Source organism: Kistimonas asteriae (assembly GCF_018263925.1).
Lineage (GTDB): Bacteria > Pseudomonadota > Gammaproteobacteria > Pseudomonadales > Endozoicomonadaceae > Kistimonas > Kistimonas asteriae.
Genome location: NZ_JAEVHF010000006.1, coordinates 57,672 through 115,342, shown reverse-complemented (window position 1 = coordinate 115,342; position 57,671 = coordinate 57,672). Strand labels below are relative to the sequence as shown.

General features: G+C 50.6%; 47 protein-coding genes (2 of these 47 cut by a window edge). 21 read left to right on the top strand and 26 right to left on the bottom strand.

What is annotated here, in order from left to right:
* Positions 1–970, top strand: partial view of a bifunctional lysophospholipid acyltransferase family protein/GNAT family N-acetyltransferase gene (locus KHS78_RS08770; RefSeq protein ID WP_211827373.1) — the 3' portion only. 803 nt of this gene lie to the left of the window's left edge; 970 of the gene's 1,773 nt are visible here — the last part of the coding sequence; the start codon falls outside the window, past its left edge; it ends in the stop codon at positions 968–970.
* Positions 971–990: 20 nt separating this feature from the next.
* Here the strand turns inward: KHS78_RS08770 and KHS78_RS08765 are convergent, their stop codons facing one another.
* Entirely contained in the window at positions 991–1,509 is a 519-nt protein-coding gene (locus KHS78_RS08765) for a DinB family protein (protein WP_211827371.1), read from the bottom strand.
* 485 nt (positions 1,510–1,994) lie between these two features.
* On the opposite strand from KHS78_RS08765, the gene KHS78_RS08760 reads away from it, so the two are divergent.
* Both KHS78_RS08760 and KHS78_RS22570 read left to right on the top strand, forming a co-directional pair.
* Positions 1,995–3,203: an aromatic amino acid transport family protein gene (locus tag KHS78_RS08760; RefSeq protein WP_211827369.1), complete on the top strand. Its 1,209-nt coding sequence runs from the start codon at positions 1,995–1,997 to the stop codon at positions 3,201–3,203.
* Between the two features lie 452 nt (positions 3,204–3,655).
* Positions 3,656–4,471: a dual specificity protein phosphatase family protein gene (locus KHS78_RS22570; RefSeq protein WP_211827367.1), complete on the top strand. Its 816-nt coding sequence runs from the start codon at positions 3,656–3,658 to the stop codon at positions 4,469–4,471.
* Between the two features lie 87 nt (positions 4,472–4,558).
* Here the strand turns inward: KHS78_RS22570 and KHS78_RS08750 are convergent, their stop codons facing one another.
* Entirely contained in the window at positions 4,559–7,270 is a 2,712-nt protein-coding gene (locus KHS78_RS08750; protein ID WP_211827365.1) for a hypothetical protein, read from the bottom strand.
* Between the two features lie 371 nt (positions 7,271–7,641).
* On the opposite strand from KHS78_RS08750, the gene KHS78_RS08745 reads away from it, so the two are divergent.
* The 4 genes from KHS78_RS08745 to KHS78_RS08730 all read left to right on the top strand — a co-directional run bounded on the left by KHS78_RS08745 (position 7,642) and on the right by KHS78_RS08730 (position 11,324).
* Complete coding sequence (locus KHS78_RS08745) at positions 7,642–8,562, top strand: SPFH domain-containing protein (RefSeq protein WP_211827363.1); 921 nt, start codon at positions 7,642–7,644, stop codon at positions 8,560–8,562.
* An 18-nt stretch (positions 8,563–8,580) separates the two neighbouring features.
* A complete protein-coding gene (locus tag KHS78_RS08740; protein WP_211827361.1) occupies positions 8,581–9,030 on the top strand; it encodes an NfeD family protein in 450 nt (149 codons plus the stop codon).
* A gap of 149 nt (positions 9,031–9,179) precedes the next feature.
* Positions 9,180–10,067, top strand: coding sequence for a radical SAM protein (locus tag KHS78_RS08735; protein WP_211827359.1), 888 nt, complete (start codon positions 9,180–9,182; stop codon positions 10,065–10,067).
* 150 nt (positions 10,068–10,217) lie between these two features.
* Positions 10,218–11,324 (top strand): hypothetical protein, encoded by a 1,107-nt coding sequence (locus KHS78_RS08730; protein WP_211827357.1) that lies wholly within the window; start codon positions 10,218–10,220, stop codon positions 11,322–11,324.
* A gap of 72 nt (positions 11,325–11,396) precedes the next feature.
* Here KHS78_RS08730 and mscK read toward each other — a convergent pair whose 3' ends face one another.
* The 4 genes from mscK to brnQ (KHS78_RS08710) all read right to left on the bottom strand — a co-directional run bounded on the left by mscK (position 11,397) and on the right by brnQ (KHS78_RS08710) (position 18,788).
* Positions 11,397–14,765, bottom strand: a complete 3,369-nt coding sequence (gene mscK / locus KHS78_RS08725; RefSeq protein ID WP_211827356.1) for a mechanosensitive channel MscK — start codon at positions 14,763–14,765, stop codon at positions 11,397–11,399.
* 66 nt (positions 14,766–14,831) lie between these two features.
* Complete coding sequence (locus tag KHS78_RS08720) at positions 14,832–15,803, bottom strand: hypothetical protein (protein ID WP_211827354.1); 972 nt, start codon at positions 15,801–15,803, stop codon at positions 14,832–14,834.
* A 145-nt stretch (positions 15,804–15,948) separates the two neighbouring features.
* On the bottom strand, positions 15,949–17,094 hold the full coding sequence (gene cfa / locus KHS78_RS08715) for a cyclopropane fatty acyl phospholipid synthase (protein ID WP_211827352.1): 1,146 nt from the start codon (positions 17,092–17,094) through the stop codon (positions 15,949–15,951).
* Between the two features lie 356 nt (positions 17,095–17,450).
* A complete protein-coding gene (gene brnQ, locus KHS78_RS08710) occupies positions 17,451–18,788 on the bottom strand; it encodes a branched-chain amino acid transport system II carrier protein (protein ID WP_211827350.1) in 1,338 nt (445 codons plus the stop codon).
* 68 nt (positions 18,789–18,856) lie between these two features.
* On the opposite strand from brnQ (KHS78_RS08710), the gene KHS78_RS08705 reads away from it, so the two are divergent.
* Positions 18,857–19,075 (top strand): hypothetical protein, encoded by a 219-nt coding sequence (locus KHS78_RS08705; RefSeq protein ID WP_211827343.1) that lies wholly within the window; start codon positions 18,857–18,859, stop codon positions 19,073–19,075.
* 111 nt (positions 19,076–19,186) lie between these two features.
* On the opposite strand, the gene KHS78_RS08700 is transcribed toward KHS78_RS08705, so the two are convergent.
* Positions 19,187–21,604 carry a parallel beta-helix domain-containing protein gene (locus tag KHS78_RS08700; RefSeq protein WP_211827341.1) on the bottom strand — a complete coding sequence of 806 codons (2,418 nt, stop codon included), beginning with the start codon at positions 21,602–21,604 and terminating at the stop codon, positions 19,187–19,189.
* Positions 21,605–21,841: 237 nt separating this feature from the next.
* Between KHS78_RS08700 and pcp the strand changes: the two genes are divergently transcribed.
* The gene (pcp, locus tag KHS78_RS08695; RefSeq protein WP_246506249.1) at positions 21,842–22,570 is read left to right on the top strand and encodes a pyroglutamyl-peptidase I; all 729 of its coding nucleotides are present in this window, start codon (positions 21,842–21,844) and stop codon (positions 22,568–22,570) included.
* Positions 22,571–22,665: 95 nt separating this feature from the next.
* On the opposite strand, the gene KHS78_RS08690 is transcribed toward pcp, so the two are convergent.
* From KHS78_RS08690 to KHS78_RS08680, 3 genes are all read right to left on the bottom strand, one after another.
* Positions 22,666–23,067, bottom strand: coding sequence for a hypothetical protein (locus tag KHS78_RS08690; protein WP_211827339.1), 402 nt, complete (start codon positions 23,065–23,067; stop codon positions 22,666–22,668).
* A 21-nt stretch (positions 23,068–23,088) separates the two neighbouring features.
* Positions 23,089–23,457 (bottom strand): cupin domain-containing protein, encoded by a 369-nt coding sequence (locus tag KHS78_RS08685; protein ID WP_211827337.1) that lies wholly within the window; start codon positions 23,455–23,457, stop codon positions 23,089–23,091.
* 161 nt (positions 23,458–23,618) lie between these two features.
* Positions 23,619–24,650, bottom strand: coding sequence for an OmpA family protein (locus KHS78_RS08680; protein ID WP_211827335.1), 1,032 nt, complete (start codon positions 24,648–24,650; stop codon positions 23,619–23,621).
* 244 nt (positions 24,651–24,894) lie between these two features.
* Here KHS78_RS08680 and KHS78_RS08675 point away from each other — a divergent pair, with 244 nt between their 5' ends.
* The gene (locus KHS78_RS08675; protein WP_343216892.1) at positions 24,895–25,437 is read left to right on the top strand and encodes a DUF1415 domain-containing protein; all 543 of its coding nucleotides are present in this window, start codon (positions 24,895–24,897) and stop codon (positions 25,435–25,437) included.
* Between the two features lie 74 nt (positions 25,438–25,511).
* Here KHS78_RS08675 and KHS78_RS08670 read toward each other — a convergent pair whose 3' ends face one another.
* The 4 genes from KHS78_RS08670 to KHS78_RS08655 form a co-directional block, all read right to left on the bottom strand.
* Complete coding sequence (locus KHS78_RS08670) at positions 25,512–26,369, bottom strand: metallophosphoesterase family protein (RefSeq protein WP_211827328.1); 858 nt, start codon at positions 26,367–26,369, stop codon at positions 25,512–25,514.
* The gene (locus tag KHS78_RS08665; RefSeq protein ID WP_211827326.1) at positions 26,366–27,772 is read right to left on the bottom strand and encodes an SLC5/6 family protein; all 1,407 of its coding nucleotides are present in this window, start codon (positions 27,770–27,772) and stop codon (positions 26,366–26,368) included. Before KHS78_RS08665 ends, KHS78_RS08670 begins: the two co-directional genes overlap by 4 nt.
* Positions 27,773–27,892: 120 nt before the next feature.
* Entirely contained in the window at positions 27,893–30,205 is a 2,313-nt protein-coding gene (locus KHS78_RS08660) for a collagenase (RefSeq protein ID WP_211827325.1), read from the bottom strand.
* Positions 30,206–30,696: 491 nt separating this feature from the next.
* Positions 30,697–31,092: a hypothetical protein gene (locus KHS78_RS08655; protein ID WP_211827322.1), complete on the bottom strand. Its 396-nt coding sequence runs from the start codon at positions 31,090–31,092 to the stop codon at positions 30,697–30,699.
* 252 nt (positions 31,093–31,344) lie between these two features.
* Between KHS78_RS08655 and KHS78_RS08650 the strand changes: the two genes are divergently transcribed.
* Complete coding sequence (locus KHS78_RS08650; protein ID WP_211827321.1) at positions 31,345–32,109, top strand: DeoR/GlpR family DNA-binding transcription regulator; 765 nt, start codon at positions 31,345–31,347, stop codon at positions 32,107–32,109.
* A gap of 50 nt (positions 32,110–32,159) precedes the next feature.
* Here KHS78_RS08650 and KHS78_RS08645 read toward each other — a convergent pair whose 3' ends face one another.
* From KHS78_RS08645 to KHS78_RS08635, 3 genes are all read right to left on the bottom strand, one after another.
* Entirely contained in the window at positions 32,160–34,577 is a 2,418-nt protein-coding gene (locus KHS78_RS08645; protein WP_211827319.1) for a hypothetical protein, read from the bottom strand.
* A gap of 363 nt (positions 34,578–34,940) precedes the next feature.
* Complete coding sequence (gene mscS / locus KHS78_RS08640) at positions 34,941–35,777, bottom strand: small-conductance mechanosensitive channel MscS (RefSeq protein ID WP_211827317.1); 837 nt, start codon at positions 35,775–35,777, stop codon at positions 34,941–34,943.
* Between the two features lie 58 nt (positions 35,778–35,835).
* Positions 35,836–37,296 carry an MATE family efflux transporter gene (locus KHS78_RS08635; protein WP_211827315.1) on the bottom strand — a complete coding sequence of 487 codons (1,461 nt, stop codon included), beginning with the start codon at positions 37,294–37,296 and terminating at the stop codon, positions 35,836–35,838.
* A gap of 14 nt (positions 37,297–37,310) precedes the next feature.
* Here KHS78_RS08635 and KHS78_RS22465 point away from each other — a divergent pair, with 14 nt between their 5' ends.
* Entirely contained in the window at positions 37,311–37,445 is a 135-nt protein-coding gene (locus KHS78_RS22465) for a hypothetical protein (protein ID WP_281417024.1), read from the top strand.
* A 187-nt stretch (positions 37,446–37,632) separates the two neighbouring features.
* Entirely contained in the window at positions 37,633–38,307 is a 675-nt protein-coding gene (locus KHS78_RS08630; RefSeq protein WP_211827313.1) for a magnesium transporter, read from the top strand.
* Between the two features lie 95 nt (positions 38,308–38,402).
* Here the strand turns inward: KHS78_RS08630 and KHS78_RS08625 are convergent, their stop codons facing one another.
* Complete coding sequence (locus KHS78_RS08625; protein WP_211827311.1) at positions 38,403–39,395, bottom strand: TerC family protein; 993 nt, start codon at positions 39,393–39,395, stop codon at positions 38,403–38,405.
* 491 nt (positions 39,396–39,886) lie between these two features.
* Positions 39,887–41,083: a multidrug effflux MFS transporter gene (locus KHS78_RS08620; protein ID WP_211827309.1), complete on the bottom strand. Its 1,197-nt coding sequence runs from the start codon at positions 41,081–41,083 to the stop codon at positions 39,887–39,889.
* A 118-nt stretch (positions 41,084–41,201) separates the two neighbouring features.
* Here KHS78_RS08620 and KHS78_RS08615 point away from each other — a divergent pair, with 118 nt between their 5' ends.
* The 4 genes from KHS78_RS08615 to KHS78_RS08600 all read left to right on the top strand — a co-directional run bounded on the left by KHS78_RS08615 (position 41,202) and on the right by KHS78_RS08600 (position 46,222).
* Positions 41,202–42,170 (top strand): LysR family transcriptional regulator, encoded by a 969-nt coding sequence (locus KHS78_RS08615; RefSeq protein WP_211827307.1) that lies wholly within the window; start codon positions 41,202–41,204, stop codon positions 42,168–42,170.
* Positions 42,163–42,702 carry a hypothetical protein gene (locus KHS78_RS08610; RefSeq protein ID WP_211827305.1) on the top strand — a complete coding sequence of 180 codons (540 nt, stop codon included), beginning with the start codon at positions 42,163–42,165 and terminating at the stop codon, positions 42,700–42,702. Before KHS78_RS08615 ends, KHS78_RS08610 begins: the two co-directional genes overlap by 8 nt.
* Positions 42,703–42,970: 268 nt before the next feature.
* Positions 42,971–45,484: a hypothetical protein gene (locus KHS78_RS08605; RefSeq protein WP_211827303.1), complete on the top strand. Its 2,514-nt coding sequence runs from the start codon at positions 42,971–42,973 to the stop codon at positions 45,482–45,484.
* Between the two features lie 33 nt (positions 45,485–45,517).
* Entirely contained in the window at positions 45,518–46,222 is a 705-nt protein-coding gene (locus tag KHS78_RS08600) for an NAD-dependent epimerase/dehydratase family protein (protein WP_211827301.1), read from the top strand.
* 20 nt (positions 46,223–46,242) lie between these two features.
* On the opposite strand, the gene KHS78_RS08595 is transcribed toward KHS78_RS08600, so the two are convergent.
* The 4 genes from KHS78_RS08595 to KHS78_RS08580 all read right to left on the bottom strand — a co-directional run bounded on the left by KHS78_RS08595 (position 46,243) and on the right by KHS78_RS08580 (position 49,166).
* Positions 46,243–46,425 (bottom strand): hypothetical protein, encoded by a 183-nt coding sequence (locus tag KHS78_RS08595; RefSeq protein WP_211827300.1) that lies wholly within the window; start codon positions 46,423–46,425, stop codon positions 46,243–46,245.
* Positions 46,426–46,435: 10 nt separating this feature from the next.
* Entirely contained in the window at positions 46,436–47,155 is a 720-nt protein-coding gene (locus KHS78_RS08590; protein WP_211827298.1) for a DNA-3-methyladenine glycosylase I, read from the bottom strand.
* Positions 47,156–47,291: 136 nt separating this feature from the next.
* Positions 47,292–48,566 carry an OprD family outer membrane porin gene (locus KHS78_RS08585; protein WP_211827296.1) on the bottom strand — a complete coding sequence of 425 codons (1,275 nt, stop codon included), beginning with the start codon at positions 48,564–48,566 and terminating at the stop codon, positions 47,292–47,294.
* A 222-nt stretch (positions 48,567–48,788) separates the two neighbouring features.
* Entirely contained in the window at positions 48,789–49,166 is a 378-nt protein-coding gene (locus KHS78_RS08580) for an MAPEG family protein (RefSeq protein ID WP_211827294.1), read from the bottom strand.
* A 133-nt stretch (positions 49,167–49,299) separates the two neighbouring features.
* Between KHS78_RS08580 and KHS78_RS08575 the strand changes: the two genes are divergently transcribed.
* The 3 genes from KHS78_RS08575 to brnQ (KHS78_RS08565) all read left to right on the top strand — a co-directional run bounded on the left by KHS78_RS08575 (position 49,300) and on the right by brnQ (KHS78_RS08565) (position 53,348).
* Positions 49,300–50,151: a helix-turn-helix domain-containing protein gene (locus KHS78_RS08575; protein WP_211827292.1), complete on the top strand. Its 852-nt coding sequence runs from the start codon at positions 49,300–49,302 to the stop codon at positions 50,149–50,151.
* Between the two features lie 130 nt (positions 50,152–50,281).
* Positions 50,282–51,646, top strand: coding sequence for an MATE family efflux transporter (locus KHS78_RS08570; RefSeq protein WP_211827290.1), 1,365 nt, complete (start codon positions 50,282–50,284; stop codon positions 51,644–51,646).
* Positions 51,647–52,037: 391 nt separating this feature from the next.
* Positions 52,038–53,348 (top strand): branched-chain amino acid transport system II carrier protein, encoded by a 1,311-nt coding sequence (brnQ, locus tag KHS78_RS08565; protein ID WP_211827289.1) that lies wholly within the window; start codon positions 52,038–52,040, stop codon positions 53,346–53,348.
* 26 nt (positions 53,349–53,374) lie between these two features.
* Here the strand turns inward: brnQ (KHS78_RS08565) and KHS78_RS08560 are convergent, their stop codons facing one another.
* Complete coding sequence (locus KHS78_RS08560; RefSeq protein ID WP_211827287.1) at positions 53,375–54,055, bottom strand: zinc metallopeptidase; 681 nt, start codon at positions 54,053–54,055, stop codon at positions 53,375–53,377.
* Positions 54,056–54,221: 166 nt separating this feature from the next.
* A complete protein-coding gene (locus KHS78_RS08555; protein ID WP_211827285.1) occupies positions 54,222–54,635 on the bottom strand; it encodes a hypothetical protein in 414 nt (137 codons plus the stop codon).
* A gap of 184 nt (positions 54,636–54,819) precedes the next feature.
* Here KHS78_RS08555 and KHS78_RS08550 point away from each other — a divergent pair, with 184 nt between their 5' ends.
* On the top strand, positions 54,820–56,292 hold the full coding sequence (locus KHS78_RS08550) for a M20 family peptidase (protein WP_211827283.1): 1,473 nt from the start codon (positions 54,820–54,822) through the stop codon (positions 56,290–56,292).
* Positions 56,293–56,337: 45 nt separating this feature from the next.
* On the opposite strand, the gene KHS78_RS08545 is transcribed toward KHS78_RS08550, so the two are convergent.
* A protein-coding gene (locus KHS78_RS08545) for an ABC transporter permease (protein WP_211827281.1) crosses the window boundary here: on the bottom strand, positions 56,338–57,671 show its 3' portion. The gene runs 1,168 nt beyond the window's last position; only the last 1,334 of its 2,502 coding nucleotides appear in the window; its start codon lies off the right edge, out of view; it ends in the stop codon at positions 56,338–56,340.

Here is a 57,671-nt window from a genome sequence, read left to right as displayed (position 1 = left end):
GGATTCAGAAAACCATGCTGCCGTGACACAGACGAGAACGCTTCAGCCCTTGATCGAGCCGGTTTCTCAGGTGCTGCTAGCGGAAGATATCAGTCAGCTGGCAGTCGATCGACGGCTTCTGGCGAAGGGGGAAATGGAAGTCTGGTGTGCGTCAGCCGCAGAATTACCCCATGTCTTGAAGGAAATCGGCCGCTTGCGTGAGCTGACGTTCAGAACCGTCGGTGAAGGCACCGGGTATGAAGTGGATGTTGATCAATACGACCGTGACTACCAGCACCTGTTTTTATGGCATAAAACCCGACAGGAAATCGTGGGCGCCTATCGTCTCGGACTGGTGGATCGCCTTTACGAACAGCAGGGGCTGGAAGGCATCTATTCCCGCAGTCTGTTTCAATACGACGCTACATTTCTGAAAAAGCTGGGCGGCTGCCTTGAAATGGGGCGTTCGTTTGTGCGCCCTGAATACCAGAAAAGTATCACCGCACTCATGTTTCTGTGGAAGGGGATTGGTGCATTCATTGTCAAACATCCCCAATACCGGATTCTGTTTGGTCCGGTCAGTATCAGTAATGATTACAGCGAGCTATCCCGCCAGCTGATGGCAAGCTGCCTGCAGGCCAATAATTACGATAAGACACTGGCAGACCTGGTGCGCCCCACCTCACCGCTGGCGGATGAACCGACAGCGTTGTGGGATCCGGATCACCTGGAAGGGTTGAGTCATGTTGAAGGGCTGTCGTTATTGATACAAACCATCGAGAAAGATAAAGGCGTTCCCATACTCATCAAACACTACCTGAAACTTCAGGGTGAATTTGCCGGCTTCAATGTGGACAAGAACTTCAATAATGCCCTGGATGGTTTAATCGTTGTTGACCTGAAAAAAGTCGATGATCGAATGCTGGGGAAGTATCTGGGCAATGAAGGGATGGCGTTGTTTCGAAACCGGCATGGTTATGTGACGGCCTAGAGACCGCCACAGCCGTAATATCAAAGCGTCTGGCGATGGCGTAATGTTGCCGGTGCCATGCCCAGTGAGAATTGAACCGGAATATCCAGATAGTTCAATAGGATAGAGATCAGGGCATTGTGATGAATGGTATGACTCTGTAAGAACAGCAGTTCACGAATGACCGTGGTGGTGGTCATCACCGGATCTTCCTTGTCATCGTCCGAGGCAAACGCGGTGATTGACATAATATGGCATTCACAACCTTTCTCCTCTAACCGCTTCAGTCGGTGCACAATCCCATCAATACGCGTGATCGCGAGTTCTCGAATGGTTTCCAGTGACGGATCTCTCGGGCGCTGATCATAATTGACCTCTTGTTCACCGAGGCTGATGAAAAAACGCTCATAATGTTCAAGAACATGGCGGACGTGTTGCCCGATGGTACTGTTCGTAATATCAGCTCTGTGGGTGAAGGTATCGTCGCCAATCGCCTGAAGTTGTGTACGTAAATCCCTGAGGCATCGCATGTTCGCCTCTACAGTCCTTTGTAACGGCATACTGATTTTCCTGTTGGTTCAACTAAGTCGCCTTAGATAGCTTAGTCATTGTTACGCATTTTGAAAGCACTTGTGAATCCTTATCTGACACTATACGCAAACGGCATGATTGTGGATGTATTGACGTACCAGATAAGAACCGGAACAAGGCATGATGAGCGCGACGGTATTTGTACGTATGTGTCAGAATGGGGCAGCCTGTTACGGTACCCGCACGAGATCAACATCAGGTTTTCGGAACCACACTGACATGTTCCATACAGCGTATTACTACGCCGACTATCGCCAGCCTCAATGGCGTAGTTGAGCGTAACCGTTTAACTGCGTCATTGAGGCGTTTTGATCGACCGAACCCGGGTTCGAAGGTCAAATCGCAAGTGGCGCAGCTGATGGAACTTTTCCCGCCTGCCTTCTTCCGATATTCCCCCAGAACCCGTACGCATTAATTGCATTTATCAGGAACCATCTGTTTGCCAGGGGGCAGTATGCAGAACAGACTTATAGGCAGCGCGCTGATTATCGCGGGGACCTCTCTCGGGGCGGGAATGATCGCCATGCCTTTGGCGACGGCCGTGATAGGCTTTTGGCCGGCTTTAGTATTAATGGTATTTAATTGGGCGCTGGCGACTTATTCTGGCTTGTTGGTGGCTGAAGTCTGCCGCGCCTGTCCGGGTACGACGTCATTGTATGGTGCTTCTGGCCAGCTACTTGGCCGGCCAGGGCAGTTTATTGCGTCACTGGCGACCCTGTTTCTGCCTTATGCACTGTGTGCTGCCTACATCACCGGCGCTGCAGGCCACCTTAATGGCAGCCTAGCCCATTGGTTTAGCATCGCGCTTCCGCAAGGTTTCAGTGCAATCTGTGTCACAGCCTTGTTTGCGGGCGTTATCGTGATCAGTACCAGCAGCGTTGACCTCGTGACGCGTGGGTTGTTTATGCTCAAGGTGATGATGCTGGTGATGCTGATCGGTCTGCTGTTGCCGAAAGTGGAGCCCGCCTACCTGAATACCATGCCCGTGTCTGATAGTGTGATTTGGGCGGCATTACCATTGTTTTTCACGTCGTTCGGATTTCAGGCAACCGTTCCCAGCATTGTGCGCTATCTGGAAGATAAACCGGCACAGATTCGTCCTGCTGTGATAATCGGCAGTACTTTGCCTTTGATTATTTACCTGCTCTGGGTGATTGGCACCAATGGTGTATTACCGCAGGGCAGTCTGGTTGCCATACAGAATGGTCAGGACCCTGTCAGCGCACTCGTAATTGGTTTAACCCGGTTTGGTGATTCCGTATGGATCTCAACAGCCGTTAACCTGTTTGCGATTCTCGCATTGGCGACATCCTTTCTTGGCGTGGCGCTTGGTTTATTTGATTATATTGCCGAAGCCTTCCGTCGTAATGGTACATTCAGTGGTCGCCTGCAGACGGCTGTGATTACATTTGTGCCGCCGCTATTAGTTGCTCTATATTTTCCCAATAGCTTTATTACGGCATTAGGTTTTGCTGCAATCGCATTGGTGGTTCTGGCAGTTGCTTTGCCGGTAGTGATGGTATGGAGGCTATGTAAAAGCCAAGCGGACGACTTTGGTTGGATTTTTAGCTCTAAAGCCATGCTAATATTAGCGGTTGTTGCAGGCATACTAATCATATTGGCACAGTTGGCAGTTGTATCAGGAATGTTGCCCAGTATCTGACAGCAGCATATGCAGAACAGAGGGAAGCTTTCCTCCGTTCTGCATTTTTAATATGTATGTCACAGTTAATAATTAGCTGCTGTCGTATGTGTACTGGGTAGACATCCTGTGAGACTGTCTTTGCATAGTGGTGAGTACAATATAAATAAAAAGTGATCTATTGGATTTTCAGGAATGGTATGGAAATCTCGAAGAAAGGTGTGAGTTTAAAATCTGACTTTAATGGCTATGATATTTGAGGAACGATTCTATTAGGTAACGGTTTTTTTTGAGTGTTTGACTTCGTTTGTTTTTAGTCGTGAGTCTTTAATATGTCTTTATGTCATGAAAAACTATTTGCTAATTTCCAAGCAGATTATATCGATTGTTTAAAGTGTATTTGGGAGCGTTTTCAAATTTTGCTGCTAACATAGTGCTGATGTAATTTAAGTTTCAGTGTTGGGATAGAAGCCGTGCTTAATATCAGGTTGTTACTACTTTTTTTAAATTTATCATTGTTAGGTGCCATATCGTCACATGCTGTTGCCGCCCGTGATGAAAGTGATAGCCCTTTTGTTAGCAGTGAAGTAAATAATTTACCTTATGACCGGGAATGGCTTAAAACGTTAGAGCGTGAAGCGGAGAGTACATTCAAACCTGAGCGTTTACATTTGGTTCATTGTGACGACGTTTCAGGCAATTGTTTATTTCGCAGTAATTTGCCCTTGAAGAATGGTAAGTTCGCTTACGATGATTTGCTAGTATCAATGCGCAAAGTCTATAGGACTCGCTTTGGATCATCGTTACCTGCAAGGTTTGAGCTCGTAGATGTGTCTTTGCTAAATTGGTTTACAGATGCTCAAGCGCTACAAGTCGAGCAGAAGTACTTCAGACAGTACCCTGCAAGGGGGAGGTTCATCCATCATGCCATCTATGGTGCTTTATCCAGTCCTGACGCGTACCCAGATACGATAAAAGACTGGTTGGAAGTATTGCCGTCGATGGGGGAAATCAATGACTTGCAGGATGATCTAGGTCATATGATCAGTACGGTTCAAGATAGGCCTCAAATGGTTGTCGTACATTGCCGAGCCGGTCATGATCGTACAGGGGAAGTAATAGCTGCTTATCAAATGCGTTATTTGGGTATGAGTTATCGTGAAGCTTATGCTAAAGCAAACGCAGTGGCGAAACGTCCTCTTAATCCTTTAAGTCGCTATGGTCTAATGTGGTATGCTTATTACCTTAAGGATGTTCTGGGTATATCAAGTGTTGGCGATATTGAATAACCTCTATTTTTTTACAGAACAGGTATTTTTTATTGCAAAAAAATACCTGTTTAGGGATGTTTGCAGTTATAAAGTAATTTCTCACTCTCACTGTGAACCTTCTCTAGATTGTGCGAGGATTCTAGTTATTAACGATAGTTCTTTACCTGCTGTAATGTTATCCACATTTGGTGGAATGATTTCATCGATATTTAGTATTTTTAGCGTCGCGCAATACTCCTTTCGTGTAGGCGTAGTGCATTTAGGTATATGTCCAGAATAATGTTCAGTGACACCTGCGGCTTTTTCCAATTTTTGCGGTGTACCAGTAGCCTGGAGATCCTCCATTAGATCTCCAGGTAATGCTTGCAGGGGATTTGTCAGCCTGGGCTTTTCTACCGATGTATCGAGAAGAAGTATTTGTGATGGATCTGGTACCGTGAGATGCTCTTCCCATGTTTCCTGTAGTTTTGATGATGGGCTTACACGTTCAAACTCATCATCGATATCTTCAATGACAGTTGCCGTTAGCTCTAGCGGATATCGTAATCTTAGGCTGACAGGCTCCTTTTGCTCCTGTGCTACCACTATTGATGCTTTTGCAGCACGCGCACCTTCTGCAGTGGATATTTTCTTTCCAGCACCTGTCGACTTGTCGGATTGACCACCTTCTTTTGTAGATGACATCTCAACATGAAGTTGTCCTTTGCTAGTAATATCAATAACGCCAGAAAATGGCCATGTATTGGTTTTCCTTTGGCTATTTATTTTTACACATATGGCAGGTTCACAAACACTATCAGGCCTAACTTCTGTAAGTGCAGAAGACGTATGCGTTGTTAATGATTCCTCTATTATTTCTGGGGGTGGCAATTCTGTTAAGGCGCTGTCTTCAGGCTGTGTTCCTTTGACCTCAAGTTGAACAACGGGAGACCCATCACTAGACAGTGAAATATTTTTCAATCTAGACGTTACTTTGCACTCAAGACTCTTTGTCGTCAGTGTCAGCCTATCAAGAGTCACTAGCAGGTCATTGGCTCCTGCTGCTTGAGTGGCGCGGCGGCGTTTTGGTTTTTTTCTCGGGAAAATTCTGCCTTTTATTTCATCGACAAAATCGTGGGCGACAGCAGCTAATACAGCAGCTTTCGGATGTCTTATAAAAAAATTACTCCTTACTAACGCCATTTCTGCCACTGTTTTTGATGTTGCTTCTTTTATCGTCGCAGTAGATGGGGGTAATTTATCATCAACAGATGTGGTATTCATAATTGGAGAATTTATTGTTGCGCATACATTGTTTATTGTAATGCATAGGTTATCTGGTTTCCCGCTTTGTATTGGATTAATTGATCTTTGATACATTTGTCTTAAAGAGTCCAGTAAGTAACCTATTCCAGCAACTTCATATCTAATACCGTCAACAGTATCGGGCAACTTTTTGCGAGCCTGTTTGATGAGTGGTTTTATGACCTCTTTGAATATACCTACATTGGGAAAAAGGCTAGTGAAAAAATCATCTAGGTTTATTATTCCAGTGCGCTTTAAATGGTGATAGATGACTGCAATTGCAGCCGGTAATTTTGGGGGCACGGTCATGACTTCTGCAGCATTTTCAGGTATTGTCATGCTAACTCCCTTTGTTTCAATTTTATGTGTTAGTTTTAAATAAGTATGGGAGGCAGATGCTTCTGCTTCCAATGGCTCTTCCTGGGTTGTTTTTTCAGATTTAAATGTTGTATCAACTAGCGTTAAGTTTGCCTTTGGTAAAGGTGAGTCTGAGGTTGGATTCAACAGCTCCATGCATAGTACTCTAATGAGGATCTCCATATTCTCTTGCAGCCTCTCCGGCTGAATACCTGAAAATATATCAGCGAAAGAAGTTTCTGATTCTGTTATGTAGTCTTTAATGGCGCTAATATACCCTGAATCTAGGAATCCATGAACTGATGGAGTCTCCTGCGCATCTGGATCCAGTGACAGCTCAAAATCTTTCATGTCTATTCTTATAACGAGTCTATAGGCTTGTGGTTCTTCAGACACTGATCTCCCGACCAGGCTGATATGAGGGAGGCTCTCAAACTCATCTGGATTTTCTGCTCTTATTCGGCAAGCCTCTTCTTCAAGGTCTTGAAGATTTTTATCGTCTTTGAATGTGAAGGTCAGACTCACAGTTGACTGGGCATTAAAGATTAGCGTTATATCCTTAGGGTTATCTTTTGATAATACTATTTTTTTTAATGCTATTTCAGTCTCCCTCATCTCAAGGAGGAAGTCATGATGTTCGTATTGAATACATCCAACCTTAACAGTAACCGGTTTGGGTGGATATTCAGTGTCATTTTTTAGCGCTTGCAGAGTATTTTTATACATATCTCTTGATTGTGCTTCGGCGAGTATTAGGGTGCGGACTAATGTTTTTCTATGTTGTTTGCAAAACTCTATTTTTTCTTTTGCGCTGCCTCTTTCAGGGATGGGGATGTCCGCAATAAAAACAATTGAATATAGTCTATTTAATAGTACTTTTAAGATGAATTCTTTTGGTTTGTTTAATAAAGCTAACTTAAGTGATTCTCCTTCCTGTAATTCTTCAATATCTCTCTCAGTCAGTTTTTCTGTTTTTTCTGTTTTTTCTGTAGGAGTAATTGATTGAGGCATGGACTCATCACCGAACTGCCTTTGAATTGATTGTGTGTCATCCTCTTCTCTGACTTCTATCGAATGTTTTATGGAGGATGCACGTGAAGGCTGTACTTTTGTCTCCGCTGAAACAGGATCCTGCAGTGTGCGGCTAAGCCCTTTTACTGGATTCGTTTTATCCATGCTATTAAATATATCCTAATGCCTATTAAAAAAGTTATATTTTTATGGTTTAAGTTAAGAGAGGGCACTAACCAATAAGTAAGAATACATGACAATTTTAGGGTTTCTGAATGAGTAGTTAGCCTTAATTTGGTCTCTTGTGATGGCTTGTCTCATACATAACTGGTGTGGTTATCCATTTTGCTTTTATGGATGAATTTCTTGAATGGATTTGCCTGAAAGACTTACTTGTTCTGGTTTTTTGTTATGTTGAGTGCTCAGGCGTCTGGTACTATAAAAACGATATCATACAGAAAATAGTGCTCTAGAAGCATTGGGTTCAAAAAACCAAGGTCGCTTCAACCGATTTGGGAATGGGAGGGTAAGAACGAATGGGACTTGAAAATCTGTTTGCTATCGTCTTTGTGGCGGTAGTGGCCGTATTCATATTCAAGGGGGTCTATATGGTGCCCCAAGGCTATAGCTATACGGTGGAACGTTTCGGTAAGTTTACGCGCACCCTTGGCCCAGGGCTTCATGTGCTGATTCCGTTTATTGACATGATCGGCCGCAAGCTGAACATGATGGAGCAGGTATTGGATATTCCACCACAGGAAGTGATATCCAGTGACAATGCCCAAGTGACGACTGATGCTGTCTGCTTCTTCCAGATTCAAGATCCTGTGAAGTCGGCTTATGAGGTCAATGATTTAGGTCGCGCCATGCAAAATCTGGTGATGACCAATATCCGTGCCGTGCTGGGTTCCATGGAACTCGATGACATGTTGTCGAATCGGGATCGTATCAATACCAGCCTACTGCAGAAGGTGGATGAAGCCACTGATCCCTGGGGCATCAAAGTGACCCGTATAGAGATCCGCGATATTTCTCCCCCCCAGGATCTGGTCGATTCTATGGCCCGTCAGATGAAGGCAGAACGGGAAAAGCGTGCGCAAATTCTGGAAGCTGAAGGTGCCAGAGAGGCGGCAATCAAGGTTGCGGAAGGTGAGAAGCAGGCTCAAATCCTGAAGGCTGAGGGTGAGCTGGAAGCCGCCAGGCGAGAGGCTGAAGCGCGGGAGCGCTTGGCTGAAGCAGAGGCTCAGGCGACAGGCGTTGTATCCAAAGCCATCGCTGAGGGGAATGTTCAGGCGATTCATTATTTTGTGGCTCAGAAATATGTTGAAGCCCTCAAGGCAATGGCGACCTCTGAGAACAGTAAAGTGATTATGATGCCGCTGGAAGCATCGGATGTTATTGGCTCTGTGGCAGGTGTTAAAGAACTGCTGCAGTCTACGGGTACCCACAAGAGTTAACGCAACAAGGAGAGCAATGTGGGCTTGCTGGATTCATTACAACCCTGGCACTGGCTGATTCTGAGCTTGGTGCTCTTTGCCCTGGAAGCGTTGGGAGCCTCGGGCTTTTTGATTGGTGCGGGCATCGCTTCTGCATTGATGGCGCTGCTGCTGTGGCTGGTTCCATCAATGGATTGGGGTGTCCAGCTCATGCTGTTTGGTATCGGCACCTTGGCGATGACCGTCGCCTGGTGGAAAGTCTTCCGACGCTATAACGAACAGACTGATCATCCTGAACTGAATAATCGTGCTGTTCAGATGGTGGGGCGAGTGATCGTTCTGGAGCAGCCTGTTTCCAATGGTCAGGGACGGATTCAAATCGGGGATACCTTTTGGAAGGTACGCAGTGAAACGGAATTAGAGGTTGGAACGACAGTTGTCGTCAGTGGTTGTGATGGCATGGTGCTTGAGTTGACGCCCAAGGAATAAAACGTGTTCTTAAGCAGACACCCGCGACTATGGCGGGTGTCTGCTTTATAGCATTCCGTAAACGGACGACCCGGTTACTGATGTTGACAGGTTTTCGTGTACTCTTGTGCTTCTGATTCAACTGCCTGACAAGTCCTGAGGATCACGCCGTGTATCCAAGTTATATCGAGCCGGTCTTTCGTCCGCCCAGTGAGTGGAAATCACTGATTCTCCAGGTCACGAATGGCTGCTCATGGAATCGTTGTACGTTTTGCGAGATGTATACTGCAGATCAAAAGGCGTTCAGGCCGAAGCCTCAGGGGGATATTGAACAGGAACTGAAAGCGGTTTCGCATTCTGGCATGCCGGTTGACCGGGTGTTTCTTGCTGACGGTGATGCGATGACGCTGTCGTTCAGGCGGCTGGAAGCGATACTGGCGGCAATTAATCACTATTTGCCTGATGTTCAACGTATCTCGTCGTATTGTTTACCCAGAAATCTGAAGAACAAAACCGTTGCGGAATTAACGCAATTACGTGAGATGGGGCTCAGCCTGATGTACGTCGGCTGTGAATCCGGCGACGATGAAGTGTTGCAACGGGTGCAGAAGGGCGAAACCTGGGACTCCTCCCTGGTAGCACTCGAAAAAATTCGCCAGGCTGGCATGAAAAGTTCCGTCATGATTTTGAACGGTTTGGGTGGCAGTCAGTTGTCTGAACAGCACGCACTGCATTCTGCCCGTCTGATGAATGCAGCACAGCCGGAGTATCTTTCCACGTTGGTTGTCTCTTTCCCTCTTGGTATGGAGCGTTTCCAGCAGGGATTTGAAGAGGGATTCGAGCCACTGGATCAACAGGGCTTATTCAATGAGATGGAAATCCTGCTGGAACATCTGACTCTCAATAAAACGATCTTTCGCAGTGATCACGCTTCCAATTATCTGATCCTGAAGGGAGTCCTCGGCAGGGATAAAGCAGCACTGCTGGACAAGGTACGTATGGCTATTCGGCAGCCGGAGCGAATAGCGTTAAGAGAAGAGTGGCAAAGAGGTCTGTAAGGCTTGGATGCGGTCTGACCAGTAACGCCTGGAAGGATCGCGCACATGTTTCCGGAAAGAACAACAATGCCTGTCTATACTGGAGAGTGTATATTTATCTGACAATAAAGTGACGGAACACTGATCATCAGTGATTGACAAGGATATGTCATGAAAGCAACGGCAACACCTTCATCCAATTATTTTTATGGGCCAGTAATTGATTTCCTGTTAGTGGGAGGAATGGCATTTATCATTTACCTGACCACGCTTGCCTTTCTGGATTTTTATGGCAGTTTTGATCTTTGGTATGTGACGTGGTGTCTTGCGTTTCTTGTCAACTTTCCTCACTTCATGATCAGTTACCAGATTTTTTATCGTTATCATCGTAACAGGATCACGACTGATAAGCGTTTCTTTATGGTTGGGGTTGTGGTTCCGGTTATTTTGATGGCGTTGTCCCTGGCGGCCGTCATCACTCAAGATGGATTATTTGTCCGTATACTCATCCATGCAATGTTCTTTTTTGTAGGGTGGCACTATGTCAAACAGTGTTTTGGTTGCTTCATTCTGACATCCTCTAACAGTGGTACCTATTATCAGAAAACTGAAATTATATTGTTCAAAACAGCGCTCTACCTTCTCTGGGTCTGTTCTTATGTGCAATTGTTCCGTGCCAATGAAAGCGGCTTTTTATTCTTTATGCCAGAATCTGCTCAGCATGACTTCTGGGGAGTCAAGTATAGCTATTTCAGTATTCCGGGCTGGATTGGTCAGACCAGTGTCTGGCTGGCGATTATCAGTTTTGCGATTTGCTGTGGTTTGATCGCGCGAAGAGCCTGGCTCAAGGAAAAATTACCCAATCATGTTGCCATCATGGGCTTTATGACAGCCTATCTCTGGCTGGCACCTGTTTTCTATAATCCAAAGTACGCCTATATCATTCCATTCTTCCATTCCCTCCAGTACCTGATGTTCAGCGGTGTTTATATGCATAACAAGATTGAACGTCATACGGCAGAAGCGCGAAAACGTTACTGGGTAGAACAGGCCCGTTGGTGGGGGCTGGCTTTGTTGTTTGGTGCGCTCTTTTTTGAATGGTTGCCATCCGTGCTGGATGAAAGTATCAGTTATGACTCGCAATCGACAGGAACCCGCCTGTTCTACGTGCTCTTCACGTTATTTATCAATGTGCACCATTACTTCATTGATAGCGTGATCTGGAAAGGAGATAACCAGGAAGTCAGGGAGCATCTGAAGCCTGTTGCTCAAAAATAGAACGCAACCGTTCAATCTCCGTTGTTTCTAACAGCCGTTTCCAATCTGGAAACGGCTGTTTAGTTTCAAGCGTTAAATGGGTTCTGCATCATCACTGAAACCGATATCCAGCCCGGGGTCATCGTCTGATGAATGGGTTGTCGTTTGCGGACGTCTTTGGGATTTGGCCGTTTTTTCTTCGTGGGAAGGTGGCGGCTCGGTGGTGCGAATGTGAATATCCCGTTGCGGGAAGGCGATTTCGATATTGTGTTCGCGGAACAGGGTATCGATGCGGGTATTCAAGTCATTGAGTGTGATCAGGCGATCCCCCATTTCTTTCACGTGAACACGTAACTCGTGGTTCAATGTACTGTCGCCAAAACTCAGGAAAAAGACAGAGGGGGTAGGCTCTTTTAATACCCGAGGGTCTTCATCGGCAGCCTGCAGTAACAGTTCGCGGGTTTTGGCAAGATCGGAGCCGTAAGCAACACCGACCATGATAACGACACGGGTTTCCGGATCACTGAGCGTCCAGTTAATAAGCTGATCGGTAATGAAAACTTTGTTGGGGATAACGATCTCTTTGTTATCCCAATCCGTAATCGTGGTGGCCCGTATTCGGATGCGTGACACAGTACCGCTGAGTGAGCCGATGGTGACCGTGTCGCCAATACGAATCGGTCGTTCAAACAGGATGATGATACCGGAAATAAAGTTGGCAAAGATTTCCTGCAGGCCAAATCCCAACCCAACACCGACAGCCGCAACCAGCCACTGGAGTTTGTCCCAGCTGACACCCAGCGTGGATAGAACACTGAGTACCCCGATGGCAGTGATCGAATAACTGAGCAGAGTGCTGATCGCATACCCTGAGCCCTGAGATAACTGCAGGCGTGACAGCACCGCAATTTCGAGTAACCCCGGCAGATTTCGCGACAGCACCATAGTCACCAGTATCAGCAACAGGGCTGTCATAATGTCGCCCAGTTGCCAGGTGTCGCTTTTCATCCCGGTGGTGGTAATGGTGATGGCATCGATACTGGAGAAAATGGTGATCATGTCCTGCCAGACCCAGTAGAGCAGCAGTACCAGCAAGGCAATCATGAAAGCATTAAGCAGGCGTATGGTTTGCCGGTTGATGGTTTCAAGGTCCAGATTGGGAATTTCTACCTCCCGATCTTCACGCATGGCTTCGCGTCGACTTAATGCTCGACTGAAGGCCAGACGACGGCTGGCTACATAAATTCCGCGTTTGATGACCGCCCTTAACAGTGCCCAGACGCCAATCACAAACAGGCTGATGACCAGGTGTCCGAGTATGACAAGCGTCGTGTAGTAATACCCCGTTAAGATCAGGATGATCAGTCCCAGCGGGGTGGCAATCAAAAACAGCCAGATGAGACTATCAAGAAGGCGGAAACCAAACAGACTGGGAACCTGCTGATATAACCGGTACAACAGAATGCCAAGTGACCCGCAGCCGAGCATGGTCAGCAGTTGACTGATCACGTCATTAATTTCCCGCATTGGCACCAGCAGGATCAGTGGCGCCATGACCCAGCGGGTCAGGTTGAGCACCTGGTAGAGTTTCTGGTTGAATACGGCAGGCAAGCGGAAATGGGTTTCAGCAATACCACCTGGCAAGTGCAGTCGTGTGGCAAAAGCCATCACCCACCAGAACCCACCGGTAATCTGTAGCAGTTTTCCCATTTCACGAAGGCTGTCGTAGGTTCCGCCGGCCCGGCTGATCAGGTAGCCACACAGCGCGATTAATAGCGGCGGAATGGCGCACTGTAGCGCATCCAGAAACAGGGCGTGGGGTGTGACCCAGATACTGTCGTGGCGAACATCACCGACTTTCGCGGATAAATCACTGAGTGCCTGTTGAATGGTTTTACGCCGAATCACCAGAACCATCACTATCGCAAGGATGATGACGGTTTGTGGAATACGCTTGTGGACGCCCTGGAATAGAGCCGGGAGAATATTGCCGGTATTCAGCGCGGTAAATTGATCATGAATATCGGCAGGTATGGTTTTCAGCCAGTCCATATCCAACGGGGGATTGGTTGGAATCCAGAACAATTGGTCATCCAGTGACTTGACAAGTTTCAGGCTGCTCTGCTGGAGTTGTTTCTGGTTCAGCTTCAGGTCAATGGCGATGGAGAGCAGGGTGCCCAGTTCCCGCTGTACTCGATCCAGCAGGTCTCTCCGGGTCTGAAGTTGATCCGTAATAGCCCTGCCAAGGCCGGTCTGTTGATCAGACGGTATCTGGTGTTCCTGAAAGAGGGCGGTAATGATTGCCTGAGGATCGCTGAGTCGCTGTCTCTGCTCGCCATAACTGAACTGCTTAAGACGTATATCACTGATGGTGGTATCAATATCGTCGTACAGTCGCAGCTTAGGCAACGCCTGTTGCTGTTCCCTGAGAATCTTGCCCAGTAACGGGTTGTTTTCCAAAACGGCGGTTTGCTGTTCGATGGTCTGCTGCAGATCCTGCATCCGTCGCTGCAGGTCCTTAATACGATTATCTTCCTGTTGAAGCTGGGATTGTTGGTCATTCAGTTGCAAGAGCTCCTGCCCAAGCCCGGCATTCAGCCGTAACTGCTCTGCCAGCAACGGGTTGTCCTGTCCGGTCACTTTGCTGATATGGGCAATGGTCTCTTCCGTAACCAGGCGGCGCTTGCGATTGACTTCAGACTGCATCAGCGCAATCTGATTATTGAGAATCTGCAGTTGCTTGCGCACCAGGTCCCGACGGTGGGTGATCAGGTCAAGGATGGTACTGCTGGCCAGTATTTCCTGGCGCAGTAACTGACTTTTACTTTGCAGTGCAGTCTGTTTGGCCAATAACATCTGCTGCCGGGTTTTGGGGAAAGGCTGCTGGTCCTGTTTGTTCAGCAGTGTTGCCAGTTCATCGGACATTAATACCAGTTGCGTACCAATGGCATCGATCTGGGTTTGTGACGTATCGGGGCGCGCCTGCTCATTGGTGATTTGTTCATTGAGCTGACTTAATTGCTGTTGCAGGGTTCGCTGTTGGTCCTGACTTTCCTGCAGCTGCTTTTCGAGCACAGCCATAGGCAGACGGCTATAGTCTTTTTTCAGTTCAGTGTCTGTGGGTGTTTTCAGCGACTTCTGTTGTTGTTTCAGGCTGCTGAGTTCAGCAGGAGCCTGCAGCAATCGTTTTTGAAGCGCTGCCAGAGTGGCACTGTTCTCTTCACTTTCCTGAAGATACTGCAGGGTTTGCTGGTACAGCTCTGTCAGCTGTGTCCGGTTCTCTTCTGAACGGTTAGGGTCTTTCTGAACCCGCTCCATAGAATCCCTGATTATCCGAACACTGGGAGGCGCCAGGTTCATGATGCCGTTGGTAGGAGTCTCGGCAGGGGCTGCCATGACTACCATGGTCATCAGCCCTGCCAGGAGTCCAAGGAGAAGGCGGCTGTACTGCTTAACTGCCATTGCCAATACCTTGATAAAAGACTACGTCAGCCTATGACAGGTTGCTTGAAGCTGCCAACGGATACGTTATAAGCCTGTTTTGGGTGGGTTCACCAGGAAACGTTGACTGAATCCCGCACTGCGTTTTTGCTGATAGCGGGCCAGGGTGGCGACAACAATGACGGCAAACAACAGCCTTGCCCAGAGAATGCCCGAGAGGTCTGCGCCCATCAGTATGATCAGCAGCGTATCTTCAATCAGGCTATGGCAAAGCCCAAGGAGACTGATCGCTGCAAAAATATCAGCGGCATCAACTTTTCCACTTTCTGCTTCCCGAATTAATAGACCGCCACCGTAGGATAGCCCGAGTGTAATACCGATAATCGTAATGGTGGTTGCCTTGGGGCTGATACCCAGCACCTTCAGTACGGGCTGCAGGAGGTAACTGATGGCCTGCTCAACCCCGATGGCACGGAGGATTTTCAGCAGCGTCAGCAACACCATGATCGTGACAGTGATCCAGAAACAGCTTTCCAGTTGCGTCAGGGCCCAGGCGCTAAGACTGTCATCGCCGACGCTGGGTTGCCACAGGCGCGTAACTGGTTCTTCCAGCCAGCCACCATAACGGTAGAGCTGGTTCAGCAGTATCCCCAGAACAATAGCACCGCCAATACGTAGCACCAGCTGTGTCAGCAGGCGACAGCCTGCTCGCTGGGCAATGCGGATCTCAATCGGCAGGCTGTGTGCCAGCAGCATCAGTGTACCCAGGATAGTGACCTGTGCCTGGGTCCAGCCCACATCACCCGGCAAGGTAAAAAAAACGACCATGCCTGTATAAATATTGGCCAGCATCGTGGTGGCCCAGATCAGACCGGCGGCATCTGGCAGGCCCATGAGTTGCATCAGGGGACTGATCCATGTTGCAAGAATCTCAATAAAGCCCACTAATTCCAGCAGTTTGACGACAATAAGCGCCGGAATCATGATTCGAAACAGCGTCAGGCTGACCTTGACCGTATCAATGACGATCTCCCGGCCATGAATGTACAGGCGTTGCATGGTGATGGATTCTGATTGTTGTACTGAAAATATCCCTATTATCATGATACGACGGATGAACGCCGTGATGCAGGGCAACCGCAGTGTTTATTCTGCACTTCAGCTGCAGATCATGACAGTGTTTTTGGGTAGCTGACAGTGTGTACTAACGGGCGGCGTCGTACCGGTTGGGTCGTTTGCCGTGAGACAGAACCAGCTGCCATAACTGCAATTCCCTGGCGCGAAAAACACCGGCGAAGCAAAGCAGGTAATACGTCCACATCCGGTAAAAACGTTGATCGTAGGCAGACTTCAGTTCAGACCAGTGGTTTTTGAAATTTTCATGCCAGGCCAGGAGCGTCCGGTCGTAGTCGGGGCCAAAGTTTTGCCAGTCCTCCATAACAAACAATGGCTCAATACTGCGGGTCAGCTGTATCGGTGAGGGGATCTCCCCGTTAGGGAAGATATATTTGTGAATCCACGGATCACGGCCATGTGTCGTGGTGTTATTGCCGATGGTGTGGAGCAGGAAATAACCATCGGGTTTCAATAGTCGGTGGACAGTTTCCATGTACAACCGGTAGTTTTTTTCACCCACATGCTCAAACATGCCCACGGAAACCGCGCGATCAAACTGGCCGTCCATCTCCCTGTAATCCTTCAGGATGATACTGACCGGCAGGTGTCGGGTTCGCTCACAGGCCAGTTTCATCTGTTCATCGGATATGGTGATACCAGTGACTTCTACCCCGTAATGGGTGGCGGCAAATTCAGCAAGCCCGCCCCATCCACAGCCGATATCCAGCAGGGTCATGCCGGGAGTGAGTTGCAGCTTTTCACAAATAAGCCGGAGTTTGGCCGCTTGGGCTTCTTTGAGCGTTGATGCGGTTTTCCAGTACCCACAGCTGTAACTCATGCTGGGATCCAGCATGACAGAGAACAGGTCGTTGCCCAGGTTGTAATGTTGTTCACCTACGTCGAATGCACGACGACGGCTTTGGAAATTGAACAGGCGTGTTTTAAGGGAGTCCAGAATAAACCCAAACCTGCGATGCGCCAGCCGGTCGGCGCGGTGCTGCAGAAGCTTTTGGAACAAGGCATCCAGTTGATCGCAGTCCCACCAGCCATCCATATAGGACTCTCCCAGTCCCAGAGAGCGTTCTCTGAGGGCACGGGAATAAAAGCGGGGGTCGTGAACGTGAATATCCCAGGGATTTGCGCCATCAAAATGGATACCGCTGCCTGACAGCAGATATTCAAGCGCCCGGCGTGCGTAACCAATGCCGGCGGGATGACTTGCAATGGTGCCCATGGCACAGAGACCGAGAAATAAAATTGCTAAGTTTAGCGCCTATTTTCCAAGGTGCCGTGCAGGTGTGCTGAGCCAGGCGATTGCCGTTTAAATATGTTTTTCCTGAGTGCCTTTTGCAGCCATAGTGCAGTACAGAGCACCCCAAAAAAGGCTTATCCTGCAATAACCAGACTGTCATCCCGGCTGCTGTTATCCATTTCAAAGGATGTTTTATCAGCAGATTAACTGCGTGATGGCTGCAGTTAAGGGTGTTAAACGTCATTTACCGCTTAGGTGTCACGGTGGATAGCCGTACTCTGCTATTGTCCGGATTTCTGAAGATGCTAGCCGGGGGCTATGCTCCCCGGCTTATCGCATTATTTTGCAGTGCTTACACTTGCTGCAATGTCTACATGGCTGTTTGGCTTTTTCATATGGCTGTACAGTACGCCAATAATCAAGGCGATGACGGCTGCCACCAGCCAGGTCATGTGCTGGGCAAACAATGGTAGGTTATCTGTCAGCAAGGTATTCAGCATGGCCGGCATTAATCCGGATGCCTGCCACCCATCCAGTGCTGCGAACAACAGCGTGGTAGCAGCAACCAGACGTGTAACCAATACGGGATGCTTGATCCAACGGCGTACCATCCCAACCACGGTCAAGGCAATGGCCAGCGGGTAAATGATCACCATGACTGGAATGGAAACCGCAATCAGTTGCTCCAGGCCAAGGGTGGCGACCAGGGCGGCAACCAGGTAGATAACAATGATGTACTGGCAATAGGTGAAGCGCGGGCCAATGGTGTGGAAGTATTCGGCGCAGGCACTGGGTGTACCGATCGCGGTGGTCAGACAGGCCAGGGTAATGATAATACCCATGATCAACGTGCCGGATGTGCCGAACAAAGCAGTAATGTAGGCGGTCAGGATATGGGCGCCATTGGTGGCTTCCGGTGCAACACCATGGCTGGTGGCGCCAAGGTACAACAGTGCGCTGTAGACCAGTGCCATTCCGAGAGCTGCGAACAGGCCCACCATGGCGCTATAACGGACGATATCCCGGTCACTGCGCACGCCGTGGTTTCTCAACAGTTGCGCAATCATCCAGCCCAGACAGAGTGGTCCCAGGGCATCCATGGTCAGGTAACCCTGCACCATTCCTTCTGAGAACGCATTGCTGGCATAGGCGCCGGTCGCCGCTTCAATACCGCCCTGGGGCTGCCAGAGGGTAGCGATGGCAATCACGGTTAACATCAACAACAGCAGGGGAGCCATCTTTTTTCCCACCGAAACAATCAAACGACTGGGGTTGATTGCAAACCAGCCGGCAATGGCCAGGAAAACGACGGCGTATAGATTCAGGGTGAGTGCGCCCGGGTTACCAATAAATGGCTGCAGTCCGATCTCATAGGCAACATGGGCACTTCTGGGTACGACGAAGGCAGGCCCCATGACGGCGAACAGCGCTATCCAGAAAGCTTTTCCCGCCCAGGCCGGCAGGTCACGGGTCACCTTGTCAGGGCCGCCAGCCATGGCGACGCCGACCAGCGTTAACAGGGTCAGGCCGATATCACCAGCCATGAAACCCAGTCCGCCCTGCAGGATAAATTCGCCCGCCTGCTGGCCGACAATCGGTGGAAAAATAATATTCCCTGCCCCGAGAAACATGGAGAAAATCGCCAGACAGATAGCGAGTAGATCATTGCGTTTCACAGTACACCCCCTTAGGGACTGGCGGACTGTCTGGAGGCCGGTTGAGAGAATTCAGGTGGGAGTTCTGCATGCCGGCGCTTCAGATCAGGCCGGCAGTCGTTGTTTTAGACCATCAGCCTGATCTGGCTAAAAAAGAAAAAGCCACAGATAGCGATGGTAAAGAAAAGTCCAGATATAACCATGCAGGCCGCTTTTACAGCTTCGGTACGACGATTGTTGTCAGTATGCATGGTCATGATCAGTACATGCCTCGTGGTTACAGTTATTCCCAGGCAATACCAACTTAGCAAAGACGATGGTTCCAGTGCACTAGGTAATGACCGAATGAAAAAGGCTGAATAACAGTGACAATGCGGGAGCATTGTCACTGTCGTATGAAGGGTAGGTGGAAAGGCTTATCAGTGCCCGGTCAGCATCGCCTGGGCTTGTGGTGCCTCGCAGGCGCCATCCAGGCTGCTGACCCAGTCGCGCACCAGCGCCAACCCTTCCTTATGCACGGTGCTGCGGCCCAGTTCCGGCATCCGGATTGCCGGATCGTTAGAGGCCATCCGGTAGACCAGGATGGAATTATCGGGATCACCCGGCGCGATATCGTAGCTCAGGCCACCGGAACCCCGCCCTGCGGCCACCGGACTTTTGCACAGGCCATAGGTGCGGTCTACGGACAGGAACTCGTTAAGCAGCAGGCCGGTACCGAAGGCGCGTCCGCCGCCACCGTGGCAGTGGGCACAGTTCACATCCAGATAGGCTTTGGCTCGAGCTTCCAGGCTGCCGGTGGTGGGATCATTCCAGATCGGTGTCTTCGGTGCCGCTGCAGAGCCCGGTGAGCCTGCCAGCAGACCCAGTGATGCCATCACATCCAACTGATTCATGCTGCCATTAAGCCCCAGTTGCTCAGCATAGGCATAGGTCTTGTTCAGTAACCGGGCCTTGGGGCCAACGGGCAGATCCTGGCCCTTGTTGCCATGACAGCTGGTGCACTGGTTGGCGTTCGGAACACCGTACGATGCTGTAACCGTTTCGCCTTCCAGATCCACAAACGTGACCATTTCACGACCACCGCCCAGTGCCAGATAGGCGTTACTCATGTCTTTTTCCCAGATATAGGGCAGACGTTCCCAGCCGTCTATACGGCGAATCAGCAGGCGGGTTTCGATCACATTTTCGTTGATACCTGGTTGCGCAACGTTAGCAGGAATCGCGAAAGTCTTGGTGATGATCGTACCCACCGGGAAGGTTAATGGACCTGTCTCGGTATACTGTGCCTGTGTGCCCGGTGGCAGGAAGATGAAACGGTATTTGTTGGCATAATCCGAGAACAGCGGTGTTGTCATATCATAGGGAAAACCGCCGTTGCTGTTGGCCGTAGGATCACTGACATCTGCAAACAGCCGGTAATCAGACAGGTTCGGGCAGTTAACGTCAGCAGCTGCCCAATTGACGCCGGTGCCGGTTGCGGAACAGCGTGCGGCAATTTCTTCATCGGTGTAGCCGTCGCCGCCGGTTGCAGGCACGGGTGGCCAGGGTTGCAGTACGACGTCAGCCAGAGCCAGTTGCTGACAGTTAAACGGTCTTTTGTTCTTGTCGACAGGACCGCCAGGGATACCGAGCGCGTCGTTGTACCAGTTATTGTCGTTGGCCAGCTGCAGGTTACTGAAATCAGACGGGATAACTTTCAGTTTGTCCCTATAGTTTTTCCGGTAACAGATGCCTGCGGCTTCACGGCTGGAGGCAAACAGGCCATCAATGATGGTATCGCCCACGACCTTGAAGCTGTTCATATGCAGAATGTTGATCAGCAGGTTTACATCACTGCCGTCGTAGTAGGGTACTTTGGGACGGTTGATCCGGTTGTCATGGATATTGATAAATTCCGGAAACGGATCATAGCCATCCGGTATGGGCAGGTTGTTGATAACAGAGATCGCCACGTAACTGGTTATGATGACACCTGTCGTTCGGTTGTTGGTGATGCGGTTGTTGAAGATTTCAACATGGTCTGTTGCCATCACCATCACACCGGTGCCGGCGGGGACACTGCCGACGATGTTACCGGCCGGTGCGAAGTTGCCGGTGTTATTCTCGTAGATATCGTTATCGTAAACGCGGCTGTAAGCGCCAGCCTGTGACAGGCCCGGCAGGTCAAAGATCAGGATGCCACCGGTATTGTACCGGGCTACATTCTGATAAACGTCAGCATACAGGCTGTTCTCAATCTCGATACCCGCCACATTGTATTCAGCAATATTGCGGCGCACGATGATGTTGCGGGACTGGCCGACGTAGATACCAGCGTCAGACGCGCCTTTTACCACACTGTCCTCAATCAGCACATTCTGGCTGAGCACGGGATAGAGGCCATAAGCGCCATTTTCTTCATCGGCGCCATTGGTCCACTCAACCCGCACCCGGCGTACAGTGATACCGTTGGCACCTTCCATCCGCAGGCCGTCACCGGCGGTATCTTCAATGGCCAGGTCTTCAATCGTAAAGGCATCAGCCAGAACCAGCATGCCCTGGGCGCCGGCGGGCTGATCCTTGAAGCTGAGGATGGTCTTGTCCATACCCTGGCCGCGGATGGTGACATGGGAGACATCCAGCACCACTTCATCGTCAAACTTGAAGGTACCTGCAGGGAGTTCAATCAAGGTGTCAGGCTTGGCGCCAATGAAGGCACTTTGGAGTTTGTATTGGAGGTCATCGGAAGCGTCAAGGCGGATGATGTGTTCATAACTTCGGGCGAGGGAGGCCTGCAATAAAACGACGATGGCAAATAGCCATAATCGTCCTCTACTCATACGTCCTGCGTTGTGCATGGTGTAAAACTCCTTTTTCAGCAATTCTTGTTTTTATTGTCACTATGTGTGATCACGGTTTTTTCCGCCTATCACTAAAACCCTGTGCTCATAGAGTTTTAGTTGTGTACCAATGTACCAAATCAGGGGGTGGTTAGAAATTGACCGTTTTCACACTAAGCGCATGCCATTCCTGTATAACGCTATATGTTGATTGGCGTAGGCATCTCAGTCGGCTAGTTATTTACGGTGAGCCCATTGAAGGCTGGTCGCTTTTTAACAGGTTTACTGGTTGGACTACCTTTGCTGATGAACGTTATTCTGATTGTTCAATCAATGCCTTCTGTGATTGGGGTGATAGCTATGAAAAAGGTTTTAATCAGTGGGTTTGAGCCTTTTGGCGGTATGTCGACGAACCCTGCATTGGAAGTCATAAAGGTTCTTGAAGGGACTGAGTTACCGCAAGGTGGTGTCGTTAAGACGATTACCGTTCCGGTAGTCCACAAACAGTCGATTGAGATTGTGAATACAGCTATATCACAGTATCAACCACATGCGGTGCTCATGTTGGGTCTGGCTCCAGGGCGATCAGGAATTATGCCGGAGCGGGTTGCGATTAATATTGATGATTTTCGACTCGTTGATAATGAGGGTAATCAGCCCACTGATCAGCCGGTAGTCGACGGTGGACCTGCTGCCTATTTCAGTAGGTTACCCATTAAGAGGATGGTGGCAGCGATGAGGCAGGCCGGGATACCCGCATCAGTATCAAACAGTGCGGGTACATTTGTCTGTAACCATTTGTTCTATGGCATTATGCATTCACTATGTGCCAACCCAATCCCGGCAGGTTTCATACATATCCCTTTACTTCCCGAACAGGCATTGCAAGGTAAAGAGCCATTTATGTCGTTGGAGCAGCTTATCAAGGGCGTTTCAGTCTGTGCTGAAGCCGCTCTGTCTAGTTGTAGGTCTAATGGCGAGTGAAGAAAAATTTCGTGAATGCCTTAATCGCATAATTGAATAAGTCCTGCGCTTATGGCTTAAGAGTACCGCAGTACGATAGGTCACCCAGTGAAAGATCATTGTGATTCTTGTGGTATGCAATGCACAGGGGCGTATTCACTGAAAGTGATAACGTCCTGAATATTCATTAAGCCATCGTAGTCGGCTGCAAAACCATCGCCTTTTTCCATGCTGAGCCGTCCACGCAAACGTAAATAAACGGGCTGATAGATTTCTGACGTATGCTGTGTGACAAAGTCGCGTAATTGGCGATTGATCGCAGGGGAGGTGCTGACCCAATACTCCTGGCGGCTTCCACAGGGATGAAAGCTGTTCACCTCATGGCCGTAGGTGTACAGCCCCTCCCATTCGGGAGGGCTGGCGATGGCACTTGCTGCCACGACGGCGATACTGCAGAACAATGCTCGTTTCATCCCGTTTACCAGACAAGATAGCAATTCTTTGTCGTTTAAACGCATGTGCGACCATAGGCCTGATGATTAGGCGGTAGGCTCAAAAATAACATAGATTTTGCGACAGGGTTCTACCACTTCCCATTCACCCTCAAAGCCTGCGGGAATGACAAAGTTGTCGCCTGTTTTCAGTGTACGTTCGTTGCCGTTTTTATCGCGGACAATGGAGACACCTTCCAGAATCTGGCAGAACTCATGTTCGGTATAGTGAACATGCCAGCAGCCGGTTTCAGATTCCCAGAGACCGGCGTGGAACTGATTGCTGCTGTCAGAGTAATGATTGATGACGGCCTGAAGCGGATTGCCGTCAATTCGCTTCTCTTCTTCAGCCTGATAGGATTCTTTTTCAGCGGTCGATTGATCAAAGAATACAATGTCGCTGATAGCAATACTCATACTGAAACATCCTGTGGTTATTATCTGTGGCTCAGTAAGGGTGAAGAGTGAGCATAACGGCTGTTTTATATATTGAACAGGTTCATTTGGTACGGGTTTGCTTTCTCCAATAAAAAAGGCTGGTACTAACCAGCCTTTTTAGGATTACCAGCTTATGCCGTTTAGAGCACTTCTGCGACTACGCGGCGGTTCTGCTTACGACCAGCCAGTGTGCTGTTGTCGGCAATGGGATCTTCCTCACCCACACCAACGGCTTCAATGCGGCTGCCGTCAATGTCGTACTGTTCAAGCAACACGGTACGAACCGAATCGGCGCGACGCTGAGACAGAGACTTGTTGTAGGCAGCAGGGCCACTGTCGTCAGTGTGGCCTTCGACACGAATGCTGATTTCCGGATAACGCTGCAGGAATTCACCCATTTCAGCGATGCGGGTCATTGCGCCATCGGTAATGTTGGCGGAATCGAAATCGAACTCAACCAGCAGGTCAATCTCTTCCTGGGGTACACAGCCGGTAGCGTCAACAGTGGCGCCTGCCGGTGTACCCGGACAGAGGTCGTCGGCATCCAGGACGCCGTCATTGTCGCTATCCAGCGGTGCGATAACGGTTTCTTCAACGATGGTTTCCTCAACCACGGCCTCAACGGGTTGTGCCGCTGGTTCGCCAAAGGTCCAGGTCAGGGCGACATTCATCATGCCTTCCGTCTGGTTGTAGTCCAGGCTGCGGATGGCGCGCAGGTCACCACGGACAGACAGGTTCGGCGTTAGGGCCTTGCGCAGACCTACACCCATGTTCATGCGGGTGTCTTCTCGGTCGCTGGCGTGCTGCAGGTTCTCGTGCAGTTCACCGATACCGGCGACGATGTAAGGTGTCACACCGCCAGAGAAAGGCTGAAGATCGTAGAAAGCATCAAGACGGTAATTTCTCAGGCGGGCATCGTTGCCACCTTTCTGATCAGTCTTGAATTCGGAATAAATACCTTCGACGCTGAAACGGTCGTTGTAACGGTAGCCGATACCCAGTTCCGGCGCCCACTTGTTATCCAGGCCGCGATAGCTGTCGAAATCGGTATATGCACCGCCAATGGTAAAGGTCACGCCTTTATCCACAACGCCTTCAGCGACCGCTGTACCACTGATTGCCGCCGCAACGGCCAAGCCAATCACGGAACGTGCGAAAGTGCGCACAGTCATGGTGTACTCCTTGTTTGTCTTTTTTGATGTTCTTGCGGGCAGGGATATGTAACTGTCCGTAATCGTTGCAAAGGATACGGGATGAACGACGGGTTCTGAAGGGGTTTGGCTACAGATTTATACGTACGACAGTGGGATTTTAATATAAGCTTGGAATCAGGCTCCGAAAGACATAGGTATCGTCAATATTGTGTGATGATTTGCTTCAGAGGTGTGTATAACTCATAGGCGAGGTATAAGCAGAGTGCAGGAAGTTGAGCGTATACAGCAGTGGCTTGATGATGTGGTGATTGGTTTAAACCTGTGCCCATTTGCAGCCAGGCCCCGCCGTCAGAAACGGATACGCATTACCGTCACCCAGACCGATAGCGAAGAGGTTCTGTTGGAAGCTCTTCAGCAGGAACTGGAACTCATTGATAAGACCCCGGCCACTGAGATTGAAACCACGCTACTGGTGATTCCACATTTATTGTCCGATTTCATGGACTATACCCTGTTTCTTGATCTGGCCAATTTCCAACTTCAGCGAAGTGGCTGGGAAGGTCAATACCAGCTGGCCAGTTTTCATCCTGACTACTGTTTTGCCGGCAGTGATCCGGATGATGCCGAAAATTTAACCAATCGGTCCCCCTACCCGTTGCTGCATATTATTCGGGAAGAACAGCTGGAACAGGTGCTGAGTAAGTACCCTGATTCTGAACGGATTCCAGAGACGAATGTTTCCAGAATGTTATTACTGGACGATCAGGAAAAACGTCGTTTGTTTCCTTATTTGTTTAGTGAGTAATAGTTGATGTCTTGAATGAGCATGGAAGCGTTGGCATTAGATGATTAGATTGCATCTAATGCCTGTGATGACGATCAATAATCCAGTTGTTTTGTGGCGCTGATTTCCCATGCAAGAGGTGCGAGTGGGATACCTTGCTGTTTACGTTCAACGTTTGGCAGAACATCCAAGCTGGGCCAAAGACCTGTAGCCAGTGCTTTCGCATAACCATTATCCATAGCGTGTTCTACCATGGTGGCAACGGTAGCGTGCCAGTCGTAAGTCAGCCGTTGTAACTGGAACACGGGTTGACCATTGTCGCTGTCAAGCAGGGCATACCAGGTATCACGGGTGCCATCGTTGGCAGGCATGCCGATGACACCGGCATTCAACCAATAACCCGCTTCGGTTTTCTGGGCAAAGGGCAAACCACAGTGGCCAGCGATAATGCAGTCCGTTTCTGCACGTTTTATGTCCGCCTGTTTAACGGCATCGGACGTTGATGGGAATACAAACTGATTAATGGACGATAATGTTCCGTGTACGACGGTGAATGTAAGGTTGCACCAAGTGAAACGAAGGGTTCGGGGTAGCGTTTGCATCCAGAGCCGGTTGGATTCACTGATCTGGCGATCTGCATGGGCGTACCACTGTCGGGACAGCAAGTCGCAGGTGGTGCCTTCATTAAACCCGCAACCACAGTCGTTAGCAGAAAATCCCAGGGATTCTTCACAGTTACCCATCAGCACATGAATGTCCCAGTTTCGAACCATATCTATGGTTGACTCGACATCGGCAAAGTAAGCGACAACGTCTCCGGTACATATGGTTCGTTCTGGAGGAATGCCCAGTCGCTCTGCTTCACGACGTATCGCTAGGGTTGCCTGCAAATTGCTGTAAGGGCCTCCAAATAGCAGAACGGGTCCTTTCAATTCACCGAGATCGCGAATCATGCATCACCTGCGGAATAAACGACGTTTGCTATTTTCTTGCGCGATAACTGCATACCGAGTGCAAAGGCACCGCAGCCAACCGCCAATACGGCCAGACAGATAACCAGCAGCTTATTGTATTTATGTACGGTGCCAAAAAGAGGTTCCATCAGGTGCAGGTAACCGGCGGTTTCTGTGAAATAGAGCCCGGCGCCGGCTAATGCCACGATAAAAGCGACCAGGTAACTCCATACCGGTATATCAATGCGTCCACCCCAGAGTGAGAACAGGATAACGGGTGTCAGGTACATGGACGCGGTACCGCTGACCGCGACCGCACTGAACAGATCATTTGGACCCAGGTAGATCATGACCAGTCCTGCCAGCATGAACAGCACCATGACTTTGCGACCATTGGCTACGCTCTCTACGCCCAGCTTCATGTCACTGACAATCAGCTTTGCTGCGCTGGAAAGCGTCGAATCCAGTGTCGACATGGCAGAGATTACCAGGGCAAAGCTGAACAGCAGCATGGGGACTTCACCCAACAGCCGGGTCAAGACGGCATTCATGGCTTCACCGGACTGGGCATGGGCGCCGGCAAATACGCCTAATAAACCAAACAGGATAATACAGAACACGCTAATCCAGCTGGCATGGAGAAAACTGCGCTGTGTCGTTTTTCGATCGGCAATAAAACCGCGATCCATCATCACAGGGTCATGCATGGGATAGCTAATGACTTGAAGCAGGGCAACAGCAATCAATACCACGCCCGGGTCAGAGAACTCGAAGGGCTTGAACAGGAAATCTGTCGTCGAGAACTCACTGTGTCCCAGCATCAGGGCGACCAGGGTCAATAGCACCGCGAGGAAAAGCCCCATCTGGAAGACATCGGTGCGAAGAGAGGCGTGTAATCCACCGCGCCCTGCGTAGAACAGTGTTAATAATGAGAAGGCGGCAATGGCACCAATGTATTGCTGGCTACCTGCCGCCCCAAACAGCAGGCCGAATACTAGTAAATTGGCAAAGACTTCGCTGATCAGCCGCACACCGATCACCAGGTTGTAACAGCGTGTCCCGACCGTACCAAAGCGTTGCCTCAGGAAATCCTGCACACTGTTGCAGTTATGGCGAAATCGCAGACTGTCAATGATCAGTCCACCGGTCAGAAAGGAGAGGTAATACGTGGCATACGCCAGTGTGCCCCAGAGACCATAGTAATATCCCAGGATCGCGGCATTCATCAGCGATCGGGCAAAAATCCAGGTGGTGACCTGGGAAAAAACCAGCATCAACAACCCTGGTGCCTGGCCGTTGATGTTGTGTCCCCGAAAGAAACTGTCGTTTTTTCCGGCGTTGGGGGATAAGGCCAGCGAGATCAGTGCAACAGCCAATACGGTTGCGGGTAAGACATAAGGCATGGGCAATCCCTTGTGCTAATTCCAATCTATACGTCGGATGCCATTGTAAGGATTCACCGGGAGAAACAGCAAAATGTATTTGCCGCTTATCCCGGTCTTTCGGTGAGAGTTTTTCAGCTGTTATTTATAGGTAGCTGTCAGCTGTATACCGCTGAACGGCGTTTTGGTTTTGATCATCACGTGATAATAGGCATTGGTTTTTAGCGGACTGACGGTGATGGTTTTCTTATCCCGTCCACATTGCTCGCGATACTCATAGACGCTCTCTGTCGGCCATTTAACAGACTGTACAAATACCTCCAGCTCACCGCTTCCGGTTCGGCCATCCACGGTAAAGGTGAGATTTTTGGCTCCATGCGGTACGAGAATGTAGAAATACTTGTTTTTGTCTGAATGCAGGCCGACCTTTGTGACGCCATTCTGTAAAACGGGGTTTTTAACATCCTTATCAACGCCCGGCCTGGCGGTATCCGGTGGGGTTGTATCGTCTGGCTCTGGTATTTCAGGGATGGTTTCATCCCCCTTATCAATGACGGCGTCATCGTCAGCCGGACCATGGTCAGGAAGGTTACTTTTTATACTGTTTACAGAGGCCAGCCAGTCATACCACTCGTTGTCATATTGGCTACCGATCTGGTTTAACCAGGATTTATAGTCATCGTAACGATCATTGCGAACGAGGGATAACATCTCCGTGACATCAGACGGATGACGTTCAAACATAAAACGCACCGCGAGATAGCCCCAGCGATAGACGCGCGTCTGACCACTGCTGTAGGTATTGCGGAAAATGGTGCTTAACGGATAGCTCTTTTGGCGTGCATAGTTTATAGCTTCCGGGTACTCGTCGCGGTGTGAAATGTATTCACCCAGTCCTTCGATCCACCAGATTGTATCGGCAGACGTCGACCGACCAAAGCCGCCGGCCATGTTGAACCTGCCATCCAGATAATGCACATACTCATGGCGCAGATTCCAGATGTGGAACTCAGGCCGTTGCCAGTCCGCTTCATAAGCGACAAAACGTGCCTGGTTCCCGGCTTTTGTCGGATCACCTTCAAGGTACATACCGCCGTTATCGGTACTGATGTTGAACAGCAGCCCCGCGTACATCTTGTAATCCTGGGTGCTGTCAAAGATGACCAGCTCCAGGTCCTGATTCTGATCATTCGCCACAGGCTGATGATTCGTGACGAGTTTTCGGTGGAAAAACGCTTCCTGTTCTGAGAGTTGATCACAGGCCCATTGTGCCTGTGGCACGGACATATTCTGTGCCCGGATTTTCAGGGTCTGGCTGCAGGTATGCCGGAAGGGAAGAACGGTACGTTCAACGTCCTGTTTAAAGTTGCAGACGCCATAATAGTCACAGTTATTGTTGTCATAATAGGAGGTCATCTCGGCGGCAACTAACCAGAGTGGTTGACCTTTTTCCGATCCTTTCTGTTGACTCACAATGGCTTTTAACTGTCCGCTAACTTTGGGTTGCAGTGATTTGTGTTGCAGGAAGCGTCCCAGTTCGCGAACGACGTTGGTCAACAGGTATTCGTTATCAGTATCCAGCAGATGCTGCTTTGTGTTGTAGAAGTTGTACAGTTCATCCAGCAGGGAGTTATCCTGTTCCACTGCTTCAACAAAGGCTTTCACCTGATGGCCGCGGAACAGTACGGTCATACCATTGTTGACAGCAGCCGTCATGTTTCTACTGGCTTCAAAGCGCTGGTCATAGGATGTTAACAGTCGCTTAACGATTGAGATATAACGGGCATTTTGAACGGAGCTGTCAATGAGAGTGACAGCCTCACCCAGTACACTGCCGTTTTCATCCGATACTGTGAATGTTTTGGGATTGGCAAAGAAGGCATCCAGTGCATACTGAATAATCGTATCCAGCTGAATGTCGTATGCACCGACCGTGTCTTTTTGGTAAAACTGCACATAGTAGCCAGCTCTCAGATAAAGGAAGAGCTGTTCCATACCCTGTGAATTGTTACCCGGATAATTTTGGGCATAACTATAAACGGCATTGGCTACCGTGATCATTTTGTTCTGATGGAACAGATCCCTGCTGGTGGAACCTGTTGCACTGAACAGCCCATTGATACATTGCAGATCCGCTTTTCGTATTGTCTCTGTAAGCCGTTGTCCATCCAGGCGGGCTATCTCTGATGTAGAGCAGGTGGATCCTGTTGCACCAGACAGAACTGAAAGTGTCGAAGCTTTCTGGTTTTCCAGCTGCTCTTCAAGTTCGCGATTCTTCAGTTTTCTGTGGGGATTACTGGGCGGCAGGGGGCTGCCATCAAGAACTTCTTCTGCCTGACGACCATGAATCAGGCTGGTTTCGATATCAACGGAAGAGGCTTCGGAGCCGGGAGACAATGACAGCAGATTGATCGCTGCAACGAGGGGCGCAAGTGACAGAACGGGGGACTTCATGCGACTGACCTTTGCCGATATGGCAGGTTTCTGGGAATCTCTTCAGGCCATGATTTGACGTTTGAAATGACAAGCAGAAACAACGTTCTTTAGCATTGTTTAGCTTTTTGGGTGGTGTGATTAGGAAATAAAAACAGGTAGCCCTCTCATACGGGAATACCAATAAGGCCTGAGATTACTCTCTGATTTTTGACAATTCTCTGTGCGACTTTATCAAGAGAAACACGGGCATTAAGACTGCCCTTTTTCAGTAATGATCGACGATTCAAATCGTTGCCATAAACCCACCTCGCTATAAAAACAACCGTTAGTCAAAAGTAGACCATGAGCCTGTCAGGTCAAGACGGGATGCTTTCTTTGAACAGTGAATATTGTTTATGACGTTATTTACGTGGAGATAGTTAACTTGTCACGTCTTAGTGAGTGCCCGTCAGGCCTGTGATGCGCTTTACACTGTTCGAGTATCACAGGCCTGGGGAGAAGCAGTCGCATCAAGTGTTGGTGTCTGTTTTTTCATTCCACCAGACTGCGAGTGCCAGGCAGGCCAGGCCGAAATTAAGCGTCATGGCGACAAAACTGCCGGCCTTGGCAGAAAAAAACGACGGTATGAAGGGAATCACTGAAACAGACAGGCATGTGACCAGAGCCGATGCGAAAGCCGCAAAATTAGGCAGAGCCCAGGGGTACTGACGCCACAGACCGATAATTGTTACCAGCCACCAGATCAGCGCCGTTAATCCGATGGCGACGCCTACACTTTCACCGTCCCAATGTCCTTCGGTAAACAGTCTTGTGAGTGGCTGCCAGCGAAAAGCAAAGATAAACAACCAGTAGTTGCACAGCAGGTTGACGATGAGCAGGAGGGCGAGGGGGCGATAGAGTTTCATGGGAGGTTGTATTTCAGTCGTCTAGTGGCGTGATGATAACGGTTTACAGGGTTTCCATACAGACGGTTGCCATGGGGACAATGATCGATACCATACCCTTTGTCGTAATTCGAACATCATTGGGTTTGATGTTGTGTAAATGCTCGGCATTCACGGACAGGAAAGCCTGCACATTGCGAGTAGACTAAAGTGTTTTAGCCGGCGTGATCGGTCTTGTTACTCAGGTCTTAAGACAAACGAATAGGTAGTCCATTGTTAGCGATTGAACGACGCGAGCGCATTCTCAGTTTTCTCCGTCAGCATGAATATGCCAATGTGGAAACACTGGCAGGTATTCTTGATGTATCCAGCATGACCATCCGACGGGATCTGAGCAAGCTGGAAGAGCAGGGAATGATCCGCCGTACCCATGGCGGTGCGACGATCGGTCAGTTCATCAATACGCAGCCGCACAGTGAAGAGAGCAAGAGCCGTTGCCCGGAAGAAAAGCACGCCATTGCCAGCTATGCGGCGTCGCTGGTGTCTGATGGTCAGTCCATTCTTTTGGATGCCGGTACCACCTGCATGGAAATTGCGCGCCAGCTGGTGGATCGCCGCATTCGGGTGGTGACGACTGACCTTGCCCAGGCGTTGTTTCTGTGCCGCTACCGTAACATTGAAGTGCATATCGCTGGTGGCCAGGTGGATGAACGAACTCAGTCGAGCCTGGGAGGTAATGTGCAGCACTTCCTGGATGATTTGAATGTTGAATTGGCGTTTATTGGCTGTACGTCATGGGACCTGCAACGTGGTGTGACGACGCCGACAGAAGATCGGGCAGAACTGAAGCGCAAGATGTTTGAACGGGCGGGTACCCGGATTCTGGTGGCTGACAGCGAAAAGTATGGCCGCTATTCATTTCATCGGATTATGGGGCTGGAAAAATTTGACTTGGTGGTGACAGACAGTCATTTGCCGGATTACAGTCATGAAACCCTAATAAAAGCTGAGATTAATCTTCATCTTGTGTCAGCATAAAAACAGAAAAAACATTGGTATAGAATAATCTATACCAATGCATATATTACTTATACTGTTGCAGAAGGTGGTTGGCGTAATGGTTTTATAATGTCTTCAACATCTTCATCATCTGCAAACTCACCAAGGTCGTAGAGCTGTTTTGCATAGGCGTTAAGAACCGCTTCGTCGAGTTTGTAATAGTCCTTAATTTCATCTGCGAACTCTTTAATAATCTCCTTTTCAGAGAGTGACCAGTCAATATCTGCGTATTTCTCATGTAAAACAGTCGCAATGTCTAGTCGGCGGTTATGCACTCTATTATTTACTGCAGATACCGAATCTTGGTCTGACTCATTTTCTGTAGATACCGAATCCTTGTCTGAGCGTGTGGGATTTTTCTCTGATTTCGTAGCTACCGGTTTTAACCCTTCTTTTTTAAATTTATGGATTGCATCACGGAGACCACTATCCATTGACGCTGCAGCCCCCACGTTTGGTTTCGGCACTTGCGGTTGATCCTGCTGTGGCGCCGCAGTGTTTTGTTTTGTCTCCTGCGCTTGATCCGTTGGTGGCGGTGGCGGCGGTGGCGGCGGTGGTGGTGGTGGTGGTGGTGGTGGTGGTGGCGCCGCTGGATCCTTAGGTGCAGGTGTTATTGGTGGCGCAGGTGGCTGTGTCGTTGTTTGAGGCACTATAGTTTCGCTGGCCTTTGGCGCCTCATGTGTTCTAGCCTGCTGCTGTTTTAACTCATCCATTACAGTGACCGGCGCTTTTTGGGTCTCTTGCTCTGTAGACGGCGGAGGTGAGGAGGGCTGCATGGCTGCCGCCGCTTTGGTGTCAGGATATGAACCGCGTTCCTCGGTGTGTTCAGGGCGCGTAATAACAGGTTTGGTTGAAACCGCCACCGGTATTGCTGGGGGCGGTGTTGTTGGTTTTTTAGGCGCAGATCGCTTAGGCATTTTGGGTGGACGAGGTGGTGGTGTATTATCTTCTGCATCCATAGCCATACTTTTTGGAGGCATGAATAACGGTTTATTGGGGTCGAATGCAATGTGGGTGGCGAGTTCATTGTGTTCCAACTGGAACAAACTCTCAGCCATTCTTTCTTTATTCATATGAATGGCTTCCGATCCCATTTGGTGTAGCGTTGAGAAAGTTTCTTGGAACTCAAGAATAAATTTGTTCAGTGCCGGTAATTCCGATCTTTCCAGTGTGCTGATATTCGCTCTAAGCTGAGCTATTTGACTGTTCCACTTTTTTTCAAGCTTATCGGCTTCTTTACGCCATTTAGTCTTATTTTTCTTGGGAAAGTCTGGCTGGGTCGACAGATTGCGTTTTTCTCTCATCTCTTTCAGCGTATCGGATACACTGTCCAGAGCTTTCATTTGAGTCCAGCACGTTTCACAAAGGGTTTGTTCTGATAGGGCTTTTTGAGAAAGCTGGTCATATCCAGGCTCAAGCCCTTTCCAAACCTGTTGCATGCGTTTCGTTGGACCTTTTGAGGTTGCATGCACCACCGGATCAACGAAGGTTTTCATGAGCGCATTGACATGCTGAACGCACTGTTGTGATTTATCGACCCCAACATTCATGTTGACCATTTCAACAACGACTTGTTGCAAGCCATGTTCCATGCGGTTTCTTATGAGGCTTCTATCTTGTGCTTTAGCGTTAGGTATTGTTTTTTTGTTCAGAAGATCTGGATTTATCGCTTTCACTGCCACAACGAAATCGTGTATGCCAGCAAGAGACTGTTCCCAGGCCGCTATTCGTTCGTGGTTATTGCCTGATACCGTTGTCTGCTGGTCCAGCAGTGTAGTGAGTGTCGGTTGGTATAAATCAGCCATCCTGTCTTGTAGTGCTTGCTTGAGCTGTGATCGCTGATTTTTAGTCAGGCAATGATTCATTACCTTGCTATTCATAGTATCTAAAATATACTTCAGGCTTTTTGGGCTTTTGACGTGATGAATGGTTTCTTCCAGAACTCTGAAGTGCAGGTTTCGTTGTATATTGTCCTGAAACGTGATGGTGTCTACCAGTGTGAAATCAGTATCATCTAATCGTTGCCCTTTAAATTTATTTAACTCATCATGGGCTGTTTCTAACTCTTCTACCAATTGTTCACTTGGAGAAAGAAGCCTTTCAATAATTGGATTTTCAAGGGGGTCAAGTTGGAAGTCGCCATCACCACTCATGGATGTTTTTGAGTCCAGTTCTTCGGCAATCTCTTTGGGTTTATCTGGCGAAGCAACGCCTAGAACTTTAATGGAAAAATCGTCACAAAGCTCTCTCTTCTTGTCTAAGGTGTCTACGCGATGCTGTTTCGGAAGCAACTTTTTGTGAAAAAAGGTTGAAATGTCACGCTTAGTTCCTGTTGGCGATTTCCATCTGCCTTTTGAGCTGATTATTTTTCCTTTGTTAAAATTAAAATCTGGCCGTTCGGTTTCCTTTACGTTTTTTCCAATGATGGGAGGGGTCCTGATTTTCATTGTTCGTCCTCATTTTATAAGTTATATGATTTATGAATAAAAATTTATTTTTGTCTGACTTGCTTAGATTTTATCGTAAGCAGTTTTTTTTGTTATTAGACAGATGTTCTATTAAGTGCCCGTATACTGTTTATGATATTTGATTTTTTGGGGTTGTTCTTGTATTGATGTTGTTTTAAGGGACGTTTTCTTTTTTTAATGCTTCTTATTTTTTGTTTAAGATTTTTTTATAATGTTTTTTTATTTTATAGGCTTAATATTAATAGTAAGTTTTTTTTATATAGCGAATGAGCTTTGTTATTTCGCTGCGTCGTTATACAAGTGTAATATAATCCCCCTTAATCGGATTAAGGGGGATTGGTTTTAGGCCGCCACTTTTTCCAGATGAACATCCATCTGTGGGAAGGGTATCTCTATGCCGGCTTCATCCAGCGCAATCTTGATGTTTTGGTGCAGGTCAAAGTACACATCCCAGTAATCCTCTGTCTTCACCCAGGGACGTACGACGAAATTCACAGAAGAATCTGCCAATGCGCTGACGCCAATGGTGGGGGTAGGGTCTTTCAACAGACGACTTTCTTTCTCCAGTACGCTTTGCAACACTGCCTTGGTTTGTGCCAGATCGGCCTTGTAGCTGACACCAATCACCAGATCCACCCGGCGGGTGCCGGTACGGGAATAGTTGATGATATTGCCATTGAGAATATTGGCGTTAGGAATAACAACCATTTTGTTATCAGGCGTCATCAACACGGTGGTGAAGATCTGTACGGATTCCACGGTACCGGCGGTACCAGCGGCTTCCACATATTCACCGGTCTTGAGAGGCCGGAACAGAATCAGCAGGACGCCGGAGGCAAAGTTGGACAGTGAACCCTGCAGAGCCAAGCCAATGGCAAGGCCGGCGGCACCGATGATGGCGACGAATGAAGCGGTCTGGACACCAATCCGTCCGAGTGCGGCGATGCCCACGAAGGTCAGGATGGCGTAATGGGCCATGTTGCCGCAGAAACGGGTGATGGTGGTGTCGACCCGTCGTTTTTCCATGACCCGAACCATGGTGCTGCTGATCATTTTGGCAGCGATATAGCCCACCAGGAGAGTCAGCAGCGCAGCGGCCAGGTTAATAATGTACTGCAGCAAGATGGTATCGTTGCGGGCGACCCAGTCACTGGCCTGATTAACAATATCCGCGCTCATTCACAAACCTCATTGGTTAAATAGACGTTTGCGGTAGTATAGTTTTGATCTTGTTTCTTCAAAGCTGCTTTGTGTCAGTATCTTCCGCAGCTTCCACGTCAAGTTGGGCATCTTCCATCATATAAGCGCGAGATGAACAGAAGGGCATGAGTGGCATGGCCGGCTCGATCACTGCTTCTTCCTCTTTCCGCTCATGGCAGACTTTCAGTTGATGCACCCGCCTGGCGGCCAACAGGAATCCTGCGATACCAAACACAATGCTGCCAACGGCCTGACCGATCAACACACCTTCGGCACCGAACGTTTTTCCACCAAAGACGACAAACGGAATGGTGCCAATGGTGGCTTTCCCTGCATTCAACAAGGTTGCCCAATAACTGCGATTCAGGTTGTTAAACGACGCATTGGCAATATAGAGCGCGCCATTAAACGCAAAACTCATGGCTACCCAGGGGCAGAACAGGGCAAACAGTTCCGCGGAATCTCCCCGTAAACCAAAAGCATGAATGAGAGGATCACGTAGCAGCCAGAGCAGCAGGGACACGACAATACTGTAGAGTGCTGCAAGCAGCAGGGCGTCGAACAGGGTTCGGTGCACCCGATCGAAACGCTGGGCGCCGAAGTTCTGACCAATGATCGGGCCGACAGCACCGGAGATGGCAAACAGCAGGCAGAATGCCACCGGAATAAGACGACCGATGACCGCAAACCCGGCCACATAATCCGTACCAAAGTTAGCAATAAATCGTGTCACGAAGGCGTTGCCAAACGGCGTGGCGATATTGGCAAGAATCGCGGGCAGGGCAATGATCGCGATGGGTTTCAGGTTGCACTGAAAATCCTGCCAGTGTGGTCGTGCCATCAATCCGTGGTGGTAAACCATGCCATAGGCGGCGATGGCAAAAATGCAGATACGCGCCAGCACAGACGCCGTGGCGGCGCCTTCAATGCCCATGTTCAGTCCGAAGATGAACAGGGGATCCAGGATAGCGTTGACAATACCACCGGCCAGCGTAGCGAACATGGCGCGCTTGGCATCACCGGTGGCGCGCAGGGCGGCGCTGGCCGCCATGGCCATGGCCAGGATCGGTGCACTGGGCATCAGGATACAGAGGTAGTCAGCCGCTTTTTTGGCAACAAGCCCTTTGGCGCCGATAAGCGCCAGCAGCTCCTCAACATTGGACACCATGACCATCGCTATCACCGAGCCGATGATCAGGGAAAACAGCATGGCGCTGGCACCAAAACGACGGGCGGAAGCCATGTCCCGGGCGCCCAGTGAGCGGGATACAAGGGCACCCATGGCAATGGATGCACCAATGGAAACCGAGGTATTGAAAAAGACCAGGGAGCCGGCAAAGCCGACAGCCGCCGCCAGTTCGGCATGCCCCAGAAGACTGATGAAGTACATATCCAGCAGGTCGACCAGGAACAGGGCCATCAGCCCGATTGCACTGGTAGACGACATGACAACGATATGGCGCATAAGCCCGCCACGGACGAATCGGGCGTCAGACATAAAAGAAATCCGGCATGAAGCAGAGCCCTAAGCATGCCTGTTCCTGCCATAACTGCAACCGATCTGTTGATGTGTTCATGAAGCGTTCAGGCAGGAAGGAATACAATGCGCCGCGGATTGCCATGGATGGCGTCTGTGATCTTCATTGAGCAAACAATGGGTAAACCAATGTCTGAACAACCTCCCAGTATTGACGCGGGTACCCGCAGCTTCCGGTCGCTGGTTTTACGGTAAGACACGCCTTTTTTGCACGCTCTTTCCCATCCTGCGCGGCCTGCGCTATTCCCGCCTGAAAAATAACATTGCCTGAATACAACCTGATCGGTGGGAATTTTTATGATGAACAACAAGCCGCTGCTGCAACCGGCAGAAGCAACCGTATCTGCCACGCAGGTTGAACCGTATTGCCTGAATGGCAATGATGCCTGCACCGGGTCATCCACTGGATACCTGGGAACCTCCGTCTGGGGACATTTCTCCAGCCGTGTGCACTGGATGATTTTGCTGACCTTGTTTGGGTTTCTCTCGGGCTACATCATCAGCAGTTATGAAGATGCCCTGTCGTCTTTATTAATATTGACGATTTATATGCCAATGATCGCTGACAGTGGTGGTAATGCTGGCAGTCAGGCGGCTACCGTGATTATCCGCGCCATGGCGGTAGGTGAACTTGGCCGGGGTGTGGCGCTGCGTATCCTCTGGAAGGAATTCCGTATTGCTGCCCTGATGGCGCTGGTGATTGCAGGACTGGCATTTTTGAAGGTGGCCCTGCTCACGTCTGCCGCTGATTTGCCGAGTGAGCTGACCCTGGTGCGTGTAGGCACTGTGATTTCCCTGGCGCTTGCAGTACAGGTGATCTTCTCAACCTTGACCGGAGCATTGGTACCACTGGCAGCTCGTCGTTTATCGCTGGATCCGGCAGTACTGGCCAGCCCGATGTTGACGTCACTGGTTGATATTTCGGGAATGCTGATTTACTTCGGCCTGGCAACCCGGTTACTGGGTTTGTAGCAACAGTTCATGGATAGCGTGCATGGTCAGCCGGGAGAAACAGCCGCCAGCCTTAATGGCTGGCGGCTGCAGTGTCAGTTAGACAACGTTCCTGATTATTTAGGCAGTGAGACACCCACCGAAGGTAATGTCATGACCTGAGAAACCGCCGGTTTCCGGAGCAGTGACAGACTGATAGAAGCGCCCAATACCGTAGCGATGACGAGCAGGGAGACCGGGGTCGGGATTGCCCACGCTGTATCCAGCAGCAACATCTTCACACCCACAAAACTTAGCATGACGGCAAGGCCGTAGTTCAGGTAACGGAAGCGATCCATCAGGCTTTCCAGTACGAAGAACAATGAACGGAGGCCCAGCAAAGCCATCACGTTGGCGGTATAGACCAGGAACGGATCGGTGGTCACAGCGAAAATGGCCGGAATGGAGTCAATGGCGAACATCAGGTCACTGAGTTCGACGACCAGGACAACCAGCAGCAGCGGTGTTGCCATCCAGCGACCATGTTCACGTACCCAGAACGCAGCTCCCCGAAACCCATCGGTCATTGGTAGACGACGTGACAGGGCTTTCAGCCAGCGACTGTTGCTGATGTCATTGGTTGCGTCGTTTTTGTGCATCGCCATCTTGATACCGGTAAAGATCAGCAGCACGCCAAAGACATAAAGCAACCAGTGATAACGGGCAATCAACGCACTGCCCGCCAGAATCATCACTCCCCGCATCACCAGGGCGCCGACGACACCGTAGAACAGCACCTTGTGCTGGTAGGCGCGGGGCACAGCAAAAGCGCTGAAGATCATGGCGAAGACGAACAGGTTGTCGACACTCAGGGATTTCTCAATCAGGTAACCGGTGGCAAACGCCAGGGCCGCCTCATGACTGGACAGTGTACTTTCCGGTGAAAGGGTTCCCCAGAAAAAGAAGATAATCAGGTTGAAGGCGATTGCCATGGCGACCCAGACGGCACTCCATCCCAGCGCATGACGAAGAGATACTTCCTTGTTGTTACGGTGGAGATAAAGGTCAAGGGCCAGCATGGCCAGGACAAACAGGTTAAAGCCGATGATCGGCCAGGCATGGTTCAGCACGGTATAGCTCCGTCAAAATCCGGCGCGCACGAAATCGCGCACTATGGCTAGTGTGGTGCTGGTCTCGTCAAAGCTTGTGAGGCTCAACCGTTGCCGGGATTGCTCCGTGTTGACGACAACGGTCCCACTTTATGTGGGCGACTACTCCCCAACGACGCGTGTTGCGTTACAGTCGAAGACTGTGGTCAGTTTGGGTCGTGGTTAGGACTATCTGCGAATTCTGATCCTGATAATGGCGTCGTATTGCGTGTCCATGGGGGACTGGGGCAGGCAATGCATAGGACTAGGCAGGTTATGGCCTGCAATGCAGTGTTTCAGGTAATCACGATTGAACGCAATGTTCACTCAGGTCATGCTCATTTCGGGAAGACGTTGGCAATCTAAAGGCAAGTCGTGAAGGAAGTCAATGCGTAATTTATCAGCGTTGAGCGATGGGTTTTCCGGCATGATCGCCATGGCAGGCAGGGGATGACTGCCATGGCGCTCTGAGTTTAACTGGTTACTGGATCTACAAGTCTATTGTCGCTTTGTGTTTTGCCTGTGGCTGTGACCAGGCAGGCGAAGACTGCCATCACCAGCATCAGAATGGCCAGTGTCAACCGGTGCGCGAAAGGGCTGGCCTGGGCAAGGATGCTGACCAGTGCTGCGCCCAGCATCTGGATACAGACCAGCAGGGCGGACGCTGTGCCGGCGATATGGGGAAAGTCGGCCAGGGCACGGCTGGTGGCTGCACCCAATAGCCAGGCAAACCCACAGCAGGCAACCATCACTGGCACCATGAATGACCACGCGGTTTGCATATCCAGCCAGTATCCCCCGGCCATCAAGGTTGCCCCTGTCAGCATCATCAGGCTGCCGATGATCATGCAGCCGGATTCTCCCAGCAGAAACATGCTGCGCCCAGCGGCAAAGCTGCCGGCCATGATGACCAGGGCGTTGGCGCCGAACAACAGGGCGAATGTTGTTGTAGAAATCCCCATGTTGCTAATCAAGACCTGCGGGGCAAACGACACGTAACTGAGAATAACTGACATAGCCCCCATGCAGCAGAGGCTGTACAGCACAAAGGTACGATGCCCCAACAGTTCGCGATAACTGGCCAGTACGCCTAACGGGCGCTGGCTGGTGACATCCGGGCGGGTTTCCGGCAGCTTGACGGTGACCAGTACAAGACTGGCGAGTGCAAACAGGGCCAGGAACACAAAATTGGCCTGCCAGCTGAACGCGGCCGCCAGTGCACCACCCAGGCTGGGGGCGAGTGCCGGTGCGATGTTCAGGGCACCATTCAGGTAACTGTAAGCCTGCGCCGCATCACGGGGAGGCAGCCTGTCGCGCACCACGGCAAACGCAACGGTGGTCGTACAACAGGCGCTGGCGCCCTGGAGCATCCGTAGCACAATGAGCTGATCAATGGTTTGGCAGAGGAGGATCAGCAGGGAACTGGTCATGTACATCACGATGCCAGCCATGGCGATGGGGCGTCGTCCGAAGCGGTCGGTCAACGGTCCTGCGGCCAGCTGGCCGAGTCCCATGCTCAGGATGAACAGGCTGAGCGTATACTGGACCTTGTCAGCGGTCGTGTTGAAATACTCAATGATGGTGGTGAAAGAAGGCAGGTAAATATCCACCCCCAGCGGACTGAACAGCACGAGCAGGATCAGTACGCCCATTAAACTGCGTTGTGGCAAGGAAGTCTCCCGGAAATATAAGGCGAACGTCTGGTATTGCCGGGAATGATACGATCGCTATGATATGAATCCTAATGAAATAACCTGTCGTCGTGTTTTCCATTTTGGAATAGTTGTCATGACCCTGGACCGTCTGTTCCGCCTTGATTTGAAATTGTTGGTTGGCTTCATTGCGTTGCTTGAAGAGCGCAGTGCCAGCCGCGCGGCTTTGCGTCTGCACCTGAGCCAGTCGGCGATCAGTAAGCTGCTGGGCCGACTGCGGGAACTGTTCGATGACCCGCTGTTTGTCCGGGTGGCCCACGGTCTGGAGCCGACGCCTCGGGCGATCCAATTGGAAGGCGGTATCCGTTTGGCGCTCCGGCAGTTGATGTCGGCGGTAGAGCCGGAGATCTTTTCACCAGAACGCTCCCAGCGCCACTTCGTGCTGGCCAGCATTGGCAGTGCCTACCCGGTGTTGCTGACGGGCCTGTTTGGGCGCATCCAGACACTGGCGCCCGGGGTGACCATGAACTGTTATGACTGGCAGCCAGACTCCATCAACCAGCTCCAGCAGGGGCGCATTGAGCTGGCAGTGATTGCCAAGGAGGTGACGGACAACCCGACCTACGGCACGTCGGGTTTGCCCCGTTCCCTGCGGTATCGTGAGCTGGCGGAAGACCGCAATGTCTGCCTGATGCGGAAGGAGCACCCGGCGTCGTTGGGCAGGGAATGGGATCTGGCGACCTATCTCAGGCAGTCCCATGTTCAGGTTTACTGTGAAGGCCGGGATTACTGGATGCTGGACTATCGCCTCGACCAGATGAACCTGCGGCGCAACATCACCGTACGGGTACCGGACTTTTATGCCGCGTTGAGTATCTGTGAACACAGTGACCTGATCTTCACAGCGCTGAACCTGTTTGCCGGTGAGGCCCTGAAACACCATGCTGTGGTGCAGTTGCCACTGCCGCTTTCCCTGGAACCGGTGACCTATCTGCTGGTCTGGCATGAGCGTTATGATAATGACAGCGCCCATATCTGGCTGCGGGAGCGTATCATTGAGCATGTTGGTGCCCGGATGGTGTCGGAGGGCAGCGAGCGTGTCTAGCGCCTTGCCGCCGCCGGGGGATGGCATTATCCTGCCTGTCCCCGGTAGGGTCATAAGCTGGCCAGATCGGCGACGTTACCCCTTGATAATGGATAATTTCCTGACCATGACTGACTGTTGCACGGACGAGCGTTACCGGAACATCCCTGCTGACTTACTGGATGAGCTGGGCAATGTGTTTGCCCTGATACCAAAGGCCGCTCGCGGGCCGATCAACATGCTGCGCTATGGGCCGGGCCTGATGAAGGATATGAATGCCTGTCAGCAACCGCTGGGCGGTTGGCTGGCGCAGTTTTCTGAGAGTGAGCGGGATGAGGCGGCGGCGCACGTCATCTCACAGGCTATCCTGTCCAAATCCATGGACCGCAAGAGTATCCTAACCATTCGGAAGCTTTTTATCGGGGCAACTGAGGATAAAAGCAAGGATATGAGCCGAAAGGTTGAGAAGACGATCCTCGGGCATGCAATCAGGATTGACTGTTCGTTACAGGCGGTAGGAGAAGGACTGGCTCTCGCGTTAGAACATATCTGAAAGATATCTATTTTCATGTTTTTTATGTCAAAAAGTGATGATGTTTGCCAGAACCATTCAATGGTTAGTAATACTGGACAGTGTGGTTAGTGATGGTGTTAACCCGATCATGACAGACTTTGTCAGATGTATAAGAAGTCTATAAAAGGATGTTTTCATGGGTTCTCCCTCGTTATCGCCCAAGGGTTCAATAGTAGATCTCTCGGGGGCCAATTCACTGCCAAGCCCGGATCGAAGGTGTTCCAGTGGATCTACAGACTCAGCCGAGATGGCAGGACTGACAGTAGATCAAGCTGGTGACGTGCCAAACCAGATGCCTCCCCCTAAAAAAAGGTTCGGGGAGTTTCGGGCGCTGGTAGGACGTAAAGTTGCGGTTCTTGAGGAAAAATGGGGAAAAGCCAAGGAGAATGCTGATGCCAAGGTGGCAAAAGTAAAGGGTTTTGTATCCAGATTTAAAAGTCGGGAGTCTTCATCAGGCAGCAATAACAATACACGCCAAGGTCCAGGAATATTCACCATATCTCAACGGGTAGGCTCCCCTAACACTTTTCCAAGTAGTGTAGGACGCTCGGATGACATAGAAACGGATTCTGCAGAGGACGTTTTGGCTACACTACCCCCTGAGTCTGACGTTACAGCAGCTCACCCCGGCCAGATAAGTGTTACTGCTTCTAGGGGAAATATTTTAGAAACAGGTAGCACCGGAGTGGGGGCGGGTGATACTGCGTCAACACTTACATCAGGAGTGTATGTAACTGCTCAAAATTCACTGGTAGATACGGAGTCAACCTCAGGGGCAGATACAGCGTCAGTTTTACTACAGACCGATATGTTGGGCGATACTAACGCTGACGACAGAAGTCTTTCAGTAAATAATGGACAGTCATCATCCGATTATCCAACTTTAACAGCAGCAGTCGAGGATACGGTCGTTTCAGCTGTGCCCAGTAGCATTATTTGTGCCTCGCACTTGGGTACGCCAGAAGAACGTCACTTAAAAGAAAGACCTGAAGCCTGTAGTGATGCAGGAAATGCGTCAAAAGATGAAGATGCGGAAGAACGGGCGAGATGCCTCATAGAACCTGAAGTTGTGGTGCACGATGCCTCCCTAGAACAACCTGACACTATACCTGCAGCTCATTTGAACAGCACAGACAGCCCTGCTGTAATCCCCATTACTGTAGAGGGTGAAGGGAGAGGATCGACCAGCTCAGAAGCTGGTGAAGATATTCCTTTTCTACATGCTGTTAAGGCAAATGCCGGTAGTTCGATCAGTCATAGGTCGGTTGTTACTGATGGTGTGGATGAGGTAATTACTCTTAGTCCCGACAACGGTGCCTCGCCGGGGGGGGGCAGTAGTCCGCCTGAATCGTGCGGAGCAATGCTTTGGAGGCGTTTTAAGACCGCTATGTCAGAATTGGGCCAGTTGATTGGAGGGCTAATTGATAAGCTACTGGCATTATTTAACTGTACTGAAACAAGTGATGATGGCCCTTCAGGAAGTGGCGGTGGCCAAAGACCTTCACCCTCAGCATCAATCAAGGATACCGGTAATAAGGATAAGGGACCTGTTCAGGGTAATGAATCTCCACAGGGGGGGGCTCAGGCCGGGAAAGGAAAAGAAACCGATGACGCAGAGGGTGACCAAAGGCGTCGTGCAATACTGGCAATGCAATCCCTTAACAGTAGTTACAATTCATCTCTACGACAGCACGAATCTGATAATCCTCATGAAGCTTCGTTGTGTGTTGAGTTGACTTCATATAGAGCTCTCGACTCTTTGGTTGTTCCAATGAGTACGTCACGTAGAAGTCATGCTCCGTGCACTCCTCTGGAAAAGGATGTGGGGAATAGTGAAGTCTCAAGTTTTCAGAGGGTGACGACGGGTGATCATCAAATGCGACTAGAAAATCTGGAAGCTGAAGGTCATAAGTCAGATGTTGCTAGTGATCCAGCTCATTGTGGCGAACAAACCTTGGAGGTGAGTGGCCCTCAAGGCTGTGAACACACACTCGACCTGATTGATGACGAAGGTGCTAGTTTACCGAGACTCTCACCGAGTCATTCGATGGACAGACTCCCCACAACAAGTGCGCATGATGATGAAATGGCAGGAGCCTGCGGTACTCAATCTGGTTTGGGGAGTTTGTGCAGTCAAGCGCAATTGTCTCAAGTTGAGCGATTTACTCAACGATTGAATGAGGAACAGCGTGCCTGCTTCTCTTCTGCAATAGACGAAGCGAGAGAGTTTTTTACCGATCTCATTGAATTGAATCATCATTTTCAGGAGGTCAATAAAATTAAATGGTATCGAAGAAAGAGTTACGCAGAAAGTAAAATACAACCGGTCATTAGCACAATGAATCAGAGATCTGTTTCTATGCAGGAGGACTGCAATAGATTATTCGGTTTGCTGAATATTACCGATGATCATGATAAAGATATCATTGTTGAGGCGATGTTAAATTCAGTTTTCAGGGAAACAGATCCTTTAAAGGAAGGTGGTTCTGAAAAGAAAGGCGCTGTAAAGATGAATAGTGAAACTTTACAGTTTTTTGTTGATAAGGTGCAAGAATTCAAAAATAATAAAGGGTTAGATGATACTTGTTTTGTTAATGTTGACATAACTATTGGAGAGGCAATAGGGGGACCGGTGGGAGATGCCGTTGCTTGGCTTATGCCAAATTTTCCGCATTTTACATTGGCAATTGATTGTAGGTATGGAACGCTATTACGCGTTCTTAAAGGGCAGCGAGTGAGTGCAGCACTGAGTCGCAAATAAACAGAAGAAATGTAAACTGGCGAGAATGACAGAATGAATGCAGTGTCTTGCCCTGAAGGTAAAAAAACGGCGTCATTAACCGCTATGGTGCTGGGGGCAACGGGAGCAACGGGGCGTATTTTGATGGAGCGCCTCCTGACGAGTGACGTCTATCAAAGAGTGATCGTCATTCATTATCGGCCCACATCATGGGCAACGCATCCCAAGGTGACTGAACAGATCCTATCGCTGGACCAACTGGGATCGCTCCACTGCGACACATCGGTTGATGAAGTGTTCTGCTGCCTGGGTACAACGATACGTCGTGCGAGAAGTCGGGCGGCTTTTCGGCAGGTTGATCATGATTATGTTATCGCTCTTGCCCGGTGGGTTTGTGCCAACCAGAAACCCCGTCTGCACCTGATCAGCGCTTATGGCGCCAACTCAAAATCCCGCGCCTTTTATATGCGAGTGAAGGGCGAGGTGGAAACCTCACTCAAAGCCATGGGGCTGGCGTCGCTGGTGATTTATCAACCCTCTCTGCTGCATGGCGAACGGGATGAATTCCGGCCGGCAGAGCAAATCGGGTTTTATGCATTGTCCGTACTTACTGCTATTCCATTGCAGGCAATCCGACAGTACCGGCCTACACGCATCAGCGCTTTGGCAGAGGCGATGTACCAGCAGTCCCTGGCAGAGCGAAAACCATTAGCCGTGTTACAGCCCGACGATATTGCGGTGTTTGAACAAACGGCCTGATTATCTCATCCAGTCAGTGGTTAGCCGCCAAACAGTTCCATCAGGAGTCGCCCAACCAGCAGAATGAATACCAGTACCATAATGGTGCTGGACATCCTGCTTTGCGTTTCAGCCGATACGGGCCTGGCATACCGCTCCAGTACCATGACCAGTACGCCCAGCACGGCGAAGAGAACCAGAAGGATTGTCAGCAGCTTGGTCATCGCGGATTCCTTATGCGGGTGCAGGTTCTTCTGTCTGGGTGGTCTGTATGCGATTGTCGCCAGTGCTCAAGGCAACCAGACGACTGAGTTCGGACAATGAACGACCACTGTCTTCCTGCAGCTGATTGAAGAATGCCTGAATTTGTTGCTGAGAGCGTTTGGTGCTGGCGCTGCCATCGATGACCTTGTGCGCGCGCAGATAGCCTTCCACATCACGACTGAGGATAAAGGTATCCTTACCAAGTGCCCGCAGGGCATAAGGGCCGGTATTGCCACCCAGTCTGGAACCATGCTTTTTCAGGTATTGCCATAATCCGATGATGTTGTCGGTTGGCCAGTCAGCAATAAATGTGGCAAAGCTGCCGTGTTGGCGTTGCACATCGCTGATCATGATGGCGTTATCGCGAATACTCCAGACTTTCTTCAGGTGCCGGATGATGCGTGGATCAGCGGCTTTTCGTTCCAGCATGTCGTCCGGCATCATCAGCAGTTTTTCAATATCGAAGTGCCAGAACAGCTCTTCAAAAGCCGGCCATTTGTTATCCACCACACGCCAGACAAAGCCGGATTGGAAAACCTTGCGGGTGAATTCTGCCAGGTAGCGGTCTTCGCCAAGCTGCGTTAGTGCTTTTTGGGGCAGTGATTTGGGTAACAGCCCTTCAAGTGCCTGTTCGCCACCTTTGCGCTCGCAGGCGCGTTGATAAAGCGTTTGGTAACTTTCTGCTTGCACGTTAATCACCCTGGCATCACGGACGACCAGTGTAACGTATCCTCTCTTGACGGGTTACTGTCTTCGTACGGATTTGTCTGCACAAAAAAACGCCACCCGGAGGTGGCGTTGTTGAAGTTAATAAGCAAAGAATTGCTTAGAAGACTTCGTAGGTGTAGGTCAGGTAGACACGGTTGATATCGGCGTCATACAGGGCGCCAAGCAGATCATCCCGATTTGGATCTGTAGAGGTGCCACTGGTGCGGTAAGCAGCGTGGTACCAGGCAAGAGACAGGCCTTCGAGCTTGCCAGAGAAATCATAGTTGACATAGGCACCCAGCTCTTTCTGCTTGAAGTTGTCGATGTCTTTGGCGTCTTCACCGTTGGCATACCATACATCCACGCTCAGGCCTGGAACGTGGTCGCTGAAGTCATAACCGGCACTGAAGAGGAATGCCTTTTCATCTTCGTAGTTATAACCTTCCCACTGGTCCAGTGAGGAGTTATAAGTACCGTGGTCACCGTCGTAGAGGGCGTTGTTATAGTCGCCGTCTTTGGTCTTGTTGTAACCCAGGCCAACATAAGCGTTGCCGAAGCTCAGCGTGGCGTTGTAGTTGGTGTAGGAAGACTTGTAGCCGTCATCCCCATAGAGGCGGCCGTCTTCTTTGACTTTTCCGTAACGGGCGTCAAGGTCAACGCTCATGTTGTCGGCAACGTCGAAGCTGTAGCCAACCTTGGCAAAGGACTTCTTCAGGTAGTCCTTGGAGTTGGCCTGTTCAGCCACCAGGCTCAGACCGCTGATTTCATAACCGGCACCAAAGATCTTAATGTCATCGATCTTCTCGCCGTTTTCATTTTCCAAGTCATGCTTGAAGGTTGATGCGTTACGGGCACTGGCTCCAGTGAGACGAGTGGCGTACAGATCTACGCCATAAACATTGGCTGCCAGGTCAACGCCGTAGCTGGATGAGTTCAGGATACGTGAACCACTGTCACCGTAGGTTTCAAGGCCACGTTTCTTAACGCCATAAGTACCGTAAAGGCTAAGATCGTCATCACCGAATTTTGCTTTCAGGTAAGCCTGCTGGAAACCAGCGATATCGTTGACATTACCGTTATCGCCAACAGGAACGTTTGACGGATTGCTGGGATAACCATCGCCCTGAGTTTTGGAATTAATATCATTTGCAAAACCTGCCTGAATATCAATACCAATGACATCTGCAAAGTATCCAGATTGATAGTCAGCGACTAAGGCCTGTACCCATTCTTCGCTGTCATTTGAACTGGATACATCATTTTCCCAGAAATAGTTCTTATAGGTGAAGCTCAGCGAGCTGTCGTCAACAAAGCTGTTGTCAGCCTGTGCAGCAGTTGCCCCCAATGCCGCAGCGACAGCAACGCTTAATGCGCTCTTTTTCAACATTTTCATTATGGTGTACCCACTCCAAGGTATGTTGTTTTTGTTGGTAGTTATGCTTAGAAGCGCTGACCCACATGCAAACAGCATGCCTCCCCGAGGCCAGGCACATACGTACATAACGAAGCGCTAGTGTTAATCAGTTGTAGAAAAAATTCAACAATGTGTCACATAAAGGTGCATGTTTTGTCATCAAATTGTGTAGAGAGTCAGTTGATATACCTGTCTGGGTGGTCAGGTAGAGACAACAAACAGGGCGATCACACAACCATAGGCCGCGAACCAGGACAGTGAGCGCAGCATGTGTTTGTCCACCAGGTAAAAGACACCGTACAGGACACGCAGGCCGATAAACGCCAGAGCCAGCTGGTCAATGGTGGCTTGACTGGCAACGCCGATCTGGTGCGCGATGATCACCGCTGCGGCAAAGATAGGCAGTGCTTCAAAGCAATTTTGCTGTGCCCAGTTTGCCCGTGCGCTGAGACCTTCCAGGCCGACATAAAAATCCCGGGGGCGACGGTTGTTGTAACCCGGTGTCGTGCTTTTGGAGATGAGGGTAAAAACGAATGGCATCATGGCAGCTGCCAGGACACACCAGTAAGCGGTTGTCATCATGTGCTCCTGTCTTTTGTTGTTGGAATTATCAGGGTTGAGAGTGTGGGCGAAGCGGATAGGCAAGCCCCGGTTCGTGCCGCATAATGCCACATCTCTGTGCACAACGCCTGAGTTTGTTCCCGGATGATACATGGCGATCATGGCCAGCACCGATATTGAGCATTACCGGCTTCCCGATGAAGAACCTCTTCAAATCATTCGCGTGGATGAAACGAATCGGCAAAGCTTTCAGCGGCGTCCGCACCGGCATGACTATTTTGAGGTGGTCTGGACAGAAACGGGGGAAGGTGAACACAGCATTGATTTCACGGCATTTCCGCTCAGGCCAAGAACGCTTTACCTGATAGCGCCGGGACAGGTTCACCAGATAGTCACGCCGCCGGAGCTGATGTATGTGTTGACGTTTCAGGCGGATTTCATCGAGTCAGGCTACCGCAATCGTCTATTGCTTCAGGAAGCTTTTGCCACTTTCAGTATTGAACGTGCCTGTATCCATCTGGATCATCTGGGGTATCGGCATCTCGATCACCTGGGTGAAATTATGGATGATGAAATTCACCGTGAAACACCAGACTGGGATCTGCTTGAGTCACTGCTGACAGCCTTTCTTCATTACCTGACGCGCTATCTGCCAGATTTTACGCCAGAGTCTGTCTACATTGATCCACGCATCATGAATCTGTTCGACCTGCTGGAATCCCACTATAAAAACCAACGGCATACGTCGTTTTATGCCGGGCAGATTGGCCTGACGCCCAAGCGACTCAATGAATTAACCCGTCAGAACCTGGGTAAAACCGTGACCCAGTTGCTTCATGAACGCGTGATCGTTGAAGCACGCAGGGAGCTGACCTTTACCCCCAAAACGATCAAGACCATCGCCTATGAGCTGGGTTTTGAGGATGTCGCCTATTTCTGTCGTTTTTTTCGTCGGGAGACCGGCGTCTCCCCTTTGGGGTTTCGCAAACAGGTGTTTGCCTGACAGGTGCTAAAAACACCATAAAACGGGCAATGCATCCATTTCTGTTCCATTTTCTGTGCCGGATAATGCCATGAATCCTGTGGTGCCTGTTGTTTAGGTACCCGTCGTTTCATAAGGTGTAATGGCAACGATGGCATCAATTAACCTGAGAACCGATCCCATCGGTTCAAGTTTCCTGCATTACCTGCTGCCGGCTGTCAGCGGCATGGTGGTGAAATCCCTGTATGTCATGGTCGATACGATCATGGTTGGCCGTGGCGTCGGGCCGGATGCATTGGCGGCGCTGGCGTTGACCATTCCGTTTTTTGCGCTGTTTCTGGCGCTGTCTCTGATGATTGGCGTCGGTGGTTCGGCCCTGATGTCGATCCGGTTTGGGCGTGGGGAGTATGAAGAGGGTCAGGCGCTGTTCTCGCAGTCCATGCTGTTGACGCTGATTATCAGCACTCTGCTGGTTGCTACCGGGCTTTACTGGCTGGATGACCAGGTGTTAATAACCGGCGCCAGTGGGGCATTGTTCGAAATGACCCGCGACTACCTTGGCATCATGTTGCTATTTTTTGTTGTCTATTCGTTGGGCTGGGTCATGTCCTGTTTTGTGCGCAATGACACCAACCCGCGCCTTGCAATGGTTGCACTGATTGCGAGTGCGCTCACCAACCTGGTGCTGGATTACCTCTTCATCTTTGTCTTTCACTGGGGCGTCCAGGGGGCGGCACTGGCAACCGGTATTTCCCAGCTGGTCTTGTTTGGTGGTGTGCTGCTGCACTTCTTTGGCGGGAAAGGTGTCCTGCGCTTGAAGATGCCTGAGTTTCGCTTTGATCATATGCCGAAAATCATCAGTACCGGACTACCGACGTTTTTCATTGAGTCGACCGTTGGCGTCAGTACGCTGGTGTTCAACTGGGTACTGATTCGTACGGGTGGGGATCTCTATGTCACTGCCTACAGTATCGTGATCAACGTTGCCGTGCTGGTGTTGTTTATCCTGATGGGGATTGGCCAGGCCTGCCAGCCCATCATCAGCTTCAATCATGGCGCCAGTGCCTCTGACCGGGTACGGCAGACGTTAATGCTGGGGATTAAAACGGCCATTGCTGTGGGAGTCTCTGCGCTGTTGTTGGCAACTTTTGCCTCAGACTGGCTGGTCAGCTTGTTTGTCTCCGACAACCCGGCGTTGTCTGAGCTGGCCGGTTTTGCGATGCCCCTGTATTTCCTGGCGTTCCCCTGCATGGCGGTGAACCTGTTGATTGCGTCGCTGTTCCAGGCCATTGAACACCCCATGACGGCAACAGTTTTGTCACTGGTGCGAGGCTTTGGGTTTGTGGTGCTGGGCCTGATGTTGCTGCCGGCACTGTTTCCTGAAGCAGGTGTCTGGTTGGCGGTACCCTTTGCTGAAGTGATGACAATGGCGGGAAGTCTTTACCTCTATCTACGATACCGGCAGCAGACGGTGGGAGCTGTGTCCCTGCATGCCAGCAGATTACACAACGTTTGATCAATGTTATGGGTGATTCGGGCTGTGTTGAGCCAACTGGCCAACATGGCCTGGAACATTAATCGGTGAACGCATGGGGTGGAGATAGGTATATCTCGCATTGTGACTCTTGACTAAAACCGGTAGTTTTCATAATCCTTACCGTTTAAAAAGATTGCTTTGAAACAATGACCTCCCTGCAAAGCCTGAATCCAGCTTACGCAGATGCCGCCAACCATGCGGTAGTGGTCATTGTGGCTGCCATTATTACCCTGATTATTATCATCTAGGGTCGGCAGCTATTGTATTGCCGGCCCGAACCGAAGGGCCGGCGGCAGAACCCATCATCGAATTTCATCCCTGTCCCCCCCCTTCGCAAGGTCCGGCTCCATTGATTGACTGGAGTCTGAAGATGCGACGACAAGATTTATTAGCCCTTGGTTTCATGACGTTCGCCCTGTTTCTCGGGGCGGGAAATGTGATTTATCCACCCATGGTCGGCCAGCAGGCAGGCGATCATTTATTGTTTGCAGCCGCCGGCTTCCTGATAACGGCGGTTGGCTTGCCACTGATGACGCTGGTATCCATGGCGCTGGCGGGCGGCCCACAAAAGCTGACAGCCGATATCCCCCGGCGCTGGCACCAGGTGTTCTGGACAGCGTTATTTCTGGTCATCGGCCCTGCGTTTGCGATACCTCGTATGGCCGTCGTCGCCTATGAAATGGGGTTCCTGCCCTTTGTCGAGCAACCTCAGGGCTGGCATCTGGCGCTGTACTCGGCTGTCTTTTACCTGCTGGCCTGGGTGTTTGCCTTGAACCCCGGTTCTTTGATCAAGACGGTTGGCAAGTTGATGACACCGGCATTGATACTGTTATTGGTGGCCATTGCCTGGGGAACCTTGAGTAACCCCCAGGGCGCGATAGTGTTTGCGGTTGGCGATTATGTCCATCACCCGTTCAGTGAAGGGCTTGTCCAGGGCTATATGACTATGGACTGCCTGGCGGCGCTGGGTTTCGGCGCGGTGATAGCCAATACCGTACGCAGCCTGGGCGTGACCCAGCCAGTCATGATGGCGCGCTATACGGTGTATGCCGCGTTAATGGCCGCTGTCGGGTTAGGGCTGGTTTACCTGGTGTTAATGTACCTTGGCGCCACCAGTCATGAAGTGGCCGGGCAGGCAACGAACGGCGGGCAGGTGCTGGCACTCTACGTAGCGGCCTTGTTTGGTTTACCCGGCAAAGTGCTGCTGGCCAGTGTCATAATGCTGGCCTGTCTGACGACAGCGGTCGGTGTTGGCGCCTCCTGTGCAAATTTCTTCAGTACCCAGAGCCAGCGTTTGAGTTATACGACGGCTATCACCGTTATCATGTTGGCATCAGCGGTGGTTGCCAATGTTGGACTGACGCAGCTGATCACATTATCCGTTCCCGTGGTGGTTACGCTGTATCCGTTGGCTGTCGCTTTTGTGGTGTTGGGACTGCTGCGCCGAGGCCTGTCAGCACCTGGTGATGTGTATTTTACGGTGACACTGGTCACTGCCTGTTTCGCCGTTCTGGATGGCTTGAAAGCCGCTGGCCTGTTGCCAACGGTAGTGACAGAAGCACTCAGTCACTGGTTGCCATTGTTTGATGCTGGCCTGGGCTGGTTGCTGCCCTTTGCCGTGACCCTGGTAACGACCTGGGCCGGACAGCGGTATCGCCGGGCATTGCAGCCACAATCATAACGCGGGGCGTGAAGGCGCTGACGTTGTCAGCGCCGCAGTATGGCGATCCATCGTCCCACATTCAGCAGGCTGGCCAGGGTTGCTGCAACATAGGTGTAGGCCGCGGCCCGCAGTACCTGTCGTGCGCCGGGCATATCGTCCGGACTGAGATAGCCTTCTTCAAGGATCGGCAGTGCCCGGTTGAAGCTGGCATCCAGCTCAACGGGCAACGTCATCAGCTGTACCCAGGTGGCGGCCAGCATACCGGCGAGAGCCAGCAGAATGGTTACCAGGGCGGTGTGAGGCAGTTTCGTCAACAGGGGGAGCAGTGGCGTTGCCATGATGGCAATGGTGCTGAAACGTTCAATCCGCTGAGTGGTTTGGATACGTTTCTGGCGATTCATGAAACGCGGGTCTTGATGATGGTGCTGTAAGGCGTGGCCGACTTCGTGGGTAGCGACGGCAACGGCTGTGACAGATCGGCCGTCATAATGATCCGGAGAAAGCGACACAAGCCGTTTTTCCGGATCGTAATAATCTTCATGGGGGCCGCCACGCTGTACCGTTACGTCCAGGCCGAATCGTTCAATCAGGTGCTCGGCCAGTTCGCCACCGGTACCGGGCATATCGGCCCGTTCAGTGCCGTAACGCCGCAGTGTCCGTCTGACCCACCATTGAGGCAGACAGGCCAGTACCAGAATGAGCAGACCGATAATGGCCACAATCATGAAGCGTTTCTCCCATACAGCTTCGATGTGTTATTGGCTGGCCGGGTGAATGGTGGCCAGCCTTTATCATTGGAGTGGGGGTGATTATGCCTGCCGGCAGAACGCCATGCCAGAGACTAACGGTTAGACAGATCTGTCCAATCGGTGCGGAGATCCTCGGTCTAATTCAGTTTACCGCCTTGTTGAGGTCTTCTGGGCGACCCAGCCAGAATGCCCCCACTTCATCCAGCTGATAGGTCACAATCCGGTCCTTAACAAACGGCATCTCTGCCAGAATTGAATGAGCATCAGCCGGTGTTGCGGCACGAACAAAAAAGGCAACGGTACCGATATGCTGGCCTTCACGGTCTGTCGGCTTGGGATCCAGGTAGACATTTTCAATCTTGCCGGCCTTCCAGTGTTTTAGCAGGCTGCCCGCCTGTTCTGACAGGCGTTCATCGAAGGCCTTGCGGTTAACAACGGATTTCGGATCCCAGGTGACCAGGTAGTAGTGGTTGAGGCTCGATGTGTTGGTATCTGATGCCGTTGCAGCATGGGCATTCACTGAACTCAATATCAGCAATGGCAGTAAAAGGGACATTATCGCTAAGCGTAAACATTGATGTAAGACGAATGTCGTTTTGAGGGCAGGGCAACGCATAAGTCAGGTTCCTCTGTTGAATAAAGCGAGAGGCGGGCGTGTTGGGCATTACATAAAACGGCTTAAATTATGGTTGCTCTTCCGTTAGAGTGCAGGCGGATGATAACGACAGAGAATGATAATAATGAAAAAAATCGTTACAGGTTTGGCTGTCCTGTTTTCATTGCTGATGACTGTCATAGTCGTCAGGACCTTGCTGTATACCGATACCGAAGCCTCTGAGTCCAATATTCCGGCGGTGGATGTCTCACTGGATGCTGACCCTGTTGTCCGTCGGTTGTCGCAGGCGATTCAGTTCCCAACGATATCCCATGGCGGTAACGCCTTTGATGCCGAAGCGTTTGCTGCATTCAATCATTTCCTGCTTGAGAGCTTTCCCCGGGTTTATAGCCAGCTGAAGGTTCAACAGATCAATGACTACAGCCTGTTAATGGAGTGGCAAGGTAAGGATGACAAGCTTCAGCCTATCCTGTTGATGTCGCATATGGATGTGGTGCCTGTGATTCCCGGAACGGAAGCGTCATGGACATGGCCGCCCTTTGAAGGAAAAGTTGCAGATGGTTACATCTGGGGGCGTGGTACGGTAGATGACAAATCCGGTGTACTGGGCATTCTTGAAGCAACGGAAAAGCTGTTGGCCGAAGGTTATCAACCGGAACGGAGTGTGTTTCTTGCCTTTGGACACGATGAAGAAATCGGTGGGCAAAAGGGCGCCGTGACCATTGCGTCACTGCTGAAGGAGCGTGGATTGCGTTTTGAATACGTTCTGGACGAGGGAGGAGTTGTCACAAAAGGCGTTGTGCCGGGTATTGAAGGGCTGGTGGCAGTTATTGGACCAGGTGAAAAAGGTTACCTGTCACTCAAACTGACCGCAAAAGGTGGCGGTGGTCACTCGTCACAGCCACCTTCGGAAACGGCCATTGGGCGGTTGGCAAATGCTCTGTCACGGTTGGAGGAAGAACCCTTCCCCATCAATTTGCAATATACGGCAGATTTCATTCAACAGCTTGGGGCGGAAGTTCCGTTTGAGCAGCGTATGCTGTTTGCCAATCGCTGGTTGTTTGAACCGTTTGCCGATGGTCTGGTACCCGATGTGCCGGCGCTGATGGCCGGTATGCGTACGACGACAGCGCCGACCATGCTCAGCGGTAGCGTCAAGGATAATGTGTTGCCGCTCAATCCCAGTGCGGTGGTGAATTTCCGGATTCTACCGGGCGAAACCGTGGAGACTGTCACGGCGCGGGTTAGGGAGGTCATTGATGATGACAGCATTACACTGGAGCATTATGGCTTTGGCAGTAACCCATCCCGGGTGTCGCCGACGGACAGCTTTGGCTACCAGCAGCTGGAGCGGAGTATCCATGAGGTGATTGCCGATCCATCACTGCGTGTTGCTCCCAGGATTGTGATCGCGGCGACAGATGCCCGACATTTTGATGCGTTGACGGACAGCAGTTACCGTTTCCTGGGCGTCACGCTGGGGCCGAAGGAACTGAAGGGCATCCATGGTACGGACGAGCGGGTGTCGGTTGACAGCTACCTGCAGGCGGTGAAGATTTATTACCAGTTAATCCGGAATTCGACCGGCAAATCCTGAGTAAACAACTCCGGCAGTGTTTTAGACTGCCGGAGCTCCTTCTGATCAGAGTCCTTCACGCAACAGGCGCAGCGGAGAGCTGCGTACCACCCGTAAGGTGCCCAGGTAGCCAGCTGCACCGATCAACAGTGAACCCAGTAGTGGAAGTAGCAGCCAGAGCAATGGTGTTGGCGCCCATGACAGTTCCAGTACCCGGGTAAAGACCAGCCAGGTGCAAAGTTCTGCACCAATCGCTGCCAGTAGTCCCGACAGGCCTCCCAGTAACAGAAATTCACCGATCTGAAGACGCTGAAGTTGTCGTCCCTGGGTACCGAGGGCACGGAGCAGGGCGCTTTCCTTGATGCGTTCATCCAGTGTCGTTTCTATGCTGGCCCACAGCACGAGTAATCCGGCCAGAAACAGGACAACCAGCATGGCTTCCAGCGCCAGTATGCCCTGTTGGATCATCTGTCTTGCCTGGTTAATCACTGTATCCATATCGATAAGTGTGAGGGAGGGAAATGACCGAATCATGTCGTTCAGTTGACGGCGTTGTTCCTGCGGTAGGTGGAAACTGTTCAGCCACGTGGCGGGATAGTCTTCCAGGGTCGCTTTCGGCATGACCATATAGAAATTGGGGCGGAAATTTTCCCACTCCACTTTGCGCAGGCTGGTGACATCCACGGTTAATGGGCGACCCGCGAAATTAAAGCTCAGTGTATCCCCCACGGAAAGATCCAGATGTTCGGCAAGGTGGGATTCGACGGAGACTTCACCTTCCTCACCGGGTGACCACCAGTCGCCGCTGATCAAGGTGTTGGTTTCCGGTAGCGTCTCTGACCAGGTGATGTTCAGCTCACGATTGACTGCATTATGGCGTTGCTGCTCTTCATCCAGTATCTCGTTCAGGGGCTGACCGTTAATCGCCGTCAAACGCCCCCGGATGATGGGATACATCTGGCTGGTGCTGATATCCCGCTCTTCCATGAATGCTGTCAGTGGTTCGACATCGGGTGTCTGGATATTCAGGCTGAAGTAGTTAGGGGCATCATCCGGTAGTTGGTCTTGCCACTGATTCAACAGGTCAGTCCTTACCTGTACGGCGACGGCCATGACCATCAGGGTCAGGGAAAAGGCCAGTAGTTGTGCAAGCGCCAGGGATTGCTGCCGGGTCAGGCGTCGCATGGCCATACGCCAGACCAGCGTGACCTGGCGTTGGTTGAAGCTCCGGCTGAACAGGCGAAGAATGAACGACAGAAGCAATCCTGTCAGTGGCAGTATCGCGGCGGCACCCAGCGTCAGGGACAGGGTCAGTGAGAGATTGCCCGTCATGTACCAGGACAGACTGACAAGGCTAAGCAGTGCCAGGCTGTAAACAATCCACGCAGAGGCGGGCGCCG

Coding starts and splice junctions, on each gene's coding strand:
- KHS78_RS08765 (WP_211827371.1), bottom strand. CDS start 1,509: ATGCCGTTACAAAGGACTGTAGAGGCGAACATGCGATGCCTCAGGGAT.
- KHS78_RS08760 (WP_211827369.1), top strand. CDS start 1,995: ATGCAGAACAGACTTATAGGCAGCGCGCTGATTATCGCGGGGACCTCT.
- KHS78_RS08750 (WP_211827365.1), bottom strand. CDS start 7,270: ATGGATAAAACGAATCCAGTAAAAGGGCTTAGCCGCACACTGCAGGAT.
- KHS78_RS08745 (WP_211827363.1), top strand. CDS start 7,642: ATGGGACTTGAAAATCTGTTTGCTATCGTCTTTGTGGCGGTAGTGGCC.
- KHS78_RS08730 (WP_211827357.1), top strand. CDS start 10,218: ATGAAAGCAACGGCAACACCTTCATCCAATTATTTTTATGGGCCAGTA.
- mscK (WP_211827356.1), bottom strand. CDS start 14,765: ATGGCAGTTAAGCAGTACAGCCGCCTTCTCCTTGGACTCCTGGCAGGG.
- KHS78_RS08720 (WP_211827354.1), bottom strand. CDS start 15,803: ATGCAACGCCTGTACATTCATGGCCGGGAGATCGTCATTGATACGGTC.
- cfa (WP_211827352.1), bottom strand. CDS start 17,094: ATGGGCACCATTGCAAGTCATCCCGCCGGCATTGGTTACGCACGCCGG.
- KHS78_RS08705 (WP_211827343.1), top strand. CDS start 18,857: ATGCCGGCGCTTCAGATCAGGCCGGCAGTCGTTGTTTTAGACCATCAG.
- KHS78_RS08700 (WP_211827341.1), bottom strand. CDS start 21,604: ATGCACAACGCAGGACGTATGAGTAGAGGACGATTATGGCTATTTGCC.
- KHS78_RS08690 (WP_211827339.1), bottom strand. CDS start 23,067: ATGCGTTTAAACGACAAAGAATTGCTATCTTGTCTGGTAAACGGGATG.
- KHS78_RS08685 (WP_211827337.1), bottom strand. CDS start 23,457: ATGAGTATTGCTATCAGCGACATTGTATTCTTTGATCAATCGACCGCT.
- KHS78_RS08680 (WP_211827335.1), bottom strand. CDS start 24,650: ATGACTGTGCGCACTTTCGCACGTTCCGTGATTGGCTTGGCCGTTGCG.
- KHS78_RS08670 (WP_211827328.1), bottom strand. CDS start 26,369: ATGATTCGCGATCTCGGTGAATTGAAAGGACCCGTTCTGCTATTTGGA.
- KHS78_RS08665 (WP_211827326.1), bottom strand. CDS start 27,772: ATGCCTTATGTCTTACCCGCAACCGTATTGGCTGTTGCACTGATCTCG.
- KHS78_RS08660 (WP_211827325.1), bottom strand. CDS start 30,205: ATGAAGTCCCCCGTTCTGTCACTTGCGCCCCTCGTTGCAGCGATCAAT.
- KHS78_RS08655 (WP_211827322.1), bottom strand. CDS start 31,092: ATGAAACTCTATCGCCCCCTCGCCCTCCTGCTCATCGTCAACCTGCTG.
- KHS78_RS08645 (WP_211827319.1), bottom strand. CDS start 34,577: ATGAAAATCAGGACCCCTCCCATCATTGGAAAAAACGTAAAGGAAACC.
- mscS (WP_211827317.1), bottom strand. CDS start 35,777: ATGAGCGCGGATATTGTTAATCAGGCCAGTGACTGGGTCGCCCGCAAC.
- KHS78_RS08635 (WP_211827315.1), bottom strand. CDS start 37,296: ATGTCTGACGCCCGATTCGTCCGTGGCGGGCTTATGCGCCATATCGTT.
- KHS78_RS22465 (WP_281417024.1), top strand. CDS start 37,311: ATGAAGCAGAGCCCTAAGCATGCCTGTTCCTGCCATAACTGCAACCGA.
- KHS78_RS08630 (WP_211827313.1), top strand. CDS start 37,633: ATGATGAACAACAAGCCGCTGCTGCAACCGGCAGAAGCAACCGTATCT.
- KHS78_RS08615 (WP_211827307.1), top strand. CDS start 41,202: ATGACCCTGGACCGTCTGTTCCGCCTTGATTTGAAATTGTTGGTTGGC.
- KHS78_RS08605 (WP_211827303.1), top strand. CDS start 42,971: ATGGCAGGACTGACAGTAGATCAAGCTGGTGACGTGCCAAACCAGATG.
- KHS78_RS08600 (WP_211827301.1), top strand. CDS start 45,518: ATGAATGCAGTGTCTTGCCCTGAAGGTAAAAAAACGGCGTCATTAACC.
- KHS78_RS08595 (WP_211827300.1), bottom strand. CDS start 46,425: ATGACCAAGCTGCTGACAATCCTTCTGGTTCTCTTCGCCGTGCTGGGC.
- KHS78_RS08585 (WP_211827296.1), bottom strand. CDS start 48,566: ATGAAAATGTTGAAAAAGAGCGCATTAAGCGTTGCTGTCGCTGCGGCA.
- KHS78_RS08580 (WP_211827294.1), bottom strand. CDS start 49,166: ATGACAACCGCTTACTGGTGTGTCCTGGCAGCTGCCATGATGCCATTC.
- KHS78_RS08575 (WP_211827292.1), top strand. CDS start 49,300: ATGGCGATCATGGCCAGCACCGATATTGAGCATTACCGGCTTCCCGAT.
- KHS78_RS08570 (WP_211827290.1), top strand. CDS start 50,282: ATGGCATCAATTAACCTGAGAACCGATCCCATCGGTTCAAGTTTCCTG.
- brnQ (WP_211827289.1), top strand. CDS start 52,038: ATGCGACGACAAGATTTATTAGCCCTTGGTTTCATGACGTTCGCCCTG.
- KHS78_RS08560 (WP_211827287.1), bottom strand. CDS start 54,055: ATGATTGTGGCCATTATCGGTCTGCTCATTCTGGTACTGGCCTGTCTG.
- KHS78_RS08555 (WP_211827285.1), bottom strand. CDS start 54,635: ATGTCCCTTTTACTGCCATTGCTGATATTGAGTTCAGTGAATGCCCAT.
- KHS78_RS08550 (WP_211827283.1), top strand. CDS start 54,820: ATGAAAAAAATCGTTACAGGTTTGGCTGTCCTGTTTTCATTGCTGATG.